We start from the raw sequence: 55,400 nt of genomic DNA on the forward strand, positions 1-55,400 counted from the left end.
TGCCCCATGTTCGACGCCTACCTCTCCCGCTGGAACCTCGTGCCCGACGGCGCCCCCATCGTGACCCATGCCGCGCAACTGCTGCCCGTCATGCGCGACGGCGCGCCGGCCATGTTGAAAGTGTCGGTCGAAGAAGACGAGCGCCAGGGCGGCGTGCTGATGACGTGGTGGGACGGCCAGGGCGCGGCCCGCGTGCTGGCGCACGACGACAGCGCCATCCTGCTGGAACGCGCCACCGGCACGCGCTCGCTGGCAGCCTATGCCCGCACGGGCCGCGACGACGAAGCCACGCGGATCCTCTGCCACGTGCTCAAGGCGTTGCACGCGCCGCGCGCCAAACCGTTGCCGCCGCTGCGTCCCCTGGAGGAATGGTTCGTGGAACTGTGGCCCATGGCCCGGGCGCAAGGCGGCATCCTGGCGCACAGCGCCCGCCATGCCCGCGCGCTGCTGGACGATCCACGCGACCTCACGGTGCTGCATGGCGACGCCCACCACGACAACGTGCTGGACTTCGGTGAACGCGGCTGGCTGGTCATCGACCCCAAGCGGCTGTATGGCGAGCGCACGTTCGACTATGCCAACATCTTCTGCAACCCCGACCTGTCGGACCCCGAGCCGCCGGTGGCCATCGTGCCCGGCTGCTTCGAGCGTCGGCTGGACCTCATCGTGGCCGAGTCCGGCCTGGACCGCCGCCGCCTGCTGCAATGGATCGTCGCGTGGTGCGGGCTGTCGGCAGTCTGGTACCTGGGCGACGGCGACGACGCCGCGATCGACCTGAACATCGCGCGCCAGGCGCAAGGGCTGCTGGACGCGGGCGCCTAAGGCCCTATGCCGCCGTGATCTGCTCGACATACCGCGACGGCGACACCCCCGTCAGATTGCGGAACATGTAGACGAATGCGCTGGCGCTGGCGTAGCCCAGCGCGCGCGCCACGTTCACTACCGACTGCCCTTGCAGCAGCCGGCAGATGCCTTCGTCGATCCGCACCTGCAGGCGCCAATGGTGAAAGCTCATGCCGGTCTCGTCCTTCATGCGCCGCGCCAGCGTGCGGGCGCTTGCGCCGATGCGCTCGCCCCATTGCTCCAGCGTGTCGTCATTGCCCGGCGCCTGCAAGACTGCATCGCACACCTTGCGCAGCCGCCGGTCGAACGGCAGCGGCAACTGGCGGTGCTGGCGTTCGGTATCGGCCAGCAGATTCAGCAACAGTTCGGAACTGAGCCGCTGCACCGGCCCTTTGCGGGGCGGGCCGTTCAAGGTCAGGATCAGCTCGCGCATCAGGGGGTTCACGTCCAGCGCGCAGGTCTCCTTCCAGAGCCATGGCGCGGCGTCCGGCATGATGAACGCGGAACGCATGCTGACGCTGCCCACCATCTTCACCTCGTGGGTGACGCCGGCGGGAATCCACAGCGCGCGCATCGGCGCGAGCATCCAGGCGCCGTCCTCGGTCATGACGCGCATGATGCCCGTCGGGGAATACATCAGCTGGATGCGCTCGTGCGAATGCGGCTGCTGGCGGGCGCCGTTTTCGTAGTTGAACGACCGCGCGACCACGGCAGGCGCATCCTGGGGAAATTCACGCATTGGCAGGTTTTCGATATCAACGGGAAGAAAGCTGCCCAACCTGACAGTTATGTCTGTTTTTCGACATTTTCTGTCCAGCCGGAAGGGAACTTGCTTTTTATCATTAATGCAAATGATTCCCATTGTTTTCATTAAAAAATGACCGCTTCCGCGCTTGCCCCCGTCGCATTTCACCCACGCCCGCCGTCCCTGCCCCGTTTGACACTTGCCGCCGCGCTGCTGGCGCAGGCCTGCCTGGGCACCGCCGCCCACGCCGATGACGCGCCCGTGCCGCAGTTGAGTCCCGTGCGGATCACCGGCACGGCCGATTCGCTGTCGGACCCCGGCCAGACGGAGGGCTCGCAGTCCTACACCGCCAACACCGTCACCGTCGGCAAGGGCGCGACGAACGTGCGCGACATACCCAACTCGGTGTCCGTGGTGACGCGCCAGCGCATGGACGACCAGAACATGACCACCGTGCAGGACGCCTTGCGCGAGACGACCGGCGTCAGCGCCATGAGCTACGGCGACGGCACCGCCTACTTCACCGCGCGCGGCTACGAAACCGACGTCCAGTTCGACGGCGTGCCCGCCAACGGCGCGCTGCAATACCTGCCCCAGTTCGATTTGGCGCTGTATGACCGGATAGAAGTGCTGCGCGGACCGGCGGGCCTCCTGCAAGGCTTCGGCAGCCCGGCCGGCACCGTCAACCTGGTGCGCAAGCGCCCGCTGGACGCCTTCAGCCTGACCGGCAGCGTCATGGCCGGGTCCTGGAACAATTACCGCACCGAACTGGACGTGACCGGCCCCGTGACGGCCGACGGCCGGGTCCGCGCCCGGGCCGGCCTGGCCGCCCAGGACCGCGACTACTCGATGGACGAAGCCCATACGCGTCAGGGCCTGGCGTACGGCTCACTGGAATTCGACCTGACCGCCAACACCTTGCTGACCTTGTCGGCGGCCTACCAGAAAACGCGCATGGCGCCCTTCGACTACGGCCTGTCGACCTATTCCAACGGCAAGTTCGTCGACGGCCCGCGCTCCGGCTTCTACGGCGTGGACTGGGCGCGCGGCGATACCGACCTGTCCGAGGTCTACGCGGAACTGAGCCACCGCTTCGCCAACGGCTGGACAGGCCAGGTGTCGATGAATTACCGGGCGACCGACCTGGACAGCAAGTACGGCTACGTCGACGGCCCCGTCGACCCCGCCACGGACCAGGCGGCCTACTGGCTGCAATTCCAGAAGGACCGCATCCGCTGGATGGGCCTGGACACCCACGCATCCGGTCCCTTCACGCTGTTCGGCCGCACGCACACGGCGATGGTCGGCGCCAACTACGCCGAACGCAGACAGGACAGCCGATCGTCGGGCGCGGGCATCGACAGCATCGATATCCACCACATCGATGTGCCGGAAATGGATATTCCGTTCACGTCGGGCAACAACACCAAGTCCAGCCAGATGGGCGTGTATGGCCAGCTCAGTTTCAACGTGGCCGATCCGCTGACCCTGATCGCCGGCGGCCGCCAAAGCTGGTATCGCAACGCCACCCAGCCGGTCCTGCCCGAGGCCGGCGACACCCGGCGCGACCCCGAGGTGCGCAAGTTCGTCCCGTACTTCGGCGCCGTGGCCCACTTGAATTCGTGGTTGTCGGCGTATGCCAGCTACTCGGACGTATTCGCGTTTTCTGAAGCCTGGCAGATGACGGCCGACGGCAAGCCGCTGGCCCCCCGCACCGGCAAGCAGTACGAGCTCGGCCTGAAAGGCCAGTTCCTGGACGGCGCCGCCAACGCATCCCTGGCCTTGTTCCGGATCCGCGACAAGAACCGGGCGGTGCCGGACGACGCCAATCCCGGGCGGTATGTCGCCCAGGGCGAAGCGCAAAGCCAGGGCGTCGAGGCCGAAGTCAGCGGCCGTCTGCTGCCCAATTGGGACGTGTACGCCGGCTACACCTACCTTCAGACCCGCTACCTGTCCGACCCCACGCAGGAAAACCAGATCGTGAATCCGGAGTCGCCCAAACATCTGTTCAAGGTCTGGACCACCTACCGCTTCACGCCCGACGTGCTGCCGGGGTGGCGCGTGGGCGCGGGCGCGCGGGTGCAGAGCCGCACCAGCCGCAACAACACGTCGTGGCAAGGCGGCTATGCCGTGGTGGACGCGCAGGTCGGCTACCGCGTCAGCCGCAACCTGGACGCGTCCATCACCGTGAACAACCTGTTCGACCGCAACTACTACAGCCGGGTGCCGTCCAGCTATTACAGCGTCTATGGCGAACCCCGCAATGTGATGCTGACCTTGCGCGCCACGTACTGACCGTCATTCAGGCTCCCGAAAGGATGAGGTAAGGTGTAGCCCCTTCACCCCTTATCTCTTCATTCCTGGAGTATCGAATGACCGGATTGTTCATCGTGGTGGCGGCGCTGGCATTTCTGATGCTGGCGGCGTATCGGGGCTACAGCGTGATCCTATGCGCGCCCATCGCAGCCATGGGCGCGGTATTGCTGACGGATCCTTCCGCGCTGGCCCCTGTGTTCTCAGGCATTTTCATGGAGCGCATGGCGGGTTTCGCCAAGCTCTACTTCCCCGTGTTCCTGCTGGGCGCCGTGTTCGGCAAGCTGATCGAACTGTCGGGCTTTTCCCGCGCGATCGTGCAGGCGGTGCTGCGCATGATCGGCGCGGAACGCGCGATTGTGGCCATCGTGCTGGTGTGCGCCGTGCTGACTTACGGTGGCGTATCGCTCTTCGTGGTGGTGTTCGCGGTGTATCCGTTTGCCGCCGAGATGTTCCGCCAGGGCGGCATTCCGAAACGCCTGATGCCGGGCGCCATCGCCTTGGGCGCGTTCACGTTCACGATGACGGCGCTGCCCGGCACCCCGCAGATCCAGAACATCATCCCCACCACCTTCTTCGAAACGACCACGTGGGCCGCCCCCTGGCTGGGCCTGATCGGCGCGGCATTCACGCTGACGGCGGGCATCGCCTACCTGGAATGGCGGCGCAAGCGCGCGGCGGCGGCCGGCGAAACCTACGGCACCGAACTGCGCAATGAACCGACGACGCCACCCAGCGAACGCGACCATCACCCGCTGATCGCCTTGCTGCCGCTGGTGGTGGTGGGCGTGGCCAACTTCCTGCTGACGCGCTGGATACCCGGGTGGTATCCCGCGGGCGCCGAAGTGAACCTGCCCGGCCTGCCCAAGCCGATGCCCGTGAACGCCGCCGATCAGGTCGCGCTGTGGGCGGTGATGGGCGCGTTGATCGCCGGCATCGTCACCATCCTGCTGTTCTCGTTCCGCAGCATCAAGGCGCACTTCGCCGAAGGCAGCAAAAGCGCCGTGTCGGGCGCGCTGCTGGCCTCCATGAACACGGCGGCCGAATACGGTTTCGGTGGCGTCATCGCCGCGTTGCCCGGCTTCCTGCTGGTGGCCGAGGCGCTGAAATCCATTCCCGACCCGCTGGTGGGCGAAGCCATCGCCGTGACCTCGCTGGCGGGCATAACCGGGTCCGCCTCGGGCGGGATGAGCATCGCGCTGGCCGCCATGGCGCAGACCTTCATCGACGGCGCCGTTGCGGCGGGCATCCCGATGGACGTGCTGCACCGGATCGCCGCCATGGCAAGCGGCGGCATGGACACGCTGCCGCACAACGGCGCGGTGATCACGCTGCTGGCCGTCACCGGCCTGACGCACCGCCAGTCCTACGGCGACATCTTCGCCATCACGCTGATATCGACGATGTCGGTGTTCGTCGTGATCGCGGTGTACTACCTGACCGGCATCGTCTGATCGAAGGCGGTAGCGAACACGTCGGCCAGCCACTGCGTGAAGACACGCACGCGGGCCGACACCTGCCGGTTCTGCGGGTATAGCACCGACACCGGCATGGGCGCGGGCGGCGCCTTGGGCAGCACGATCCGCAAGTGCCCCGCCGCCAGCTCCCGCTCCACCCGATAGCGCGGCACCTGCGCCAGCCCCAGCCCCGCCAGCGCCGCGCCGGTGTAGAGCTCGGCTCCCGTCACGCTGATGACCGAAGCCGGACGCACCAGCACATTGCGCCCGTCGACCATGAAGTCCAGCGCAAGGCTGCGGCCGGTGGCGCTGGACAGGTAGTCGACGGCGCGGTGGCCCGCCAGGTCTTCCACGCTGGCGGGCGTGCCGAAACGCGCCAGGTAGGCGGGGCTGGCCACCGTCACCTGCGGCATCAGGGCAATCTGCCGGCCCACCAGCGACGAATCCTGCAAGGCGCCCGCACGCAGCACGCAATCCACGCCCTCGCGCACCATATCCACCAGGCGGTCGTCTTCGCCCAGGTGCAGGACGATGTCGGGATAGCGTTCAAGAAAGCCCGGCAGCCCGGGCATCACGAAGTACTTGGCGAGCGTACCTTGGGCGTTGACCCGCAGCAGCCCCTTCGGCGCGGTGTTCAGGAATGCGCCGTCGGCCTCTTCCAGGTCGGCCAACAGGCGCACGCAGCGCTGGTAATAGGCCTCACCGTCGTGCGTCAGCCGCACCTGGCGCGTGGTGCGTTCCAGCAACCGGGCGCCCAGGCGCTTTTCCATGCGCTTGATCAGGTTGGTGACCGTGGCCCGGGGAATCTGCAGGTCTTCGGCCGCTTGGGAAAAACTGCGGCGCTCCGCGATGCGGACAAACACCTGCATTTCCTGGAAACGATCCATACTGATCCGCCAATTATTAATGTAAATGGAATTATGTTAGCGAATATAGGGTAATTATCTTCGGTTTGGAATAGTCCATGATGCGTTTCACCCCCTTCCCTCTCGGAGATCGCGCATGAACACCCAAGCCTCTCAATCGACCCCGCAACCCGTCGCCCTGGTCACGGGCGGATCCCGCGGCATCGGCGCCGCCATCGTGCGACGCCTGGCCCGCGCCGGCTTTGCGGTCGGCATCAACTACGCATCGAGCTCGGCGGACGCCGACGCGCTGGCCAATGACATCCGGCAGGCAGGCGGCCGCGCCGTCGCGGTGCAAGCCGACGTGTCCAAGGCAGCCGACGTGCGCGCCTTGTTCGACAAGGTCGAATCGGAACTGGGCCGCATCAGCGCGCTGGTCAACAGCGCCGGCGTCCTGAAGGTGCAGCCGCTGGCCGACACCTCCGACGAGGACTACGCGCAGACCTTCGACATCAATACGCGCGGCACCTTCAACACCCTGCGCGAAGCCGCCACCCGGCTGGCCGATGGCGGCAGCATCGTCAACGTGTCCAGCACGACGATTGCGCTGAACCTGCCGGGCTACGCGGTCTACATCGCCAGCAAGGCGGCCGTCGAGAGCTTCACGCACGTGTTTTCCAAGGAATTGCGCGGCCGCCGGATCACCGTGAACGCCGTGGCCCCCGGCCCCGTCGCCACCGAGTTGTTCTTGAAGGGCAAGAGCCCCGAACTGATCGAACACTTCGCCAAGATGCCGCCGCTGGAACGCCTGGGGCAGCCCGACGACATCGCGGGCGTCGTGTCGTTCCTGACGGGCCCGGACAGCGGCTGGGTCAACGGCCAGATCCTGCGCGCCAACGGCGGCGTCGCCTGAACAGCCGGTTGGAGACAGGACGGCCGCCGCGGGGCTGGCGACCCCGCCGATTTATTCCCGGCTGGACTTATTCCATGAAAAAACCTTGTTTGTCGGGATCAACCGAACCCTCTAGGATGGCTTGCAACCCTGCAGTCACGGAGACAATCCCCCCATGCACGCCCCGATCCCCGACTTTCCCCACAGCCGCATCGAACGCGACGAGCGCGGCGTCTACACCCTGCGTATCCACGACGCCAAAAGCCTGAACATCCTGGCCACGCCCGTGACGCAGGGTCTGACGCAAGCGGTCCAGTGGATCGCCGCGCAGACCGATGCGCGCGCGCTCGTCATCCGCGGCACCGGCGACCGCGCCTTCATCGGCGGCGCCAACATCTATGAAATGGCCGAACTGGATCCCGCCGGCGGCCGTGCATTCATCACCCGTTTGCGCGAACTGTGTGAAGCCGTGCGCAACGTGCCGGTTCCCACCATCGCCCGCATCCCCGGCTTCTGCCTGGGCGCCGGCATGGAGTTGGCCGCCGCTTGCGACATCCGCCTGGGGTCGCGCGACGGCGTGTTCGGCATGCCCGAGGTACGGGTCGGCATTCCGTCGGTGATTCACGCCGTGCTGCTGCCTGCGCTGATCGGCCCGGGCGCGACCAATTGGCTGCTGCTGACCGGTGAAAACGTCGACGCCGAGCAGGCCCTGCGTTGGGGCTTCCTGCAGTTCCTGTGCGACGCTGGCGAACTGGACGCGCTGGTCGAACGCACGGTCGGCCCCATCGCCGCCAGCGGCCCGCGCGCCGTCGCCTCGCAAAAGGCGCTGCTGCGCTACTGGGAAACGTCGACGGTCGAGGCCGGCCTGGATCGCAGCGTCGACGCCTTCGGCGACGCTTTCACCACCGAAGAACCCCGCCAATACATGGCGCCGTTCCTGGCCCGCAAGCACAAGCGGGACGGCCAATGAGTCCGGCGCACGCAAGCGGGCCGCTGGCCGGCGTGCGGGTCATCGACATGACCTCGGTCGGCATGGGGCCCTACGCCACGCAGATCCTGGGCGACATGGGCGCGGACGTCATCAAGGTGGAAGCGCCTGAAGGCGACGTCTTTCGCGCGTCGGCGCCCGCCGCGTCGCCCGGCATGGGCGCGGTCTACCTGAACCTGAACCGCAACAAGCGCAGCATCACCCTGAACGCCAAAGACCCGGCCGACCTGCAACAGCTGCTGGCGCTGGCGGATGGCGCCGACGTGTTCATCTCGAACGTGCGCCCCCGCGCGCTGGCCCGCGCCGGTCTTGACGCCGCCACCCTGTGCGCCCGCAACCCGCGCCTGATCTATTGTTCCGCGGTCGGCTTCGGGCAAGACGGCCCCTATGCCGCCAAGCCCGCCTTCGACGACATCATCCAGGCCATGAGCGGCCTGGCCGATCTGCAGGGCCGCAACACCGGCGCCCCCGCCTACATCAACACCATCATGGCCGACAAGGTGGCGGGCCTGACGCTGGCCTACGCCATCCCCATGGCCCTGTACGAACGCGAAAAGTCCGGCCGCGGCCAGGCGATCGAAGTGCCGATGTTCGAAACGCTGGTGTCCTTCACGCTGATCGAGCACATGGGCGGGCGCACCTTCGATCCGCCGCGCGGCGAGATGGGCTACAGCCGGGTGCTGTCGCCCGAACGCAGGCCCTACCGCACGCTGGACGGCTATATCGCGCTGCTGCCCTATACCGACGCGCAATGGCAGCGCTTCTTCAGCCTGTCGGGGCGCGGCGACCTGGCGGCCGACCCGCGCTACCTCAGCCCGCAAACGCGCGGCCGCAACTTCGACACGCTGTACCAGCACCTGGCCGGCATCGTCGCGCTGCGCACCACCGACGACTGGCTGGCGCTGCTGGCCGACGCCGACATCCCGCATTCCCGCGTCAACACGCCTGAAGCCCTGTTCGACGACCCCCATCTGGCCGCCACCGGCTTTTTCCAGCGCGTGGAGCATCCGACGGAAGGAACGCTGACCGCCACCTCGATCCCGGTGCGGTTCTCTCGCACGCCGGGCGCGTTGCGACGGCCGGCGCCACGGCAGGATGCGGATCGGGATATGCTCGACGCTGGCGGCTAAGCCCACCCCGGGCGGCCGCGCCCTGACCGCCCGACCATGAACATCACTCTCAAGCAGCTGCGCGTGTTCTGCGCGCTTTATGAACTGCGCAGCTTCACCGCCGCGGCGCGCGCCGCCTTCGTCACCCAGTCCGCCGTCAGCAAGCTGTGCGCCGAGCTCGAGGCCGAAGTGGGCCAGCCGCTTTTCGAACGGTCTACCCGCAATGTGACGCCCTGCGAAGGCGCCGCCGACTTCTACGCCTATGCCCAGGAGATCCTGGGCACGGTGCGCGCCGCGGAACGCAGCATGTCCGGCCTGCGCACGCTGGAGCGCGGAGTGGTGGGCGTGGCCAGTTCGCCGATGATGATGGTGGGCCTGCTGGGCGACGTGATCACGCGCTATCACCGCCTGCACGCCGGGGTGAAGCTCGAACTCTACGAGCTGAATACGGACGACACGCTGGAACACGTCCGCCATGGCCGCGCCGACTTCGGCATCGTGTCGACGCAGGCCCATGGCGAAGGGCTGGAAGCGCGCGTCATCTACCGCGATTCCATGTACGCCGTTTGCGCGCCGTCCCACCCGCTGGCGCGGCACGCGCGCGTGCGCTGGGCCGACCTGGCGGCGCACGACCACATCACGCTGCGCAATGTCTACAGCGTGCGCCGCGCCGTCGACCACATCAGCGGCGAACTCGATCTGGAATTCCATTCGGGCATTGAGGCCGGCATGCTGACCTCGGTACTGAACCTGGTGCGCGCCGGACTGGGCATCACGATCGTGCCGGGCTACGTTTGCGCCTTCGCGCGGCTGCTCGGCCTGCATGCGGCGGCCATCCAGGACGGCCCGCAACGCCGCCATGAGCTATCGCTGATCCAGCGCCGCAGCACCCGGCTGTCGCTGGCCGCCAAGACCTTCCTGGACGAACTCGAATCCACGCTCCGCGCCCGCGAGGCCTCGCCCGACCCCACCGCCTTCCTGGACGACAGGCCGATTCATCCGGATACGGAATAGGTCTATGAAAATTAGTCCCTTGTTGAGATAAGCCGGCCAGACGCATCATGCCGCATGGCCCAGACGCCGCGTGCCGTGGCGAACGGGCAAGAACAAGACTGGAGACTTCAATGACCCGAATTCCGCACCCGGTGCGCCGGCGTTTGCTGGCAGCCGCCTGCGCAGGCCTCGCCGTGGCGGCGAGCGGCACGGCCGCCCTCGCCGCCGACGCCTATCCCAACAAGCCCATCACGATCGTGGTGCCGTTTTCGCCCGGCAGCGCCACCGACACCAGCGCCCGCATCCTGTCGGAAAAGCTGGGGCCGCGCCTGGGCGTGCCCATCGTCATCGAGAACAAGCCCGGCGCGTCGGGCACGATCGGTTCCGTCACGGCCGCGCGCGCGCCCGCCGACGGCTACACGCTGGTGCTGACCAGCAGTTCGACGCATTCGGCCACGCCCGCGCTGTTCCGCAAGCTGCCGTATGACCCGACCGGCGACTTCATCCATGTGATCCGGATCGCGACGATCCCGATGATGCTGGTGGTGCGCGCGGATTCCCCCTACACCTCGGTCAGCAAGCTGGTGCAGGCCACCCAGGGCCGTCCGCTGAACTACGCCTACGGCTCGCCCACCAGCCAGATCGCGGGCGCCACCTTCAACACCGTCGCCGGCGCAGCCGCCAATGGCGTGCCCTACAAGAGCCAGCCGCCCGCCGTGACGGACCTGCTGGGCGGCCATGTGGACTATCTGTTTGCCGACCAGTCCGTCGTGACGGCGTTCATGCACAGCGGCAAGCTGACCGGCATCGCCTTCACCGGCCAGGCCCGCGCCAAGGACTTCCCGGACGTGCCCACGCTGGCGGAAGCGGGCTACAAGAATTTCGACCTGGTGGTGTGGGTGGGCGTGGCCGCGCCCGCGGGTACCCCGGCCCCGGTGGTCGAACGGCTGAACGGCGAAATCGCCCGCATCCTGGGCGAGCCCGACACCGTGGCGAAATTCGACGCGCTGGGCATGCAGGTGGCGCCCAACGCCGTGGCCGAGCACAAGGCGTTCGCCGAATCGCAACGTCAGATCTGGACCCAACGCGCCATCGACGCCAAGATCGAACCGCAATAAGCCGTGCGCGGGCGCCCCTTGCCGGACGCCCGCTTTGCCGATCAGAACCGGTACTGCGCCGTGGCCACCACGGTGCGGGGTTCGCCCACCTGGATCTGGCCGGCGCTGGTGGCCGACCCGTAATAGGTCTTGTCGGTGATGTTGCGCACGGCCAGACGCCAATCCCATTGGCCCCTGCGGTAGCCCAGCATCGCGTCCCAGCGGGCGTAGCCCGGCAGCGTCGTCAGGTTGGCATTGTCGGCATAGCGCTCGCCCACGAAGGTCAGGCCGGTTTCGCCATACAACCCCTCGACCGGCTTGTAGGTCAGGAAGACGCTGCCGTTGCGCCGCGCCACGTTGCTGACCCGGTTGCCGGCCAGACCGTTGTTGTCTTCCACGATGGACGCATTCTGCAGGCCCACGCCGCCGCGCAGATACCAGTTGCCCGCCAGGCGGCCCGCCGCCGTCAGTTCGACCCCGCGCGAACGCTGCTTGCCCGTCAGCAGCACGATCGTCGGATCGTTGGGGTCCGTCGTGCGGCGGTTGTAGAGCTCCAGCTGATACAGCGCCAGGGTGGTGCTGAGCTGCCCGTCCAGCCAATCGCTCTTGGCCCCCACTTCCGTCTGGCGCGTGTGTTCGGGGTCCAGGTCGTTGGTGTTGCCGCGCGCGTTCGGCGTGATGCCGATCGTGCCGCCGCCGGTAGGCGAAAACGTCTTGCTGTACGACGCATACAGGGAATGGTCGCGCACGGGCGTCCACACCACCCCCACGCGCGGGCTGACGCCGCTGCTGTCATGCGTGGCCGATGCGTCCAGCAGGCGGTTGGTGGAGTCGATGCTGAAGCGGTCCATCCGCACGCCCATCAGCACTTGCCAGGCGTCGTTCAGCTTGATCTGGTCCTGCACGTAGTAGCCCTGGCTCTTCACCTTGTGGCGCGCATCGCTGTTGACCGCCATCCGGCCATTGTGCTGCCGCGACAGGTCGGGGTCGTACAGGTCCAGCGACGGCACGGGCTGCGCCCCCGGACCGCTGGTGGCCGCCGAATACAAAGTGGGCGACCGGTCCTGATGGGCAAGGTCGACGCCGAACAGCACCCGGTGCTCGATGCTGCCCGTGCGGAACAGGCCTTCCGTTTCCAGGTTGTTGCTGACGTTGCGCGTCGTCAGGTCCTGCTGCCAGCGCGTGCGCACGACCTTGCCGGTCGCGGCGTTGTAACCCGTCAGGTAGGTGTTGTCGAAATCGCTGTCCAGCTTGAAGACGCCCAGCGTATAGCGCAACTGCCAGTCGGGCGCCAGCGCATACGCCAGGCGCGAGCGGAACGACTGCGCGCGGTCGTCGATGTAGTCGCGGTCCGGGTCGCCGTAGACGGTGCTGCGGCCCACGTCCGCCGGCCGGCCATTGACGCTGGGGATGCCGCGGTCGGGCGTGCGGTCATAGCGGCTGTATTCGTACTGCACCAGCCAATCCAGGTTCGGCGTGATGCGCCAATTGATGGCGGGCGCCACCAGTTGGCGGGTGCCGCCGATCTTGTGGCGGAAGCTGTTGCTGTCTTCCTGCCCCACGTTCAGGCGCACGCTGACGTTGTCCGAGGGGTCGGCGCTCAAGTCGCCGTAGACGCTGCGCAGGTCCCAGCTTCCCGTTTGCGCTTCGATGGTGGATTCGCGGCCAGGCTGAGGCGCCTTGCTGACGCGGTTGACGATGCCGCCTTGGCTGCCCCGCCCGTACAGCACGGCGGCGGGGCCCTTCAGCACCTCGATGCGTTCAATGTTGTGCAGGTCGCGCACGTACTGGCTGTCGTCGCGGATGCCGTCCAGATAGAAGTCGTTGCTGGCGTCAAAGCCGCGGATGCGTACCGAGTCGAAACGGGTGTCTTGCGCGCTGGACACGTTGGGCATGCCGGACAGCGCGTCGCTGATGGTCGTGACGCCGTAGGTCTGCACGTTCTCGACCTTGACCGTGTCGATGGTCTGGGGCACGTAGCGGGCCGGCGTCTGGGTGCGCGTGGCGGTGGTGACTTCCGGCACGCGGGGGTCGTCGGCGCTGACGCCTTCGACACTGATCGCGGGCAGCTGGGCGGTCTGGGCCATCGCCTGCGGCGACGCGGACGACAGGGCTAGCGCTACGCCCAGGGACAGGGAGCGCGGGACAAACGGGGACAACATCGCAACGCCTTATTCAGAAAAATGAAAGGCGCGATGCTATTCGAGAATTGATCCTATTTACAAATGAGAATTGTTTTACGTTGTCGGCACGCAACATCGTCATCCGAACGCATGAGCGCAAGCCATACCCTCGCCGGTTCGCGCATCGCCCCGATCCTCGCGAATTTGCGTGGGTCCTCATCCGTTGCGCCGATGCGCCCCTCGCCCGAGCGGCCGATCCGGCGCCGCAATCTGCAAGACTTTTGCATTGTTAGCTCGCGCTTTTGACTTACTGACAAGTCTGGCCAACCGAACGAGGTTTGCATGAGACGACACCCGGAAGCTCTGTATTAGGCTGACCCGGCAGTACTCCGACTCACCTTGATCGATTGGACTAAAGCACATGAATCAACTCATTCATCCAGACTGCCACCCCTTCACCGCAGCGGGCAACATGAAGCAGATTTCAGCGTTTTACGAGGAGGGACGTCGTGTCATGTGGATGATGCTCCGGGCGCAGCCCCGGCCCTGCTTTAACCACGAACTCATCGACGAAATCATGACCCTGGCGCGGGCCGCCAAGGATTCAGGCCTGCCCATCGACTTCTGGGTCACGGGCTCGCTGGTGCCTCAGATCTACAACGTGGGCGGCGACCTCAACTTCTTCGCCGAAGCCATCCGGACCGGCAAGCGCGAAGCCTTGCGGGCCTATGCGCGGGCATGCGTGGATTGCGTGCATGCGGCCTCGCGCGGGTTCGATACCGGCGCCATCTCGCTGGCCATGATCGAGGGCACGGCGCTGGGCGGCGGCTTCGAGGCCGCGCTGGCCCACCACTTCGTGCTGGCGCAGAACAACGCCCGCATGGGCTTCCCTGAAATGGCGTTCAACCTGTTTCCCGGCATGGGGGGCTATTCGCTGGTGGCGCGCCGCTCAGGCATGAAGCTGGCCGAAGACCTGATCAGCACGGGCGAATCGCATACCGCCGAATGGTTCCACGGCAAGGGGCTGGTCGATGCGCTGTTCGAGCCGGGCGATGCGTACCGCGCCACGCGCACCTTCATCGACGTGATGCGTCCCAAGCTCAACGGCATGCGGGCCATGCTGCGCGCGCGCCAGCGCGTGCTGAACCTGTCGCGCTCTGAACTGATGGACATCACCGAGGACTGGGTGGAAGCCGCGTTCGCGATCGATCCGAAGGACCGCGCCTACATGGAACGCCTGGTCATGGCGCAGAACCGGCGCACCGCCTCCAGCACCGAGGCGGCGCAGGAAGCCACCATGCACTGACCCGCCACGGGCGGGCGCCGGCTGTATCAGGCGATCAGATGCAGCCGGCGGCGCTGGGCCAGCCAAGTCGCCAATTCGCTCGCGGGCATGGGCTTGGCATACAGATAGCCCTGTTTGGCATCCACGCCCAGCGTGTCCAGGAACGCGGTTTCTTCCGGCGTTTCCACCCCTTCGGCGATCACCTTCAGCTCCAGCGTGCGCGCCACCGCCACGATGGCCCGTGCCAACGCCTGCGACACCGGGTTCTCGTTCACGCCGCGCACGAAGCTGGCATCCAGCTTGATCGCGTCCAGCGGAATGCGCGCCAGCTGCGACAGCGACGAATAGCCGGTGCCGAAATCGTCCAGGTGCACGCGCGCGCCCAATTGCCGGAACTGCTTGATCAGGTCGATGGCCGCGACTTCGTCTTCGATCAGGCAGCTTTCCGTGAGCTCGATGTCCAGCAGGCACGGGGCCAGGCCAGCATCGCCGATGGCGCTCATGAAATCGCTGACCACGCCCTTGTCGTCGAGCTGCCGCGCCGACATGTTGATCGCGATCCGGATGTTCAGGCCGTCGCGCTTCCAGGCGGCCGCCTGGCGGGCGGCCTCGCGCATCACCCATACACCCAGCGGCGAGATCAGGCCCGATTCCTCGGCGTACGGAATGAAGACGCTGGGGCAGACCATGCCGCGTTCGGGGGAACGCCAGCGCAGCAGGGCCTCCACGCCGTCGACTTCGCCGGTCCGTCCGACGAGCTTGGGCTGGTAGTACAGCATCAGGTGGTTCTCGGCCAGCGCCTTGCGCAGATTCGTGTCCAGCCACACGTAGTCCGCGTTGCGGCGGTCCATGTCGGGCTGGAACACGCGGTAGGTATGGCGCCCCGCTTCCTTGGCCACGTACATGGCGATGTCGGCGCTGCGCACCACGCTGTCCAGGTCGGCGCCGTGGTCCGGGTACATCGCAATGCCGATCGAGCAGCTGGTATAGACCTCGATCAGCCCCTGGCGGAAAGGTTCGCGCAGGCGTTCGATGATGCGCTCGGCGGTGGCTTCCAGTTCCCAGGCTTGCGCCTGTTCCTGCAATACGATGAACTCGTCGCCGCCCAGCCGCGCCAGCGTCTGGCCTTCGGACAGGCAGGTCGAGATCGCCACCGACACGGCCTTGAGCAGGCGGTCGCCGAAGCCATGGCCGTAGTGGTCGTTGATGCGCTTGAAATTGTCCAGGTCCAGGAACAGCACGCCGCCCCGCCCTTCCTTGCCGGTCGCCAGCGCCGCCTTCAGGCGCGTCGTGATGGCATGCCGGTTGGGCAGGTTCGTCAGCATGTCGGTGTTGGCCAGCACGCGCAGGCGCTCCTGCGCCTGGCGTTCCTCGGTGATGTCGGTGCCCGAGCAGATCAGGTACACGCGCTTTTCGCCGCTGCCGCTGGTGACGAACTTGTTGCGGAACAGGAATAGCCGGGGGCCCTTGACCGTATTGATCAGCCGTTCGGCCTCATAGGACTGTCCGCGCTTATAGAATTCCGCGATATTGCGGCGCGAGGCCATGGCTTCTTCGCGCGTCATGAACATCTCGAACACGCTGCGGCCGACGATATCCTGTTCGCGCTTGCCGGTGTATTCCTCGCTCAGCTTGTTGAAGCGCTGCACGCGGCCGTTCTGGTCCACGATGACGATCACCGAGTTGGCTTCGGACACCACGGTTTCGGCAAACGACAGGCCTTCGACGAGGTCCTTGGCGACGGATTCGGTATCGGAATGCGCCGATGCGGTGCCGGCCCATTCGTTGGGGTTAATCTTGCGGCCCACCAGGTGCAGCCGCAACAGGTCCCCGTATAGCGAGATATCGATGCGCATGCTGGACGTGATGCCCGTCAGCGACCGGATGGCGTCGGCCTGCTCCGGACGCAGCGCCATCGCGATATTGGTCGCTCCCTTGACCGCGGAAAGCTCAAAGGCGTCGCTATCGGCAGCCAGCCGCCAATAGGGACTGTGCGTACCGAAATGCGTATGCAGGATCGACCTTTCGTCCTGATTCTCTGTCATCGTGGTATCCCCCCACTGTCCTAAGGCCTGCCACACTAAAAGTAGGCGCCTTTAGTATGACCAGTCGTAGCTGGACCGAAAAGTACATTACGGCCTAGCCTGGACGGGGTCAACACCTATGTGCGGCGCGTCAAACGCTGTATTGCGGATTGTTTCACCGGCTATCACGGACGTGTGGAAAACCCGATCCCTTACAACACCTTTAATGCGCTCCCACGTCCTGGCGCGAATGCCTTGTTGCGCCAAATGCCATCGCAACGCACAAACAAAATCGCCGAAGATTCCCTGAAGAAATCTTCGGCGTGTCGCATAAAAGGCGCAACCCGGCGGATCAACCCGACGGATCAGTCCCCTTTCACCCCGGCTTCGTCGATCACCTTGGTCCAGCGGGCCAGTTCGGCCGACACGCGGGCGCTGGCGTCGGCAGGCGTGGTCCAGGTGGCGATGGCGCCCTGGTTCAGCAGCGACGCCTTCACTTCCGGCTTGGCCAGGATCTTCTTCAATTCACCGTTCAGGCGGTCGATCACCGGCGCCGGCGTATTGGCGGGGGCCACGATGCCGAACATCGAGCTGACCTCGAAGTCCTTCAAGCCCGCTTCGGCGGCGGTCGGCACATCCGGCAGCGCGTCCACGCGGACAGGCGAGGTCACCGCCAGCGCGCGCAGCTTGCCGGCCTTGATATTGCCCTGCGCGGCCGGCACGGTTTCGATCATGCTGAGCACCTGCCCGCCCATCAGGTCGGTCATGGCGGGGCCGCTGCCCTTGTAGGGCACGTGCAGGATGTCGACGCCCGCCGTGCGCTTGAACATTTCGCCGGCCAGATGCTGGGGCGAACCGTTGCCGGCCGAGGCCATGGTCATGTAGCCCGGCTTGGACTTGGCCAGCGCGATGAATTCGGACAGCGTCTTGGCCTGCACCGACGGGTTCACGACGAACACCAGCGGCACCGTGCCCACGATGGACACCGGCGCGAAGCTCTTTTCCACGTCATAGGTGACGCGGCCGCGGTACAGGGCGGCGTTGATGGAATGGCTGGTCAGCGCGCCCATCAACAGGGTGTAGCCGTCGGGCTGCGCCTTGGCGACCTGGTCGGCGCCGATGTTGCCGGCAGCGCCCGCGCGGTTTTCCACGATCACCGACTGGCCCAGCGCGCCCGTCAGTTCCTGCGCCAGCACGCGGCCGATCACGTCGGTCGCGCCTCCGGGCGGATACGGAACGATCAGGCGGATGGGTTTGTCCGGGTACGCGTCGGCCGACAGCGCCGGGGCGGAAACGCCGGCACAGAGGGCCAGCAGGGAAAGCAGGACGGCACGGCGCGGCCGCAGACGCAGGTCTGACATTGAGGTCTCTCCAGCCGGGATGAGTATAGGAATGGACGGACGCCCGGCTCGTCAACGGCGCCAGTGTAGGAGTCGAAACTTGATAGAAGAATCAGAATTTTTCTATCGACTGATCTTGAAAACAGATCAATATATCGGTGCGCACAAAGCACTTGCCGGGTTCCGCAAAGGCTGGATATGATCTTGCCCCTGGATTATCAATAATATTATCGGGACTGAAAATGACGGACGAGACGAAAGGCGGCAAGCCCGCAACGGGGCCTTTTGACAGCGACAGCGCCACCGCGCAGGGCGTGGCCCGCGGGCTGACGAACTACGGCGACAAGGGTTTCTCGCTGTTCCTGCGCAAGGCCTTCATCAAGGGCGCCGGCTTGTCCGACGACGCGCTGGCCCGTCCGATCATCGGCATCGTCAACACGGGCAGCAGCTACAACCCGTGCCACGGCAACGCCCCCCAGCTGATCGAAGCCGTCAAGCGCGGCGTGATGCTGGCCGGCGGCCTGCCCATGGACTTCCCGACCATCTCGGTGCACGAAAGCTTTTCACAGCCGACCAGCATGTATCTGCGCAACCTCATGTCCATGGACACCGAGGAGATGATCCGCGCGCAGCCCATGGACGCCGTGGTGCTGATCGGCGGTTGCGACAAGACCGTGCCGGCCCAGCTGATGGGCGCCGCCTCGGCCGGCGTGCCCGCCATCCAGCTGGTCACGGGCTCGATGCTGACCGGATCGCACCGCGGCGAACGCGTCGGCGCCTGCACCGACTGCCGCCGCTACTGGGGCCGCTACCGCGCCGACGAGATCGACGCGGCCGAGATCGCCGACGTGAACAACCAGCTGGTCGCCAGCGTGGGCACCTGTTCCGTCATGGGCACGGCCAGCACCATGGCCTGCATCACCGAAGCGCTGGGCATGATGGTCGCCGGCGGCGCGTCCGCCCCGGCCGTCACCGCCGACCGCGTGCGCGTGGCTGAACGCACCGGCGCCACAGCGGTCGCCATGGCCGCGTCCCGGCTGACGCCCGACCAGATCATCAACGGCAAGTCCATCGAAAACGCCTTGCGCGTGCTGCTGTCGATCGGCGGGTCCACCAACGGCATCGTCCACCTGACGGCCATCGCCGGCCGCCTGGGCATCGATATCGACCTGGCCGGCCTGGACCGCATCAGCCGCGAAACCCCCGTGCTGGTCGACCTGAAGCCCTCGGGCCAGCACTATATGGAAGACTTCCACGACGCCGGCGGCATGCTCGCGCTGCTGCGCGAACTGCGGCCCTACCTGCACCTGGACGTGATGACCGTGTCCGGCCGCACGCTGGGCCAGGAATTGGACGACGCCCCCGCGCCCTTCACGCAGGACGTGATCCGTACCGCCGCGTCGCCCATCTACCCCGTGGGTGGCCTGGCCGTGTTGCGCGGCAACCTGGCCCCGGGCGGCGCCATCATCAAGCAGTCCGCCGCCAACCCCAAGCTGATGGAGCACGAGGGCCGCGCGGTGGTGTTCGAAGACGCCGAAGACATGGCGCGGCGCATCGACGACGACGCGCTGGACGTCACCGCCGACGACATCCTGGTGCTCAAGCGCATCGGTCCGACCGGCGCGCCCGGCATGCCGGAGGCCGGCTACATGCCGATCCCGAAAAAGCTGGCGCGCGCGGGCGTCAAGGACATGGTCCGGATTTCGGACGGCCGCATGAGCGGCACCGCGGCGGGCACCATCGTGCTGCACGTCACGCCCGAGGCCGCCATTGGCGGACCGCTGGCTTACGTGCAAAATGGCGACCGCATCCGCCTGTCGGTGGCCCAGCGTGAAATCGCGCTGCTGGTGGACGACGCCGAACTGGCGCGCCGCGCCGCGGCCCAGCCCATCACCCGGCCCACCGCCGAGCGCGGCTATCGCAAGCTGTTCCTGCAAACCGTGACGCAGGCCGACCAGGGGGTCGATTTCGACTTCCTGCGCGCCGGCGTCACCCACGACACCGTGCCGAAGAAGTAATACCGTCCCCATGAACGCCATCACGCCCGACGCCCTGCAAGCAGAGGCCCCCGACGCCACGCAGACCGCGGTGGCCGCCCTGGAAGAAGACATCGTCTTCGGCCGGCTGCACCCGCGTGAACGCCTGACCGAGGACGAGCTGATGGCGCGCTTCGCCATGAAGCGCCATGCCGTGCGGCAGGTGCTGGCGGAGCTGGAACTCTTGGGCGTAGTCGAGAAAAAGCGCAATATCGGCGCCGTCGTGCGGGCGTTTTCCACCCGCGAAGTGATGGAGCTGTATGCGCTGCGCGAGGTGCTGGAAGTGCATACCGCCAGCCAGATGCCGCTGCCCGTGCCCGAAGCGCGGCTGGCGGCGCTGGTGGCGGTGCAGCGCGAGCACGATGCGGCGGTGGCCGAAGGCGACGCGCGCCGCGTGTTCCGCAGCAACCAGCGGTTCCACCGCGAATTCTTCGGGCTGCTGGACAATGCCGTGCTGGGCCAGGCCATCGAGGAATACGCCCGGCGCACCCACCCCATCCGCTTCGGCACGCTGGTGGCCGCCGGCTACCGCGAGCGCGCCCGCCAGGAACACTGGGCCATGATCCAGGCGCTGCGCGACGGCGACCGCGCGGCCCTGATGGCGGTGTGCCGCGAGCACCTGCTGCCGTCGCGCGACGCCTATCTGGCCTCGGAACAGATGCGGCCGGGGCGCTAGCCCGGCGCGCCCCTCCGGCCGCGCGCCCGCCCTATTTGAACGGATTGGAATCGGCCCCGTAGGCGCCGGCGCCCGCCGCTCCGCCTACTTCCAGCGACACCGAGCTGGGGTCGACGGTCGGCGCGTCGCTCTTGTAGTGCATCACCATGCCCGGGAACGCCATGACCGCGGCGACCATCAGCAACTGGATCACGATGAACGGCACCGAGCCCCAATAGATCTGTCCGGTGGTGACGGGCTCGATCATCTTCCCCGTGACCCGGTCCTTGTACCGGTCCCGCGGCGCCACGGACCGCAGGTAGAACAGCGCAAAGCCGAATGGCGGGTGCATGAACGACGTCTGCATGTTGACCGCCAGGATCACGCCGAACCAGATCAGGTCGATGCCCAGCTTGTCGGCCACCGGCCCGAGCAAGGGCACGATGATGAACGCCAGTTCGAAGAAGTCCAGGAAGAAGGCCAGCACGAAGGTCAGGATGCTGACGACGATCAGAAAGCCCCACTGTCCGCCCGGCAGGCCGGTCAACAGATGCTCGACCCAGAGGTCGCCGTTGACCGCGCGGAATGTCAGGCCGAACACGGTGGACCCCACCAGGATGAACACCACGAAGCAGGACAGCTTGGTCGTCGTGTCCATCGCCTGCTTGAGCAGGTCCAAGGACAGGCGGCGGCGTATCAGCGCCATCAGGATGGCGCCCACCGCGCCCATGGCGCCGCCTTCGGTCGGCGTGGCCACGCCGATGAAGATCGTGCCCAGCACCAGGAAGATCAGCGCCAGGGGCGGAATCATGACGAACGTCACCCGCTCGGCCAGCGCCGACAGCAGGCCCAGCCCCAGCGCCTTGTTGATCAGCGCGATGACGAAGGCCGTGGCGCCCCAGAACAGCAGCGCCACCACGATGCGCTCATCGATCGGCGCGGTGTTGTTCTCGACCCAGAGCCCCAGGAAATAGGCCGACACGGCCGAAATCGTCATCAGCACCAGCAGCGAGCGCCCGCCGCGCGTGCCGTTCGGTTCCTGGAACCGGCGCGCCTCTTCAGGCAGCGCCGGCGCCGAGGCCGGCTTCAGCAGGCTCATGACGACGATATACAGGATGTACAGCCCGGCCAGCACAAAGCCCGGCACCATCGCCGCCCGGTAGATGTCGCCAATGGAACGGCCCAGCTGGTCGGCCAGGATGATCAGCACCAGCGATGGCGGGATGATTTGCGACAGCGTGCCCGATGCGGCGATCACGCCGCTGGCGAGCTTGCGGTCGTACCCGTTGCGCAACATGATCGGCAGCGATATCAGCCCCATTGAAATGACCGAGGCCGACACCACGCCCGTGGTCGCGGCCAGCATCGCGCCCACGAACACCACCGCGATGGCCAGGCCGCCTCGGACCGCGCCGAACAGCTGGCCGATCGTCTCAAGCAGGTCCTCGGCCATGCCCGAGCGCTCTAGCACCAGCCCCATCAGCGTGAAGAACGGCACCGCCAGCAGCGTGTCGTTGGAGATGATGCCGAACACCCGTTGCGGCAGCGCCTGGAACAGCGAGGAATTGAGCAGGCCCAGTTCCATGCCCACCAGGCCGAACAGGATGCCGTTGGCCGCCAGCGCGAACGCCACGGGGAAGCCCAGCAGCAGGAAGATGATCAGCGTCGCGAACATGATCGGCGCCAGATTGGCAATGAAGAACTCCATGATCAACGACCCTTGTTATCCAGTTCACGCACGGCGGCCGCTTCGCGCGCTTGCGCTTCACGGGCGATTTCTTCGGCCAGTTCCTCTTCGGCGCTCTTGGCGCCCTCGCGTTCGCGCGGGTCGCGGCAGCGCCCCATCAGGAAGCCGACGCATTTGATCAGGTGCGACAGGCCGGCCAGCACCAGCAGCGCGAAGCCCACGGGGATCAACAGCTTGACCGGCCAGCGGATCAGGCCGCCGGAGTTGGACGAATGCTCGTTGCTCAGGTACGAATCCATGAACACCGGCCACGACAGGTACATGATCAAGAGGCAGGCCGGCAGCAGGAAGAACAGCACGCCGAAGATCTCGATCCAGACCTGGGCGCGCCGCGACAGCCGCGACGCGATGATGTCCACGCGTACGTGGTCGTTCTTCAATAGCGTGTAGCCGGCCGTCAGCAGGAACATGGCGCCGAACATGTACCACTGCATCTCCAGCCACGCGTTGGAGCTGAAGTGGAAGAACTTGCGCACGATGGCGTTGCCGGCGCTGACCAGGACGACCAGCAGCGTCACCCAGGACACGATCCGGCCCATCCGCAGGTTGATCGCGTCTATGCCGCGCGACAAGGCGAGTAGTGCTTGCATCTGTTTTCCCCAGAATTGTTTCTGATCACACGTTTGCCCAAACCCGACGCCGCGGTCTGCCGCCGCGGACGCGGAACCTGCCTCAACCGTCTTCGCGGTGGTGCCGCAGCCACGGTGTCGACCGGCGTTCCAGCCACACCAGCAGCGCGAACAACACCATGCCCATCAACGCCAGCACGAAGATCGCCGCGAATACCCGTACGGTGTCGAACGTGCCTTGGGCGCTCATGATCACGTAGCCCAGGCCGCGCTGCGACGACACGAACTCGCCGACGATGGCGCCCACCAGCGCCAGCGAAATCGACACCTTCATACCCGCCAGGATCGAGGGAAGCGCGCTGGGCAGCCGCACCTTGAAGAAGAAATCGCGGCGCGAGCCCTTCAGCACCCGCCCCAGGTCCAGCACGTCCTGCGGCACTGAACGCAGCCCATGGACGGTGTCGACGATGATCGCGAACACGGCGATCAGAAAGGCGATGGCGATCTTGGGTTCGGCGCCCGTGCCCATCCAGATCACGAACAAAGGCGCGATGGCGACTTTCGGCACACTGTTCAGGGCCACGATCAGGGGATAGATGAAGCGCTCGAACCAGCGCGACCCCACCAGCATGATGGCGATCGCCACGCCGCCGGCCACCGCCAGCGCAAAGCCGGCCAGCGTGGTCATCAGGGTGTAGGCGGCATGGCCCGCGTACCAGCGCCATTCGGACGCCAGTTCCAGCACCACCTTCCCGGGCAACGGCAGCATGATGGCGCGCACGTGGAAGACCCGGGCAGCAACTTCCCAGAGCAGCAGGAACACCACCACCGACGCCAGGCCCGCCATCCGGCGGGCGGCACTGCGAAATAGCCGGATCATCGGGCGTTCTCCGCCGGGGACGCCGCGCGGGCGCCCTCGTCTATCAGGCCCATCTGCTGGAACATGCCCCGGATGTGCCGCACGTATTCGCCGAAAGCGGGCGTCTCGCGCAACGCCAGTGGCCGGGGCCGCGGCAGATCGATGTCGATGGTTTCCAGGATGCGGCCGGGACGCGGTGAAAACACCATCACCACATCGCCCAGGAACACGGCCTCGGCGATGCCGTGGGTCACGAACAGCACGGTGTTGCGGGTTTCCATCCAGATCCGCTGCAACTCCACGTTCATCTGGTCGCGGGTCAGCGCATCCAGCGCGCCGAAAGGCTCATCCATCAGCAGCAGTTGCGGGTCGTCGACCAAGGCGCGGCAGATCGCGGCGCGCTGGCGCATCCCGCCGGACAGCTCGCGCGGATAGCTCTCGGCGAACTTCGTCAGCCCGGTCAAGGCCAGGAGCTCGCGGACCTTGCCCTCATAGGCCGCCACGGGCTTGTGGGCGAATTCGATCGGCAGCAGGATATTGCGCCAGACGTTGCGCCATTCCAGCAGCGCATCGCGCTGGAACACCATGCCCATGCCTTGCGGCGGCCCCTCTACCGGCACGCCCGCCACCTGCAATTGCCCGCTGGAGAGGGTTTCCAGCCCCGCCACGCAACGCAGGAACGTGCTTTTGCCGCAACCGCTCGGGCCCAGGATACTGACGAAGCGGCCTCGCGGCACGTCGACCGACACCGCGGCCAGCGCCTCTACGCCGGCCACGCCCGGATAGCGCTTGCGCACGTCCCGTGCGGATACCGCCCACGGCGTCATGGCTGCACCAGGCTGTCGTAGCGTTCCGGGTGCACGAGGTCGGGCACATAGAACGAGGAGGCCTCGGCGCCTGCGCCGATCAGCCCGACGGAGGACAGCGTCTTGACGGCCTGCGTCCAGTCCTGCGGCACGATCGCGCCCAGGCGTTCGCCTGCCGCCGGCTGGCCGAAATACGGTTGCAAGGCATCGATCTGCCCACGCAGCACGGTCTTGTCCAGGCGGGCCTGCGGCCGCTGCTGGAGGATGGCGGTCACCGCCTCGTCCTGATGCCCGGCGTAGATGTATTCCCAGGCGCGCGCCGTCACGCTGGCAAAGCGCGCGATGGCATCGCGCCGCGCGGTCAGCTTGGATTCGTTGGCGAACAGGCCGAAGCTGGGCATGTTCAGGCCGAAGTCGGCAAAGCGCACCGCGCTGGAAGGCCGATTCTGCGACACGACCGGCAGGAAGAACGGGATCGTGGAGAAAGCCGCGTCCGCCCGGCCCATCGCATAGGTCGACGCCTTGCCGGCGGCGTCCACGTTGATCAGTTCCAGGTCGCTCTTCTTGAGCTTGCCCGCTGCCAGGAAGGCATCGACGAACGGCGCTTCCAGCGAGCCGGCCGTGTAGGCCACCTTCTTGCCCTTGAGCTGGGCGGGCCCGGTGATGCCCGCGTCCGCCGGCACCAGCAGCCCGATATCGCTTTGGCGCGCAAACACCGCCACTGCCTTGACCGGCATGCCTTTCTCGCGGGCGATCATCACCGAAGCCAGGGCCGCGTGCCCGACGTCGAAACTGTCGCCGGCCCCGACGATCTGCACCGTGGTCACCGAACCGTTGCCGTCCTCCAGCGAGACATCCAGGCCGGCCTGCTTGTACCAGCCCTTTTGCTGCGCCAGGTGGAACGCGCCGTGCACGCCCCACGGCGTCCAGTCCAGCCGCACCCGTAGCGGCTCTGGATTCTGGGCCCAGGCGGACGCGCTGAGCGCGACCGCGGCCAGGCCCCACAGGACGTGGCGCCAACCTCTTGCGAAACCCGCATGCATGATCTTCCCCGTTATCCGACGATACGATGCGGCCGCTTTTGCAGCGGCCTGACCCCGCCCGCGCTCAGTCGCCGCGGCCGAACCAACGCTTGATACGCGCCCACAGCACGCTGAAGAACATGGCCGTGGGATTGAAACTGGCCTGGACCAGGGGCTCGCCCTGCCCTGCGGGCTGGCGCAAGCGGGCGGTCACGTTGTTGCCGAAGTCGGCGATCATGCGGCGCACGAAATCCTGCACCAGCCCCGACCGCGAGAACTGCGCCAGCGGCCCTTGCAGCGAATACAGCAGATTGACGCTGACCCGCGTCTCGGTGGGCGACAGCGCCTCAAGCTGATACGTGATGTCGCCGTTGGCGCGCGACTGGCTCAGCGAATCCTGCCCGGCGCCGCGGAACACCGCCCGCATGGCGGCGTCGTCGCGCTCCAGGCGGGCCGCGCCATTGAAGGCCGCGGCCATGGGGCCGAACTTGATGGCCACCTTGCCTTTGACCCGGTCGCCCTCGTGCGATTCGATCGAGGCACCCGGCAGGCAACTGGCCAGGGCCGGCAGGTCCACCATGAAGGCCCAGACTTGCGCCGCGGGGAACGGCACCTGGAAGCCGCCGTCGATCTGGCTGCCGCGCCCTTCTTTCTTGCCTGCGGGGGCCGCCGCCGCGGCAGCAGGGGCCGCGCTGTCCGCATTGCCCGAGGCGGCCGCTTCGGCCGGGCCCGTCATCGCCGGCGTGAAGCCGGCGAACGCCACCGGCTTCTCGGCCACCGGCGCCGCGCCACGGCCTTGCGCCTGGGCGGCGCGCAAGGCCTGCACCGCCGCGTCGGGTTCCGCCTTGAGGTCGGCCAGCACCGACATCACCGCGGCGACAATGCCCATATAGCCCGTGCAACGGCACAGGTTGCCGGACAACTCCACCCGCACCCGGCTTTCATCGGCATCGGGCAGGCGCAGCACGATGTCGCGCGACGTCGCCAGCATGCCGGGCGTGCAATAGCCGCACTGCAGGGCGTGGTGCTTCGTGAAGGCGGCGCGCAGCCGCTGCATCACCGGATCGGCGTCGTACCCTTCGATGGTGGTCACCTGGCGGCCTTCGCAGGCCACCGCGAACGAAATACAGGACCGCACGGGCGCCCCGTCGACCAGCACCGTGCAGGCGCCGCACACGCCATGCTCGCAACCGAGGTGGGTGCCGGTCAGGCGCGCCTGATCCCGCAGGAAATCCCCCAGATGCATCCGCGCGGGCGCCTCGTGCGACACGCGCTTGCCGTTTACTTCCAATGTCACCTGAACCATGGTTTTTCCTGTCAGCCCAACGCCTGCGCCAGGCAACGCGTCACCGCGGTCCCGTGCAGCTTGCGGTGGTGTTCATCCTTGTCCTGCATGACACCGGCCAGTTCATTGGCCAGCAACGTCTCGTCCAGGCCGGCCAGCCCCTGCTGCGCGATGCGCGCGGCCAACTGGGACAGCAGCCTGGGCGCGCCGTCCAGCGCGCCCACCGCGATGCGGGCCGCGCCCGACGCCGGATCGAACCAGGCGGCGCAACTGGCCTCGGCGAACTCGCCCGTCTTGCGGCAGAACTTGTAGTAACCCCAGCGCGCTTGCGGGCTGGGAACCGGCACGTGCACGGCGGCGATCAGCTCGTCTTCGCGCAGCCCCGTGGTGTAGGCGCCCTGCATGTAGCCGTCGGCCGGCACCATGCGCGCGCCGTCCGGTCCGGCGATCTCCAGCGTCGCGCCCAGCCCGACCACGGTCAGCACCCAGTCGGCTGCCGGATCGGCATGCGCCAGGCTGCCGCCCAGCGTCCCCCGGTTGCGGATGGCGCGGTAGGCGATACCCGGGGCCACTTGCTGCAACGGCGTGCCGCGCAGGAGTTCGTGCACGCCGTCCTCGATTTCGGCGTGCGTCACGGCCGCGCCCACGCGCAGCATGCCGTCCTGCCGGGTGACGGTACGCAACTCCGGCAAGCCGGAAATGTCGATGACGACGGGCGGACGCGCCAGGCGCAGGTTCAGCATCGGCCCGAGCGACTGGCCGCCGGCCATCAGCTTGGCGCGGCCTTCGTGGTCGCGCAGCGCCCGCAAGGCTTCCTTGAGCGAGCCGGGACGCGTGTACTCGAATGCGGCGGCCTTCATGCCATCACCTCGGCGGCGGCGGGCTGGACCGTCTGCTTGCCTTGCGCGATGGCGGCCAACACGCGCGTCGGGGACAAGGGCGTGCGCAGCAGCTCCGCCGCGCCCAAGGGGCGCAGCGCATCGTTGACGGCATTGAACAGCACGGCCGGCGGCGCGATGGCGCCCCCCTCGCCCATGCCCTTGGCGCCGAATTCGGTGTGCGGCGACGGCGTCTCGAAATGATGCAGCCGCATGTTGGGGACTTCCGTGGCCCCGGGCAGCATGTAGTCCGCCAGGGTCGACGCCAGCGGCTGGCCGTTCTCGTCGTAGGGTGTCTCTTCATAGAAGGCGGTGCCGATGCCCTGGGCTACCCCGCCGATGGTCTGCCCTTCGACGACCATGGGATTGATCATGGTCCCGCAATCCTCCACCACCACGTAATCCAGGATCTCCACGCCGCCCGTGCCCGGGTCGACCGCCACCACCGCCGCATGGGTGGCGTAGGTGAAGCAGCCCGTGTCGACCTTGGGCTTGTAGCCCACGGTGACCTCCAGGCCGCTGGGGTCCACGTCGGGCGGCAGCAGTTGCGGCCGCAGATACCAGGCGTCGGCCACGTCCTTGACGGACACCGACTTGCCGCCCGCCTCCAGGCGGTCCTGGTTCCACGCCACGCTGGCGGGATCGGCCTGCAGCAGGTGCGCGCCGATATGGGTCAGCCTCGGCAGCAGGCGCTTACAGGCTTGCGACACCGCGCCGCCCGACATCACCAGCGACCGCGACGCGTAGGTGCCGGTGGAGAACGGCGTCTGTCCGGTGTCGCCGTGCAGCAGCTTGATGCTGCCCACGTCGACGCCCAGGATTTCATTGGCGATCTGCGCGAAGGTGGTCTCCATGCCCTGCCCGTGCGAATGCACGCCGACCCGCAGTTCCAAGCCGCCGTCCGGCGTGACCCGGGCCGTGGCCTGGTCGAACCCCGGAATGACGGGGGTGCCCCAGGCGGCGAACACGGACGTGCCGTGCGCGGCCTGCTCGGTGTAGGTCGCCAGGCCCACGCCGATCAGACGGCCGTCGGCTTCGCCCTGGCGCTGGCGCTCGCGCACCGCGGCCACGCCGATCATGTCCATGGCCTGTTGCAGGCTGGCCGGATAGTCGCCGCTGTCCAGGTGCTTGCCCGTCACGTTGACGAACGGCATCTGGTCGCCCTGCACCAGGTTTTCTTGGCGCACTTCCCACGGCTCGCGTCCGACCTCGCGCGCGATCGCGTCCATCGTCAGTTCCATCGCGAAGCACACGCCGGTGCGCGCCACGCCGCGGTACGGCACGAAGCCGGGCTTGTTGGTGGCCACCGCCCGCGTGACGCAGCGGTAGCCTTTGAACGCGTACGGCCCGGGCAGGTTGCCGATGGCCTGACCCGGTTCCAGGCCGATGGTGAACGGCCACACCGAATACGCGCCCCCGTCGATGGTGATCTTGGCGTCCAGCGCCAGGAGCTTGCCTCGTCGGTCGGCGTAGGCCACCATTTCATAATGGTGCTCGCGCGAATTGGCGCCCGCGGTCAGATGTTCACGGCGGTCCTCGATGAAGCGAAACGGCCGCTTGAAGGTCTTGGCCAACCAGGCCACGCACAATTCTTCCTGCTGCAGCACGCATTTGTAGCCAAAGGCGCCGCCCACATCCGGCGAGACCACCCGCACGCGGCCCTGCTCCAGATCCAGGCACTGGGCCAGCACGCTGCGGATCATGTGCGGCACCTGGGTGGCGCTGACCACCACCAGCTGGTCGGCCTGGTGGTCCCAGTAGGCCAGCACCGCCTTGCCCTCCATCGGCACCATGCACTGCCGCGCCAGGTCGATCTTGCGGCGCACCACCACCTCGGCCTGCGCCGCGTACTCCTCGAATTGCTTGTCGGCGTTGAGCGTAACGAAGACGTTGTCGCGCCACTGCTCGTGCAGCAGGTCGCTCGTCGCCGCCTGCGCGCTGCCGACGTCCGCATACACGGGCAGATCGTCGTAGTCGACCTCGATCAGTTCGGCGTAGTCCTCGGCTTCGGCGCGGGTAGGCGCAAACACCATGGCTACCGGTTCCCCGACGAAACGCACCTTGCCCGAGGCCAGTGGCGGCTGGGCCGAGGCCTGATAGGTGGGCAGCGTCGAATCGGCCACGATGTCGCGCGCATCGGGCATCGCCTGACGCAGGAACACATTGCCCGCGATCTGGTCGGCCACGCGCACCGCCGTGATGCGCGCATGCGCCAGCGGGCTGCGCAGGAACGCGACTTCGCTCAAGCCGGGCATGGCCATGTCGGCCACGAAATTGCCCTTGCCGTGCAGGTGGCGCGCGTCCTCCTTGCGCGGGACCCGCGCGCCCACCCCTTGCGGCTTACCCGGCCTGCCGTGCGTACTGGCGTGTTCTGTCGTCATGACTACCCTCTGTCTCCTGGGTCTTATTTGGCCTGGGCCTTCGCCACCGCGGCGAAGGTGTAGTTGTCCAGCGGGCTCTCGGCCACCCGGAACCAGCCCACCTGCTCGGCCTGGAATTTCTTCCAGTCGGGGTAGATCGCGGCAAAGTCCGGATTCTTGGCTGACAGTTCCACCCACAATTCCTGCGACGCGTTGTAGGCCGCGTCCATCACTTCCTTGGGGAAGAAGCTGACCTTGGCGCCGCCCGCGATCAGCTTGCGCAGCGCAAGCGGGTTGCGCGCGTCGTAGTTGGCAAGCATGCGCATGGTCTGTTCGCCCGCCGCGGCCTCGAACGCCGCCTGGTAGGCCGGGGGCAAAGCCTCCCAGGCCTTGTCGTGCACCATGCTGGTAATGGATGCGCTGCCTTCGAACCAGCCGGGCGAATAGTAGAAAGGCGCCACCTTGTTGAAGCCCAGCTTCTCGTCGTCGTAGGGCCCGATCCATTCGGCTGCGTCGATGGTGCCCTTTTCCAGCGCCGGATAGATATCGCCAGGCGGAATCTGCTGCGGCACCGCGCCCAGCTTGGACAGCACCATGCCGCCGATGCCGCCGATGCGCATGTTCAGGCCTTTCAGATCGGCAAGCGATTTGATTTCCTTGCGGTACCAGCCGCCCATCTGCACGCCGACGTTGCCACAGACGTGGTTCACGATGTTGTATTTCTTATAGAGCGCCCGCAGCATCTTCAGGCCGCCGCCGGAATGGACCCAGGCGTTGTGCTGGCGCGCGCTCAGGCCGAACGACAAGCCGGTGTCGAACGTCAGCGCGGTGTTCTTGCCGATGTACGCGGTGCTCAGCACGTGGTTGCACTCGACCGTGCCGTTGCTGACCGCATCCATGTTCTGCGCGGCCGGCACCAGTTCGCCGCCGGGGAATGCGCGGATTTCGAACTTGCCGTCCGTCAATTGCGCCACGCGCTTGCACAGGTCTTCTGCCGAACCGTAAATGGTGTCCAGGCTCTTGGGCCAGCTGGTCGACATGCGCCAGCGCACCGCCGGCGCGGACTGCGCGATGGCGGGCATGCCAACGGTGGCAAGGCCGGCGCCGGCTGCGCCGGCGGCTTGTGCGAGGAAACGGCGTCGTTGCATGTAGTGCTCCCGATCTATTCGATTGAGTCCCCTTGGACCCGCCTCAACCCATGCCAACGCCGCTTCCGTACACCCGAAAAAACGTTAGCACACTGAATTGTTGATCAGCATACTGACAGTAATTTTGAGTGTCAACAAGGTTAATCCCCACTCCGAAAGCCGCGGAAACCCTGCGTTTCCGGCCTGTTTGACGCGCATTGCGGCATGGTCCTGGCGGCGTTTACGGGTAGTCCTTCCATATAGAGGAAACCGGCGCGCCCACGCGCTCGCGTGGCGTGCATAATAGGCGCGCTTCGCAGGCCGCCGGCGACCGCCGCGTCGGGGAAATCCCTAGCTCCTGACTTGTTTTTTTGAGCAGTACACTGACCACATTACTCAGCATACTGATTAGAGACAATATGAACTGGATCCGCATTGCCTCCACCGACCAGCTGACCGACGACGATGAAGTCATCCCCGTCGCGGCCGGCGAAAAGCAGCTTGCGCTGTATCGCAGCGAAGGCGAATTCTTCGCAACGGACAATGTCTGTACGCACGCCTATGCGTTGCTGTCCGACGGCTATCTGGAAGACGGCTGCATCGAATGCCCGTTGCATCAAGCCAGGTTCGACATCCGCACTGGTCAGGCCATGTGCGCGCCCGCGACCAGCGGCATCCGCGTGTACCCGGTCAAGGTCGAAGGCCAGGACATCTACGCGGACGTGCAGGGTTGACCATGGGTGACGCCGACTCGATCCTCATCATCGGCGCCGGCCAATCCGGCGCGGTGGCCGCCGCCGCCCTGCGCGACCTGGGCCACGAAGGGCCGATCACGCTGATCGGCCGCGAAGCGCATGCCCCTTACGAGCGCCCGCCCCTGTCCAAGGCCGTGCTGCAATCGGCCGAGGCGCATGCGCAGACGGCGGTCCATCCCCGCGACTTCTATGACGCGCGGCGCATCACGCTGCTGACGGGCGCCGAAGTGGTCCGGCTGGATCCCGCCGGCCACCGGGTGCATCTGGCCGATGGGCGCGCCCTGGGCTATAGCCGCTGCCTGCTTGCCACCGGCGGCCGGGCGCGCGAACTGCCCGCCTTTCCGCGCGGCACCGCCGGCGTGCATTACATCAGGACGCTGGACGATGCGGCCGCGTTGCGCGCGGGCCTGACGCCGCAAGCGCGCGTGGTGGTCATCGGCGGCGGATTCCTGGGCCTGGAAGTGGCCTCCACCGCGCGCGCCCTGGGCGCGGCGGTGACCGTGCTGGAAAGCGCGCCTCGGCTGCTGGAACGCGTGTTGCCGCCGGCGTTGTCCGACTGGTTGGCCGAACGCGCCCGCCATGCCGGCGTGACGCTGCGCCTGAGCGCCCGCATTGCGGGCAGCAGCGCGCACCCCCACGCGGATGCGGCGGTGAAGCACCCGGCGCGTTTCACCCTTGAACTGGAGGACGCCACCACGCTCGACGCCGACGTGGTGGTGGTGGCCATCGGTCTCGCGCCCGAGGTGTCGCTGGCCGAACAGGCGGGCCTGGCGCTGGACGCCGCCAACGGCGGCATCGTGGTCGACGCCAACTGCCGCAGCAGCGATCCCGACGTCTACGCCGCGGGCGATTGCGCCAGCCAGCACCGGCGTCACCTGAACATGGCGCTCCGGCTGGAGTCATGGCAGAACGCCAACGAACAGGCGCGTGCCGCCGCCGCCGGCATGCTGGGCCAGCCCGCGCCCGGCGAGCCCTACCCGTGGTTCTGGACGGACCAGTTCGGCTGCAACGTCCAGATGCTGGGCCTGCCGCAACCCGGCCTGGCCTATGCCTGCCGCGGCGCGCCCCACAGCCAGGCCGATGCGCCCAAGTTCATCTGGCTGGGCCACCGCGACGGCATTCCCGTGCACGCCATCGCCATCAACGCCGGCGGCGACTTGCGCCAATTGCGCGTGCTGTTCGAACAAGGCCTGCGCATCGATCCACAGCGCTACGCCGACGAAACCGTCGCCCTCAAGCCGCTGGTGAAAGCCTGCCAGCAGCACGCCGCCGCGTCCTGAATTCCATTGTTGCCCCGCCTCGACAGGAGCTTTTCATGTACCAATCACAAACCGTCATCGGCCGCACGGTAGCCGCCAAGGACGCAGCGTTGGCCGACTGTGTCTGGCCGGAAGACGCGTTGCACTACATCCCCGACTGGGTCTATACCAGCAGCGCCGTCTACGACCAGGAAGTCGAAAAGATCTTCCACGGCAAGACCTGGAACTACGTGGCGCTGGAAGCCGAACTGCCCAATCCGGGCGACTACAAGCGCTCTTACGTGGGACCGACGCCCGTCGTGGTCTCCCGCGCCGAGGACGGTTCGGTCAACGTCTTCGAGAACCGCTGCGCCCACCGGGGCGCGGAGTTCTGCCGCAACAGCCAGGGCAATGCCAAAGAGTTCGTCTGCCCCTATCACCAATGGTCGTACGACTTGAAGGGCAATCTGCAGGGCATTCCCTTCAAGCGCGGCGTGAACCGCGAAGGCGGCATGCCCAAGGACTTCAAGAACGACGAGCACGGCCTGCGCAAGTTGCACGTGACCACGCGCAACGGCGTCATCTTCGCCTCGTACAGCGCTGAGGTCGAACCCATCGAGCAATACCTGACGCCCGAGATCCTGGCCGATTTCGACACGGTCTTTCCCGGCAAGAAGCTCAAGATCCACGGCTACTACCGCAACGAGCTGCCGTGCAACTGGAAGATGTATCACGAGAACCTCAAGGACCCGTACCACGCGACCCTGCTGCACTCGTTCCTGGTTGTGTTCGGGCTGCTGGTGGCCGGCAACAAGTCGGCGATGCTGGTCGATTCCGTCCATGGACGCCACGGCACCATGGCCTCGGCCAAGAGCGAGGACAAGTACGCCACCGTCAGCGAAGAAAACAAGAAGGAAATGCGCTCCTTCCATGACGGCCTGCACCTGCAGGACGACCGATTCCTGGAGTTCGTCAAGGAATTCGATTCGCCCTGGTCGGTCACCATGCAGACGGTGTGGCCCAACCTGATCGTGCAGCGCGAGATGAATACGCTGGGCGTGCGCCAGATCGTGCCCAACGGGCCCGACAGCATGATCATGCAATGGACCATGTTCGGCTACGAGGACGACACGCCCGAGATGGAGCGCCATCGCCTGCGCCAGGGCAACCTGATGGGGCCGGCTGGATTCCTGGGCCTGGAAGACAACGAGGCCATGAAGTTCGTGCAGGAAGGCGTGCGGCGCGCCAGCACGGACGTCAACGTGCTGAAGCTGGAGTCCGGCAAGCAAGGCACGTCCAACACGTTGATCTCGGAGGCCGCGATCCGCTCGATGTACAGCTATTACCGCGGCGTGATGGGCTTCTAAGGCAGGAACCGAGACAGATGAGAACCCGATTCGAATTTTCCCCCCGCAAGATCGACCCGGCGCGCGCCATCGCGTTGCGCCAGGAAATCGAGGAATTCCACGCCGACTACTGCGCCACGCTGGACGCCGGCCAGGTCGAGGCCTGGCCCGCCTTCTTCACCGAGGACGGCCTGTACCGCGTGACCGCGCGCGAGAACGCCGAGCTGGGCCTGCCCGTCGGCCTGGTCTACTCCGAAGGCCGCGCCATGATGCACGACCGGGCGGTGGCCATTTCGCGCACCCAGATGTTCGCCCCGCGCTACATGCTGCACCTGGTCAGCAACACCCGCGTCATCAGTGAATCGCCTGACGGCGACATCGAGGCCCAGGCCGCCTTCATGCTGATGCAGACCCTGGTGGAAGGCCCCACGACGCTGCATCTCGCGGGCACCTACTACGACCGTTTCACGAAGCAGGACGGCGTGCTCAAGCTGAGAGAGCGGCAAGTGGTGTACGACACCACCATCCTGGCCAACGATCTGGTGTATCCCGTGTAGTCCATCGGGGCGCCAAAGAAAAAGGGGTTGCGCCGGGCGGCGCAACCCCTTTTCCATTGGACAACGACCGGCCCGTTCAGCCTCGGGTGGCGCCCACCGCTTCCTCGCAGGTCAGCACGGTGGCGTACTTTTGGCGCATGTCGAACAGGTTGGCCTCGTGCGGGCCGATGGCGCGGTCGCCTACGCAGTCGGACACCACCAGCGGCCGAAAGCCGTACTGCATGGCATCCACCACGCTTGCCCGCACGCAGCCGCTGGTGACGGCGCCCGCCACCAGCAGCGTCTGCACCCCGCGCTGCGACAACCATGCCGCCAAGCTGGTGCCGAAGAACGCCGAAGGCACCGTCTTGCGCACCACCAGTTCCCCGGCGGCAGGCGTCAGTTCAGGGACGATCGCGCTGTTGGGATGCGCTTCCTTCAGCGTCAGCATGCCCGGGACCTTCAACGTGAAAATGTTGTGGTCGGCATCGTCGTCCGCGAACACGATGCGGCTGTGCGCCACCGGCCAGCCTTGGCTGCGCGCGTGCGCGAGCAGATGCGTGGTCTGCGCGATGGCCGGCGCGATGTTGCCGCCGCCGAATACGGCCGGGTCGGCGAAGCCGTTGACCAGGTCCACGATCAGCAGGCCGTAGGGCGGCTTGGGGGCCATGGCGGCGCCAAAGCCCTGGCGCGCATAGGCGGAGATATCGTCATTCATGAAGCGGGTTCCTTGATCAATAGTGGCTGGGCGCCGTGGCCTATCCGTGGCGGGCGGTGCCGTCCAGCACCTTGCCGTGGCGAACGACGTCCTCGCCATCCAGCCGCACCGTGCATGCGCGCAACGGGATGTCGATATGGCAGGTCGTGGTGCGGGTGCCGCCCGCCTCGTTGTTCGGGCCCAGTGAGAACAGGAAATTGCCCTCGTACGCCCGCGCGTCCATGCCGATCGTGGCCTCGCGGTCGTACAGCCCCAGGGTCGTCCAGTGCGCGCGCGGTTGCAGGCCCCAGCCGATATGCGAGATCGCGTAGGCCTCCGGGTCCCTGAACGATGCCACGTATTCGCGCAGCAGCTCCGCATCGATCCCGCCTTCGATCCGCGTGGCAAAGCCGTCTTGCACGGTCAGTTCGATGGGCGAGCGCACGTACAGCTTCTGCGGCAGCAGGATGTCGCCCGCGTCGATCACGATCTTGCCGTTGGCGCCGCGTTCATTCGGCCAGGTCAGCACGAAGCCGCTGGGCCAATGATCCCAGCGCCCCGGCTCGTCCACGAAGCCGTATTCACTGATGGCCGGGAATTCGCCCAGCGGACAGCGCAAGTCGGTGCCTGCCGCCGACACCACGCTCATCTCTCGCGCGGCGCCGATGCGGGCGGCCGCCGCCTTCACTCGCGTACGGTCCGCTTCGGTGGGAACCAGCCGGGCCAGCACCTCGGGCGGCTCCACCGCCAGCAGGATCTTGGTGCCGGTGGCCAGGATTTCGTGCTGTTCCGGCGAGAACAGCAGCGTCATCAGGTCCAGCACCAGGTCGCTTTCCTTCAGCGCCGCGATCGCGGGCTTGTTCCCGGTCAGCGGCGTGGTGCCCAGGTAGGCGAGGGAATCGCGGCTCAGCGCCTTCTCGCCATTGACGGGCGGCAAGTCCAGCCGGTTGACCACCGCCCCCATCGATTGCGCCGCGATCAGCGCCGTCGACAGCGTCTGCGGGTGGGTCGCCGCGCTGGTCAGCACCGTCACGGTCTGGCCGGCTTGCAGGTTGGACAAGGTCAGCACCTGCTGCCAGGCCTTCACCAGTTCATAATCGCTTACAGGCATGGTTGCCTCCTTCTCTTGAAAGTCCGGCGACTCAGGCCCGCGCCAACGGCGCGCCCAGGAAATCGCCGAAGGCCGCGTAGAAGCCTTCCTCGTTGTCCCACGGGATCATGTGACCGGCTGCGGGCACCCGGTGGTGCTGCGTCCCAGGCGCCAACTGCGCGATTTCCGCCACGTCCGTATCCAGCACCACATCGCCCTTTTCCGCGGTCACCAGCAGGACCGGCACGTTCAGGCGCGGCAGGTCGGCATGGATATCGTCGGTCTGAAAGGCCTCGAAGCTCTGGACGATGGCGCGTTCGTCGCAGGTATGCAGCCATTCGGCGCGCAGCTGACGCTGCGGATCGGTCCAGGTCGGGCAGAACGCGCGCATGGCATCCGCGTCCATGCCGTGGCGGGCCTGCGCCATGGAATCCACATACCAGGGCAGCTTGGCCGGATACGGCCGGCGGCCGGGGCCGGACACCGGCGGGTCGACCAGGACCAGCCGGCGCAGGCCCGCAGGGCGCGTCCGGCCCGCGCGCACGCCGATGCGCCCGCCCATGGAATGCCCCACCAGGCTGTAGCGCTCCAATCCCAGCGCTTGCGCGAACGCCAGCACGTCGGCGGCTTGCGCGTCCAGGCTGTAGTCCAGCGCGGCGCCGGCTTCGGACAGGCCGCGGCCGCGCACGTCCAGGATGTAGGTGTCGAACGTCTTGCCGAAGCATTCGCCCACAAAGCCCCATGTGACCGCCGGGCTGGTGATGCCCGGCACGATCACGACCGTGTCCCGGCCCGCCGTGTGCCCGCCGCCGTAGCGCAGATAGTGCTGGCGGATGCCGTTGGCGTGGACGTTTGCCCCGTAGAGATAGGTGCTCATGGCCGTATTCCTCAGTAGGCGCCCGACAGCAGCGCGCCGGCGCCGGGCACGACCGGCTCCAGGTTCAACGACTTCAGGATGGCGTAGGTCGTGGCCACGGCGGCGGTGATCACCGGCTTGCCCGTCTGGGCCTCGACCTTGGCGATGGCCGGCAAGGACGGCATCTGCACGCAGGCCGACAGCACGATGGCGTCCACATTGCTGGTGTCCATCTGCGCGACGATTTCGGGCAGGCGCGCCGGATCGTGGCGCCCCACTTCCAGATTGTCCGGAATCTCCAGCGCCCGATAGTCGACCACATCAAAGCCTTCGTTGCGGATGTAGTCCACCACCAGCTCGGTCAACGGCTTCATATAGGGCGCCACCACCACGATGCGGCGGGCGCCGATCACCTTCAGCGCGTCCACCAGCGCGCCCGCGCTGGTGATGACCGGCGCATCCGCGCCGTTGGCGGCCGTGTGTGCCTGCAGGCGCTTTTCCGACACCCGGTGATAGCCATGGCCCATGGCCATGATCGCCACCAGGCAGGCGTAGCCCAGCACGTCTACCCGCGCGTCGCTCAGCTCCACCGCGCAACGGTCGGATTCCCCGTCCATCGCCGCAAGCTCCTCCTTGACCACCTTCTTCATGCGCATGCGGCTGGAATGGAACGTGAAGCGCTCCGGCCGGATCTGCTGGCGCGCCAGCAGCATCGCAGGAATTTCGGTTTCCATCGTGGTGTTCGAGCTCGGCACGATCTGGCCGATACGGAAGGGTTTCTGCATGGTTGCTCCTTTTTCCGGTGGGTTCAGAGTTTGAACAGGCGCCGCGCGTTGCCGTGGCAGATCAGGTCGCGGGTCGCGTCGTCCATCGGCGTCTGCTCGATGAACTCGGCGGCCAGCGCGGTCGATTCGTAGGGGTAGTCCACCGAGAACATCACCGCCTCACGGCCCATTTCGGCAATGGCGGCCACTAGCGTGGGAGGCGAACAGACGCCGGACGTGGTGATGACGATGTTGCTGCCCAGGTATTCCGACGGCGCGCGCGCCAGCTTGATGCCGTGCGAATACACCGCGAAACGGCTGTCGAACCGCCAGCGCTGGAACGGCAGGCCCTCGCCCATATGGCCCAGGATCAGCTTGACGCCGGGGTAGCGATCGAACACGCCGCCGAACAGCAGCCGCAACGCGTGCGTGGCCGTCTCGACGCCCCAGCCCCAGGACGCGCCGACCAGCTCCGGATGGCCCGAGTAAGCCTGCGGCACCACATAGGGGTCGGTGGGATGCAGATAGATCGGCACATCCAGTTCCTGCACGCGCTCCCAGAAGGGGTCGTAGGCGCGATCGTCGTAGTAGACGCCGTTGGTGTGGCCGTTGATCAGCGCGCCCTTGAAGCCCAGCTGCTTGACGCAACGCTCAAGCTCTGCCGCGGCAACCTGCGGGTCGTGCATCGGCAAGGTGGCAAAGCCCCCGTACCGGGTCGGATGCCGGGCGATCTGGCTGACCAGGAAATCGTTGTTCTCCTTGGCCCGGTTGACCGCCACCGCCGCATCGGCTTCGGCCTGCACGCCGGGCCCGGTCTGCGACAGGATGACGTAGTCGATGCCGGCGCGGTCCATTTCGCCTAATCGGACTTCATCGAAATCCACGAGGCGCGCCGCCAGATCGGCCAGCACGGCCGGATCGATATGCTGCGCAAAACTCTTTGAATAGTCTTTGAATCCGACCGCGGTGTAGTGCTCCTCGAACGCGATCTTGCGCACTTTGCTCATTCCCCTGCTCCCAGTGTGATGGCGCGACGCCTGCCCCGCCACGGCATGTCAGTATCTTTATCAGTACACTGACTATTTGATCGGAACAACCGGAACGCCGGACGGCAGTCTCCCCTATGGAAACCGGTGCCGTCGCGGCTTCCGAATTTACGTCAGTATACTGACTTTATAATCAGCGTACTGACCAATTAGGGAAATCCCGGGGCAAGCGCCATGCCCAAAACACGGCCGGCCAGGTAGGGATAGACACTAGAGACACACCCGATAATCATCAGTACAGTGAGCACATAGGCCGTGCCGGCGCCCCTTCGTCGACTAGGCCTTTCCTGTGTGAGAAGCCAATGAACGCTTTGGATCTGGACGTATTGCAACAAGCCCGAAGCTGGGTCGCGGCGGGCAAACGCGTGCACCTCGTGACGGTGGTGCAGACCTGGGGTTCGGCGCCGCGCCAGGCGGGCGCCATGCTGGCCGTGCGCGACGACGGCCGGGTAGTCGGCTCGGTGTCGGGCGGCTGCATCGAAGACGACCTGATTGCGCGCGCCCGCGCCGGCGAACTTGAAGACGCCCCTGCCCGCCTGACCTACGGCGTCACACGGGACGAGGCCGCGCGCTTCGGCCTGCCTTGCGGCGGCACGCTGCGCCTGATCAGCGAACGGCTGCACGACACCGAATGGCTGGACCGCGTGCTGGCATCGATCCGCGAGCACCGCCTGATCCAGCGCACGGTGGATCTCGTTGATGGCCATACCGCGATTTCGCCGGCCGGTCCCGCCGACGGGCCCGATTTCGACGGCCGGCGCTTCCGCAGCGTTTACGGCCCGCGCTGGCGGCTGCTGATCATCGGCGCGAACCATACTGCCCGCGTCTTGGCGGACATCGCCGCAACGCTGGAATTCCACGTCACGGTGTGCGATCCACGCGAGGAATTCTTCGGCGATTGGAACGCGGCCCAAGCCACGCTGCTGACCAGCATGCCCGACGATGCCGTGCTGGAGATCGGCACCGACGAACGCACCGCGATCGTGGCCGTCACCCATGACCCCAAACTTGACGACATGGCGCTGCTGGAAGCGTTGAAGTCGCCCGCGTTCTACGTCGGTGCGCTGGGCTCGCGCGCCAACCAGGAGAAGCGGCGCGAGCGCTTGCGGTTGTTCGACCTGGAAGACCATCAGATCGAACGGCTGCATGGCCCGGTGGGCCTGCGCATCGCCAGCAAGACGCCGGCCGAAATCGCCGTGGCGATCGCCGCCGAATTGATCTGGGTGCGAAATTCGCTGGGGGACGGGCAAGCCGCCCGCAATGTGCCCCAGGCGAATGCGTTGAAGGAATGAAAAAGGGGGGGGCGCGCCGCACGCGCGCCCCCCTTTTCCTTACATCGGTTTGAGCGTCGTGCGGCTGTACTGGTTATTGGCTTCGACCAGCGTGGAAAGCAGCTTCATGAAGATTTCCTGGTTGCGCGCGGACAGGGGTTCCAGCAAGCGCTGCTGGGCCCGGGCCATGCCTTGTTGCAACAGCCCCATGATGCGCAACCCTTCCTGGGTGATCACCGCCTGGCGCGAACGCTTGTCGGTCGGATTGACGCGGCGTTCCACCAAGCCGCGCTCCTGCAGCCGCTTGACCACGTCGGCGGTGGTGGTGCGGTCCAGCCCCAATTCCATGCCGATGGCGGTCTGGTCCAGCCAGGGGCTGAGCGACAGCGCCGTCAGGACGCCGTACTGCACGGGCGTCACGTTCTGCGTCTTGCACTCTTCGTAGAACATGGCGTAGTGGATCTGGTTCAGGCGCCGCACCAGATAGCCCGGGCGCGACCACAGCACCTGCTTGGCCGGATCGAAAATATTGCTGTCTGTCTTCTGAGGTGCGACGCGCTTCTGGGACGTCGTCTTTTTCTGTACATCCGGCACGTTGAGGCAGCTCCGATTAGTTAGTGTACTGAGAATAATACCATCGGCAACCGGGTGTCGAGGGGCTTTGACGGGGCGCTTGAGAGAAATCAAAAACGGCCCTGGACGGCGCCTTCCGCGCCCTAGCGCGGATGCGCCGCCAGGTACGTTTTCAAGGTCTGCACCAGCGCCGCCGCGGCGGGCGACAAGCTGCGGTTGCGCGAGGTGACCAGACCGATTGAGCGCTCGGCCACCGGCCCCGTCAACGGCCGCTGGACGATGGCCGTCTGGGACACCGCGCCCGCCGCGATCTCCGGCAGGGCGGCCACGCCGAAGCCGCACTCGACCATGGCCACGATCGTCGTCAGATGCTCGGCTTCGAACGCCGGCGTGAAGCGGATGCGGTTCTGCAGGAATGCCCATTCGGTGTACTGCCGCACGCTGCTGGGCTGCACCATCGATACATGCGCGGCGGTGGCCGTGTCGGCCCAGCGCAGCGGCCCGCGCGTCTTGGCCAAGGGGTGGGATTCGGGAATCAGCAGCAGGAAGCTGTCGGACATCAGCGGCACGTAATGCAGGTCGGCATGCTGCGGGTCGGCCGCCGTCAGCGCGAAGTCGACCTCGCCGGCGCGCACCAGATCAAACGCGGGACCGGACAGCGTGTCGCGCACTTTCAGCGCCACGTGCGGATGCGCCTGGCGGTAGGCCATCAGCACGCGCGGCAACAGCCGGGCAGCCAGCGACGGCAACGCGGCGACCGACACTTGCCCTTGCTCGGCACTGGTGACACCGCTGACGGCCGCGATCGCGTCGCGAAACGCCACCTGCAGGGTCGCCGCCTGCTGCATGAAGACCTCGCCCGCCGCCGTCAGGCGCACCGTGCGCGTGGTGCGGTCGAAGAGGCGCACGCCCAGCGCCTCTTCGATGCGCTGGACCTGGGTGGAAAGCGCCGATTGCGACAGGTGCAACTGCGCGGCCGCCTGCCGGAAATTGAGCGTGCGGCCCAACACCAGCGTGGTGTCGATATCGCGCATCGAAAGATTGATCTGCATGCCGGCCTGCCTGTCTCTATTGATCTGTTTTAACGATCATTCTATCCAAAAAATCTGATTCATCAATCAAAGCGGCTTCTCTACACTCGCCCCCAACGACGATCGAAGAGAGGAGCAAACCATGCAAACGGACGAAAAAGCGCTGCCCAACCCGGGCGCGGCGCATGCAGTGGTAGTGGGCGGCGGCACGATGGGCGCCGACGTGGCGGTCGTGTTGACCCGCGCGGCCTGCCGGACGACCGTAATCGAATCCAACGCGGAACGCGCGGCCGGCCTGCCCGCCCGCGTTGCCGAAAACCTGAAGACCATCGGCCGCGAAGCCAATGCGTCGCTGCTGGCCACGGCCCCCAGCCTGGACGCCGTAGACTGGTCTACCGTGGATCTCGTCATCGAGTGCATCCCCGAACGCCTGAACATCAAGCAGGCCCTGTTCGCGGACCTGGCAAAACGCGCCCGGCCCGACGCCATCCTGGCCAGCAACAGTTCCAGCTTCCCCATCAGCGCCATCGGCCAGGGCCTGGACACGCGCGGCCGCATGCTGGGCCTGCACTTCTTCATGCCAGCGCACCTGGTGCCGCTGGTGGAAGTGGTGCTGGGCGAAGCCAGCGACAACGCCTGCGCCGATTCGCTGATCGCCTTCATGCGCCGTTGCGGCAGCGTGCCGGTGAAGGTCAAGCAGGACCTGCCGGGCTTCCTGGCCAACCGCCTGCAGCACGCGCTGTCGCGCGAGGCCTTCGACCTGATCGACCGCGGCATCGCGTCGCCGGAAGACGTGGACGCCGCCGTGCGCTTCGGCTTCGGCTTCCGCTTCCTGGCGGCCGGCCCCGTCATGCAACGCGACCACGCGGGCATCGACGTGCACGCCGCGGCGGGCGCGACCATGTATCCGACCTTCTGCAATTCGGACCACCCTGCGCGCTGCCTGACTGAGCGCGCCGCCGACGGCCGTTACGGCATGAAGGCCGGTGAAGGCTTCTACGCCTGGACGCCCGAGACCATCGCCGCCGAGCGCGCCCGCTACGACCGCCTGCTGCGCGCCGGCCTGGACCTGATCAGCCCCGAACTGCCGGAGATCCAGCCTTGAACGCCGCCGCCCTGCCGCGCGCCGCGCTGGCCGAATCCCCTGTCATCATCACCGTGGCGCCCAATGGCGCCTACAAGAAAGCCGTCGACCATCCTGCCGTGCCGATGACGCCCGACGCATTGGCGCAAGAAGCGCGCGCCTGCCTGGACGCCGGCGCCGGCATGATGCACATGCACGTGCGCAAGCCCGACGGCAGCCACTTGCTGTGCGCGCACGCCTACCGCGAAGCGCTGGCTGCCGTGGACCGCGCCGTGGGCCGCGAACTGCTGGTGCAGGTCACCAGCGAAGCCGCCGGCGTCTACAAGGCGGCCGAGCAGATCGCGCTGGTGCGCGAGCTGCAGCCCGAAGCCGTGTCCATGGGATTGCGTGAAATCGCCGTGCCGGACGTCCCCGAAACGGAACTGGCGGCGTTCCTGGCCTGGGTGGCCGAGCGCCGCATCATGGCTCAGATCATCCTGTACGACGAAGGCGATGTGCGCCGCTGGCAGTCATTGCGCGCGCGCGGGCTGGTGCCGCCGGGCGCCTGGTCGGTGCTGTTCGTGCTGGGCCGCTACAGCGTGGGCCAGACGTCGTCGGCCCATGACCTGCTGCCCTTCCTGGCGGCGTACGACCACTCGCTGCCCTGGGCGATCTGCGCGTTCGGCGCCGAGGAAAACGCGTGCGTCACGACGGCGGCCGCGTTCGGCGGCCACATGCGCGTGGGCTTCGAGAACAATCTGAAGCTGCGCGACGGCGGCATCGCGCCCGGCAATGCGGCGCTGGTTCGCCAGGCCGCCGAAGGCGCGCGCGCGCTGGGCCGCCCGTTGGCCACGGCAGCGGATGCGCGCCGCATCTACGGCGCCATCGGCTAATCCGCAACGCGAATCAATACAAGGTGCCTGACGCGTGCCGGGCGGTGTTCCGGCAAAGCGTCAGGCACCTTTGTATATAGCGCTGCGGCGCGATTATTTCGCCGTGATGCAACATTGACGCCATGTAAAACCACTGCTAAAAACTTCGACATCCGCACGTTAAACGCAATACCCCAACTGTCGTAGTGAGGTGGTGTGTGCAAAACGAGTCTGATGGGTACACCAAGCCTCAGGAGCTTCGAAGTTTCCTGTTCCTGACGGCTGTCATGGCCCCCGTTCTCACGGTCATCATCGTGGCGGGCTACGGTTTCATCGTCTGGTTCTATCAACTGCTCGCCGGCCCCCCGGGCAGCTGATGCGACGCGACGGAAATCCTTCCATGTCCGCGCTTGCCTCCCCCCCGCCCTCCGCGGCGCCCCCTGAGCTGCACATCGCCAGCCTGGTGGTGCATGCCCTGCCCCAACGCTTGCCCGACGTCCGCGCCGCCATCCTGGCGGTGGCCGGATCCGAAATCCATGGCGCGTCCGACACCGGAAAGCTGGTGGTCACGCTGGAAGCGCCCTCCACCGACGACATGATGGCGCGGATCTCCGAGATCCAGCGCTGCGATGGCGTGCTGGCCTCGGCGCTGGTCTACCAGCATGCCGACACGCTTGCCGCGATGAACGAGGAGATTGACGATGTCCATGGCTCGTAGAGACTTCATCAAGCAATCCGCCGCCGCGGCTGCCGCCACCGTGGCGGGCATCCCCATCGTCGGGTACACGCAGAACATCGTGACCGAATCCGAGGCCGCCAAGCTGAAATGGTCCAAGGCGCCCTGTAGGTTCTGCGGGACCGGCTGCGGCGTGAACGTCGCGGTCAAGGACAACCAGGTCGTGGCCACGCACGGCGATTTCAACGCCGAGGTCAACAAGGGTCTGAACTGCGTCAAGGGCTACTTCCTGTCCAAGATCATGTATGGCAACGACCGGCTGACCACGCCGCTCTTGCGCATGAAGGACGGCAAGTACGCCAAGGACGGTGAATTCGCACCGGTGTCCTGGGACCAGGCCTTCGACGTGATGGCCGAACAGTTCAAGCGGGTGTTAAAGGACAAGGGACCCACGGCGGTGGGCATGTTCGGATCGGGCCAGTGGACCGTCTGGGAAGGCTACGCGGCGCTCAAGCTGATGAAGGCAGGCTTCCGGTCGAACAACCTGGACCCGAACGCGCGGCACTGCATGGCATCGGCCGCCGTGGGCTTCATGCGGACCTTCGGCGCCGACGAGCCGATGGGCTGCTATGACGACATCGAGAATGCCGACGCCTTCGTGCTGTGGGGGTCGAACATGGCCGAGATGCATCCCATCCTGTGGACACGCGTGACCGACCGGCGGTTGTCCGCCCCCAAGACGAAGGTCGCGGTGCTGTCTACCTTCGAGCACCGTTCGTATGAACTGGCCGACCTGACGCTGACCTTCACGCCGCAGACGGACCTGGCGATCCTGAACTACATCGCCAACTACATCATCCAGACCAAGCGCGTGAACCGCGACTTCGTGGACAAGCACACGGTGTTCCATGAAGGCAACACCGACATCGGTTATGGCCTGCGGCCCGACCACCCCTTGCAGAAGGCGGCCAAGAACGCCGACAAGGCGGGCGGATCCAAGCCCATCACCTACGACGACTTCGCCAAGTTCGTCTCGAAGTACGACCTGGAGTACACGTCCAAGCTGACGGGCGTGCCGCAGAAGCAATTGCAGGACCTGGCCGAGCTCTACGCCGACCCGAAGATCCGCGTGACCTCGTTCTGGACCATGGGCTTTAACCAGCACACGCGCGGGGTGTGGGCCAACAACATGGTCTACAACATCCACCTGCTGACCGGCAAGATCTCGACGCCGGGCAACAGCCCGTTTTCGCTGACCGGCCAGCCATCGGCCTGTGGCACCGCGCGCGAGGTGGGCACGTTCTCGCACCGCCTACCGGCCGACCTGGTCGTGACCAACCCCAAGCACCGTGCGCATGCGGAAGAGATCTGGCAACTGCCCGACGGCACGATTCCCGACAAAGTGGGCGCGCACGCGGTGCTGCAGAACCGCATGCTCAAGGACGGCCAGATCAACGCCTACTGGGTCATGGTGAACAACAACATGCAGGCGGCGGCCAACCTGATGAATGAAGGCCTGCCGGGCTACCGCAACCCCGAGAACTTCATCGTGGTGTCGGACGCCTACCCCACGGTCACCACCATTTCAGCCGACCTGATCCTGCCCGCGGCCATGTGGGTGGAAAAGGAAGGCGCCTACGGCAACGCCGAACGGCGCACCCAGTTCTGGCATCAGCTGGTGAACGCCCCGGGCGACGCGCGTTCCGACCTGTGGCAGTTGATGGAGTTTTCCAAGCGCTTCAAGGTGGAAGAGGTCTGGCCTGCCGACCTGCTGGCCAAGAAGCCCGAGTACCGGGGCAAGACTCTCTTCGACATCCTGTTCGCCAACGGCCGCGTCAACAAATTCCCCAATAGCGAATTGAACGCGGAATACGAGAACCAGGAAGCGAAGGCTTTCGGCTTCTATGCGCAAAAGGGCCTGTTCGAGGAATACGCCGAATTCGGCCGCGGCCACGGGCACGACCTGGCCCCCTTCGACACCTACCACGAGGCCCGCGGCCTGCGCTGGCCCGTCGTCAACGGCAAGGAAACCCTGTGGCGCTACCGCGAAGGCAGCGACCCCTACGTGAAGGCGGGCGCCGGCTTCGAGTTCTACGGCAACCCGGACGGACGCGCCGTCATCTACGCCCTGCCCTACGAGCCCCCGCCGGAATCGCCCGACAAGGAATACCCGTTCTGGCTGTCCACCGGCCGCGTCCTGGAGCACTGGCATTCCGGCTCGATGACGCGACGCGTGCCCGAGCTGTACCGCGCCTTTCCCAACGCAGTCTGTTTCATGCACCCGGACGACGCGCAGGCGATGGGCCTACGGCGCGGCGTGGAAGTCGAGATCGAGTCGCGGCGCGGCAAGATGCGCACGCGGCTTGAGACCCGCGGGCGCGACAAGCCGCCGCGCGGCCTGGTCTTCGTGCCGTGGTTCGACGCCGGCCAGCTGATCAACAAGGTCACGTTGGATGCCACCGACCCGATCTCTTTCCAGACCGACTTCAAGAAGTGCGCGGTCAAGATCGTCAAGGTCTGAGCGGCCCCGGGAGACAGCCATGAAACGACGCGCCGCCACCATCGCCATCGGCATCCTTCTGGCCTCGGCCGCCTGGGCCGCTCCGCCGCTGGAGGTCGAAGACCCCATGCGCGGGCCCACCCCCATCGCCGAGGAAACCGATCCGCCGCTGATCAGCCCGATCGAAAACAAGGACATCAAGCGGATGCGCACCTATTCGATGCAGCCGCCCACCATCCCGCACAAGATCGACGGCTACCAGATCGACAAGAACTACAACCGCTGCCTGGCCTGCCATGCCCGCGTGAACACCGAGGAAACCCAGGCGCCGCCCTTGAGCGTGACGCACTACATGGATCGCGACAGCAACGTGCTGGCCGAGGTATCCCCACGGCGCTATTTCTGCGTGCAGTGCCACGTGCCGCAGGCCGAGGCCAAGCCGCTGGTGTCCAATACCTACCAAGACATCGACGTGATCCTCAAGCGCCTGACCGCGCCGGCCACCGACAAGAAGTAAGGGATCGATGCCGCCATGCTCAAGCTCCTCAAGCGCTACTGGAACATCATCCGCCGCCCCAGCGTGCACTTCAGCCTGGGCTTCTTGACGATCGGCGGCTTCATCGGCGGCATCCTGTTCTGGGGCGCCTTCAACACCGCGATGGAACTGACCAACACCGAAAAGTTCTGTACGGGCTGCCATGAAATGCGCGACAACGTGTACGCGGAACTGAAGGGCACCATCCACTTCACCAACCGCTCGGGGGTGCGCGCCTTGTGCTCGGACTGCCATGTGCCGCACAACTGGACGGACAAGATCGCCCGCAAGATGCAGGCGTCCAAGGAGGTCTGGGGCAAGATATTCGGCACCATCGACACGCGCGAAAAGTTCGTGGACAAGCGGCTGGAACTGGCCCAACACGAATGGGCGCGCTTCAAGGCCAACGACTCGCTGGAATGCCGCAACTGCCACAACTACGAGTACATGGACTTCACGCGCCAGAGCGTGCGCGCGCAGAACATGCACTCCACGTACCTGGCCGACAAGACCAAGACCTGCATCGACTGCCACAAGGGCATCGCCCATACGCTGCCGCACATCCCGCCTGGCCAGACCTCTGAGGCGACGCCGCCGGCCAGGGCGTCCAAAGAGGTGGCGAATGCGGCCCGCTGACGCCCCGCCGCCCCTGCTTGCGGCCTGCGGGCTGCGCAGCCCCCGCGGCGGCCGTTGCAGCGAGCCAGAAGGTCTGCGTCCGGTGGATTTCGACCTGCATGCCGGCCAGCTCCTGCATGTGCAGGGCGCCAACGGCAGCGGCAAGACCAGCCTCTTGCGCATGTTGGCGGGCCTGCTGCGCCCGCTTGCCGGCACGGTGCGCTCGCAGGGCCGGGAGGTGCGCCGCGACACGGCGGCGTACTTCGCGCGCGTGGCGTTCCTGGGGCACGCCAACGGCCTGTGCGGCGAACTGACCGCGCTGGAGAACCTGCGCTACAGCCTGCATGTGGCCGGTACGCCGCAAGACGAAGACGCCATCGCGGCGGGCCTGCGCCGTTGGCGCCTGGAGGCCAGCGTGCACCTGCCCGCGGCTCGGCTGTCCCAAGGCCAGGGCCGCCGGCTGGCAATGGCCGCCGTGGTGCTGGGCGGCAAGCCCCTGTGGCTGCTGGACGAACCCGACGCGGGCCTGGACGCGGCCAGCCTGGCCCAGTTGTGGCGGGCGCTGGATGCGCACCTGGACGCGGGCGGCGCAGCAGTCGTGGCGTCGCACCGCGCGCCCGGCACCGCCGCCGCCCGCACGCAAACCTTGAACATGGATGACTACGCGGATGCTGGCTACGCTGTCTCAGTTGGCGCTGCGTGACATCCGGCTAGCCTGGAGGCGGCCTGCGGATACGCTGGGCGCCACGCTGTTCTTCATCGTGGCGGGTTCCCTCTTCCCGCTGGCGGTCGGTCCCGATCCCGTCCTGCTGCTGGCGATCGGGCCGGGCGTGCTGTGGGTCTGCGCGTTGCTGGGCATCCTGTTGAGCCTGCACCGCCCCTTCGCGCAAGACCATGCCAACGGCGCGCTGGAACAACTGCTGGTGTCGCCGCACCCGCTGCCGCTGCTGGTGGGGGTGAAGCTCGCCGCGCACTGGGTCAGCGGCTGCCTGCCACTGATCCTGGCCAGCCCGGTGCTGGCCCTGCAATTCGGCCTGCCGCCGCAGGCGATCGGCGTACTGGTCCTGTCCCTGCTGCTGGGCACGCCCACGCTGGCGCTGGTGGGCGGGCTGGGCGCGGCGCTGACGCTGGGCCTGCGCGGCGGGGCGCTGCTGCCCCTGCTGGTGCTGCCGCTGTACGTGCCGGTGCTGATCTTCGGGGCGGGCGCCGTGTCCGCCACGCACGCGGGCCTGGGCGCCGGGCCGCAACTGTCGCTGCTGGGCGCCTGCCTGTGCCTGGCAATCCTGCTATGCCCCTGGAGCGCGTCCGCCGCGCTGCGCGTGGCGCTGGACTAAGAGGCCCCATGCACAAGCAACCCGCCTTCGATTCGCCCTACCCCGCCACGCCGGCAACCGCTGGCGCCGGCTGGCTGCGCTATGCCTCGCCCGCGGTGTTCTATCCGCTGGCCGGTCGCCTGATTCCGGGGCTGGCGCTGGCGGCTGTCCTCTTTGCCGGCGCGGGCCTGTATGTCGGCCTGGTCGTCGCGCCCACGGACAGCCAGCAAGGCGAGGTCTACCGCATCCTGTTCATCCACGTGGCAGCTGCGTGGATGTCGATGTTCCTGTACCTGGTAATGGCGGGGTATGCCGCGCTGGGCCTGATCTACAACACGCGCCTGTCGTTCATGATGATGCGGGCGCTGGCGCCCACCGGCGCGCTCTTCACCTTCCTGACCCTGTGGACCGGCGCATTGTGGGGCAAGCCCACCTGGGGCGCGTGGTGGGTCTGGGATGCGCGGCTGACCTCGGAACTGATCCTGCTCTTCCTGTACCTGGGCTTCATGGCCTTGCAGGCCGCGACCGACGACACGCGCCGCGCTGACCGCGGCGGCGCCATCCTGCTGTTGGCCGGCGTCGTCAACGTGCCCATCATCTATTTCTCGGTGCGCTGGTGGAGCACGCTGCATCAGGGCGCGTCCATCAACCTGACCTCGGCCCCCAGCATGGCGCGCATCATGGTCGCCGCCATGCTGCTGATGGTGGCGGCCTTCTGGCTGTACAGCGCGGCAATCGCGCTGGCGCGAGTGCGCGGCATCATCGCCGAACGCGAACCCGGGGCGGCCCGCGGGGGCCGCCCCGCCCCGGAGGCGCCATGAGCTGGGACGCGCTGTTCTCGCTGCAAGGCCACAGCCCTTATATCCTGGGCGCCTATGGCGTCACACTGGCACTGATGGCCGCAGAGGCCTTTGTGCTGTGGCGCCGCGCACGCGCCCGGCGCCAGGCCACGCGCAGGCAAGCTGGCGAGGGGCGCCCATGACACCGCGCAAGCGCCGCATGTTCGCCATCGCGGGCGGTCTGGGGCTGCTGGCCATCGCCACCGCCCTGGTGCTCAACGCCCTGCAATCGAACCTGGTGTTCTTCTTCAGCCCGACGCAGGTAGTGGCGAAAGAGGCGCCCCGGACTGGGAGCTTTCGCGTAGGCGGACTGGTGGAGCCAGGTTCGGTGCGTCGCGAAGCCGACGGCCTGACCCTGCGGTTCATCGTGACCGACACCGCGCACACCGTGCCCGTGACCTATCAAGGCCTGCTGCCCGACCTGTTCCGCGAGGGCAAAGGCGTGGTGGTGGCGGGCAAGCTGGACGCCGACGGCGTGTTCCGCGCCACGGAAGTGCTGGCCAAGCACGACGAGAACTACATGCCGCCCGAGGCCGCCGATGCGATCAAGCGCGCCGGGCAAGCCGCGGCTGCCAACGCGATGCAGGGGCAGCCCCGATGATCCCCGAGATCGGCCTGTTCAGCCTGATCCTGGCGCTGCTGACGGCGCTGGCGCAAGCCACCCTGCCGCTGGTGGGCGCCGCCACCGGCTGGCAGGCCGGACTGCGCGTGGCGCGGCCCGCTGCCGTGGGCCAGTTCTGTCTGACCGTGCTGGCCTTCGGCTGCCTGGCCTGGTCGTTCGTGCACAACGATTTCTCGGTGCTGTATGTGGCCGGCAATTCCCACGCCGACCTGCCTGCCGCCTACCGCTTCGCGGCCGTCTGGGGCGGGCACGAGGGGTCGTTGCTGCTGTGGCTGCTGCTGCTGACCGCCTGGACGCTCGCCGTCGCCGTGTTCAGCCGCCGCCTGCCCCTGGCCTTCGCCGCGCGCGTGTTGGCCGTGATGGGCTGGATCAGCGTGGGCTTCCTGCTGTTCCTGCTGTTCCTGTCCAACCCCTTCGAACGGCTGATGCCGCCGGCCATGGCCGGCCGCGACCTGAACCCGCTGCTGCAGGACCCAGGCATGATCGTGCACCCGCCCATGCTGTACATGGGCTACGTGGGGTTTTCCGTCGCCTTCGCCTTCGCCATCGCCGCCTTGCTGTCGGGCGAACTGGATGCGCTGTGGGCGCGCTGGGTGCGGCCGTGGACGCTGGCCGCCTGGACCTTCCTGACCATCGGCATCCTGCTGGGCAGCGCCTGGGCCTACTACGTGCTGGGCTGGGGCGGCTGGTGGTTCTGGGACCCGGTGGAGAACGCCTCGTTCATGCCCTGGCTGGCGGGCACGGCGCTGATCCACTCGCTGATCGTCACCGAGCGCCGGGGAGCCTTCCGCAGCTGGACGGTGCTGTTGGCGATCTGCACGTTTTCGCTCAGCATCCTGGGAACGTTCCTGGTCCGTTCCGGCGTACTGACCTCCGTCCACGCCTTCGCGGTGGATCCGGGCCGCGGGCTGTACATCCTGGCCTTCATGACCGTGATCGTCGGCGGTTCGCTGACGCTCTACGCCTGGCGCGCGCCGACGGTCGGCCTGGGCGGCGGCTTTTCGCTGCTGTCGCGGGAATCCCTGCTGCTGTCGAACAACGTGGTCCTGACCGTCGCGGCCGGATCGGTGCTGCTGGGCACGCTCTATCCCGTGGTGCTGGACGTGCTGGACTGGGGCAAGATATCCATCGGCCCGCCCTATTTCGAAGCCGTGTTCGTGCCGCTGATGACGCCGGCCATCTTCCTCATGGGCGTGGGCCCCATGGCCCGCTGGAAGCAGGCAGGCATGCCCGACCTGGGCCGGCGGCTGCGCGCGGCCTTCGGGGTCAGCGTGGCGACCGCCGTGTTGCTGCCGCTGGCGATGCCGGGCCCGCTGCGGCTGGGCTCGCCCATGATCGTGCTGGGCCTGTGGCTGGCGGGGTGGTCGGTTGCCAGCGCCGCTGCGCACGCCTGGCAGCGGCTGACGGATGGGGACGGCCATTGGCTGCGCCGCCTTGGCCGCCAGCCACGCGCCTGGTACGGCATGTTGCTGGCGCACGCCGGCGTGGGCATTTTCATCGCCGGCGTCACCTTGGCCAACGGCTACGAGGTCAAGCATGAATTGCGCATGGAACTGGGCGCCATGCAGGAAGCCGGAGGCTACCAGTTCACCTTCGCCAGCCTGGCGCCCGCCGCCGGGCCGAACTACAGCGCGCAACGCGCCGTATTTCCTGTCACGCGCAACGGCAAACCGGTGGTGACGCTGTATCCCGAAAAGCGCCTGTACACCGTGCAGGACATGGCGCTAAGCCAGGCCGACATCGACAGCGGCTTTACCCGCGACCTGTTCGTGGCGTTGGGCGAACCCGTTGGCGACCGCGCCTGGACGGTGCGCATCCAGGTCAAGCCCTTCATGACCTGGATCTGGACCGGTTGCCTGCTGATGGCGCTGGGCGGCCTGCTGGCCGCCAGCGACAAGCGCTACCGCCGCGCCCAGGAAGCGCCAGCGCGCCGCCCCGAAGGCGAGGCGGCCCCCGCCCCCCGGCCGGCGCGGGAGGGGTACTGATGCTGCGCTACCTGTTGCCGCTAGGCGTCTTCATGGCGATGGCCGTCTTCCTGGCGATGGGCCTGTCAAGGGATCCGCGCGCGGTGCCGTCGGCGATGATCGACAAGCCCGCCCCCGCGATCAGCCTGCCGTTGCTGCAAGCGCCCGGCCAGCAATTGGACGTGCAGTCGCTGCGCGGCCAGGTCTGGCTGCTGAACGTGTGGGCATCGTGGTGCGGCCCCTGCCGCGAAGAACTGCCGGTGCTGCGCGAAGCCGCCCAGCGCCACGGCATTCCGCTCTACGGGTTGAACTACAAGGACAAACCCGAGGACGCGCTGGCCTGGCTGGCCCGCAACGGCAACCCCTACATCGCATCCGCCAGCGACACCGACGGCCGCGTCGGCATCGAATATGGCGTCTACGGCGTGCCCGAGACCTTCGTGATCGACGGCGCCGGGCGCATCCGCTACAAGCAGTTGGGCCTGATCACGCCCGACATCTGGCGCAACCGCATACAGCCGTTGATCGAGGGGTTGCGATGAGAACGCACGGGCATATGGCGGCCGCGTTGCTGGCCCTGAGCTTGACGGGGTCGCCGGCATCCGCCGCGCAAGCGCCGCCCGAGCTGCCCCCCCTGTCGTCCGCGGACCAGCAACGCGCCGACAAGCTGGCGCACGGCCTGCGGTGCCTGGTCTGCCAGAACCAGACGCTGGCCGATTCCAATGCGCCGCTGGCGCACGACATGCGTAATCTGATCCATGCCCAATTGGCCGATGGCCGCAGCGATGCGCAGATCATGCGCTTCTTCGAAGACCGCTACGGCGATTTCGTCCGCTACGACCCGCCGTTCAAACCCATCACCTGGCTGTTGTGGCTGGGACCGTTCGCGCTGCTGGCGCTGGGCTTCTGGGTGTTGCTGCGCACGCTGAAACGCCGGTCGGGCGCCCGCGCGCCCTTGACGGCCGACGAACGCGCCCGCGCCGCTCGTTTCCTGGATACCGGCCCATGACAACCCTCTGGCTCGCCGTCCTGTTGCTGCTGTTGGCGACGCTGCTGTGCCTGATCCCGCCGCTGGTGCGCCGCGCGCCGCCTGTTGACACGGCCTCCGACGCCAACGTGCGCGCGTTCTACCTGGCCCAGCGCGAACAATTGCGGCGCGACAGGCAGAACGGCAGCCTCACCGCCGATGGCTTGGCGCGAGCCGAAGACGAATTGCAGCGCGACCTGCTGCAAGACCTGGCCCAACGCCAGCGACAGGCCGCGCCGGTGCGTGGCCAGCGCGCCGGCGTGGCAACCGCCTGCCTGCTTAGCGTGCTGATCCCGGTGGCCGCCGTGCTGCTGTACGGCAAGCTGGGCAATCCCCGCGCGGCGGCAGACGTGTCGGTCATGGCGCGCACAGCAGAACCGCATGCGGATGACTCGGGCGAGGACATGGCAGTGGCCATCAATGCGCTGGCGCAACGGCTGCGCAACGCGCCCGACGACGCCGACGGCTGGTACACGCTGGCGCGCTCGTATGAAACCCTTGGCCGATACACCGACGCGGTCGCCGCGTATCAGCAGGTGTTGCGCCTGGTTCCCGGCCAACCCGCCGTGCTGGCCGATATGGCCGATGCCTTGCTGTCGGCCAATCAGGGGGTGCCGGACGCCAATGCGGTCGCGGCCGTGGCGCAATCGCTGGCCACGCAGCCGGATCAGCCCAAGGCCTTGGCGCTGGCGGGCATGATGGCGTTGCGGCGTGGCGATGCCGCCGAGGCGCTGGCCCATTGGGAACGGCTGCAGGCCTTGCTGCCGCCGGAC

53 protein-coding genes (1 of these 53 running past the window's edge) are annotated in these 55,400 nt (G+C 66.9%); 32 read left to right on the forward strand and 21 right to left on the reverse strand.

What is annotated here, in order from left to right; genetic code table 11:
- Nucleotides 1-6: 6 nt before the first annotated feature.
- On the forward strand, nt 7-822 hold the full coding sequence (locus tag ACO6D5_RS14720) for an aminoglycoside phosphotransferase family protein (protein ID WP_485825810.1): 816 nt from the start codon (nt 7-9) through the stop codon (nt 820-822).
- 4 nt (nt 823-826) lie between these two features.
- Here ACO6D5_RS14720 and ACO6D5_RS14725 read toward each other — a convergent pair whose 3' ends face one another.
- The gene (locus ACO6D5_RS14725; protein ID WP_315846606.1) at nt 827-1,582 is read right to left on the reverse strand and encodes a helix-turn-helix domain-containing protein; all 756 of its coding nucleotides are present in this window, start codon (nt 1,580-1,582) and stop codon (nt 827-829) included.
- 198 nt (nt 1,583-1,780) lie between these two features.
- Here ACO6D5_RS14725 and ACO6D5_RS14730 point away from each other — a divergent pair, with 198 nt between their 5' ends.
- Together ACO6D5_RS14730 and ACO6D5_RS14735 are read left to right on the forward strand one after the other, a co-directional pair.
- On the forward strand, nt 1,781-3,883 hold the full coding sequence (locus tag ACO6D5_RS14730) for a TonB-dependent siderophore receptor (RefSeq protein WP_485825781.1): 2,103 nt from the start codon (nt 1,781-1,783) through the stop codon (nt 3,881-3,883).
- A 77-nt stretch (nt 3,884-3,960) separates the two neighbouring features.
- Nucleotides 3,961-5,355: a GntP family permease gene (locus ACO6D5_RS14735; RefSeq protein WP_315846608.1), complete on the forward strand. Its 1,395-nt coding sequence runs from the start codon at nt 3,961-3,963 to the stop codon at nt 5,353-5,355.
- On the opposite strand, the gene ACO6D5_RS14740 is transcribed toward ACO6D5_RS14735, so the two are convergent.
- Nucleotides 5,334-6,245 (reverse strand): LysR family transcriptional regulator, encoded by a 912-nt coding sequence (locus ACO6D5_RS14740; RefSeq protein ID WP_485825782.1) that lies wholly within the window; start codon nt 6,243-6,245, stop codon nt 5,334-5,336. The genes ACO6D5_RS14735 and ACO6D5_RS14740 overlap by 22 nt on opposite strands.
- A gap of 115 nt (nt 6,246-6,360) precedes the next feature.
- Here ACO6D5_RS14740 and ACO6D5_RS14745 point away from each other — a divergent pair, with 115 nt between their 5' ends.
- From ACO6D5_RS14745 to ACO6D5_RS14765, 5 genes are all read left to right on the forward strand, one after another.
- Nucleotides 6,361-7,116 carry an SDR family oxidoreductase gene (locus ACO6D5_RS14745; protein ID WP_485825783.1) on the forward strand — a complete coding sequence of 252 codons (756 nt, stop codon included), beginning with the start codon at nt 6,361-6,363 and terminating at the stop codon, nt 7,114-7,116.
- A gap of 154 nt (nt 7,117-7,270) precedes the next feature.
- A complete protein-coding gene (locus ACO6D5_RS14750; RefSeq protein WP_315846611.1) occupies nt 7,271-8,065 on the forward strand; it encodes an enoyl-CoA hydratase in 795 nt (264 codons plus the stop codon).
- The gene (locus tag ACO6D5_RS14755; protein ID WP_485825784.1) at nt 8,062-9,213 is read left to right on the forward strand and encodes a CaiB/BaiF CoA transferase family protein; all 1,152 of its coding nucleotides are present in this window, start codon (nt 8,062-8,064) and stop codon (nt 9,211-9,213) included. Before ACO6D5_RS14750 ends, ACO6D5_RS14755 begins: the two co-directional genes overlap by 4 nt.
- Nucleotides 9,214-9,249: 36 nt before the next feature.
- A complete protein-coding gene (locus ACO6D5_RS14760) occupies nt 9,250-10,206 on the forward strand; it encodes a LysR family transcriptional regulator (RefSeq protein WP_485825785.1) in 957 nt (318 codons plus the stop codon).
- A gap of 110 nt (nt 10,207-10,316) precedes the next feature.
- On the forward strand, nt 10,317-11,303 hold the full coding sequence (locus ACO6D5_RS14765; protein WP_315846614.1) for a tripartite tricarboxylate transporter substrate-binding protein: 987 nt from the start codon (nt 10,317-10,319) through the stop codon (nt 11,301-11,303).
- A gap of 41 nt (nt 11,304-11,344) precedes the next feature.
- On the opposite strand, the gene ACO6D5_RS14770 is transcribed toward ACO6D5_RS14765, so the two are convergent.
- Nucleotides 11,345-13,444 carry a TonB-dependent receptor gene (locus tag ACO6D5_RS14770; RefSeq protein ID WP_485825786.1) on the reverse strand — a complete coding sequence of 700 codons (2,100 nt, stop codon included), beginning with the start codon at nt 13,442-13,444 and terminating at the stop codon, nt 11,345-11,347.
- 382 nt (nt 13,445-13,826) lie between these two features.
- On the opposite strand from ACO6D5_RS14770, the gene ACO6D5_RS14775 reads away from it, so the two are divergent.
- Entirely contained in the window at nt 13,827-14,711 is an 885-nt protein-coding gene (locus ACO6D5_RS14775) for a crotonase/enoyl-CoA hydratase family protein (protein WP_485825787.1), read from the forward strand.
- A gap of 26 nt (nt 14,712-14,737) precedes the next feature.
- On the opposite strand, the gene pdeR is transcribed toward ACO6D5_RS14775, so the two are convergent.
- Nucleotides 14,738-16,735, reverse strand: a complete 1,998-nt coding sequence (pdeR, locus tag ACO6D5_RS14780) for a cyclic di-GMP phosphodiesterase (protein WP_315846617.1) — start codon at nt 16,733-16,735, stop codon at nt 14,738-14,740.
- A gap of 344 nt (nt 16,736-17,079) precedes the next feature.
- Nucleotides 17,080-18,075: a Bug family tripartite tricarboxylate transporter substrate binding protein gene (locus tag ACO6D5_RS14785; RefSeq protein WP_006224170.1), complete on the reverse strand. Its 996-nt coding sequence runs from the start codon at nt 18,073-18,075 to the stop codon at nt 17,080-17,082.
- Between the two features lie 221 nt (nt 18,076-18,296).
- Between ACO6D5_RS14785 and ACO6D5_RS14790 the strand changes: the two genes are divergently transcribed.
- Together ACO6D5_RS14790 and ACO6D5_RS14795 are read left to right on the forward strand one after the other, a co-directional pair.
- Entirely contained in the window at nt 18,297-20,072 is a 1,776-nt protein-coding gene (locus ACO6D5_RS14790; protein ID WP_485825788.1) for an IlvD/Edd family dehydratase, read from the forward strand.
- Between the two features lie 10 nt (nt 20,073-20,082).
- Entirely contained in the window at nt 20,083-20,766 is a 684-nt protein-coding gene (locus ACO6D5_RS14795; RefSeq protein ID WP_485825789.1) for a GntR family transcriptional regulator, read from the forward strand.
- Nucleotides 20,767-20,797: 31 nt separating this feature from the next.
- Here the strand turns inward: ACO6D5_RS14795 and ACO6D5_RS14800 are convergent, their stop codons facing one another.
- The 9 genes from ACO6D5_RS14800 to ACO6D5_RS14840 form a co-directional block, all read right to left on the reverse strand.
- Nucleotides 20,798-22,453, reverse strand: coding sequence for a TRAP transporter large permease subunit (locus ACO6D5_RS14800; protein WP_315846620.1), 1,656 nt, complete (start codon nt 22,451-22,453; stop codon nt 20,798-20,800).
- Between the two features lie 2 nt (nt 22,454-22,455).
- A complete protein-coding gene (locus tag ACO6D5_RS14805; protein ID WP_315846621.1) occupies nt 22,456-23,082 on the reverse strand; it encodes a TRAP transporter small permease subunit in 627 nt (208 codons plus the stop codon).
- An 82-nt stretch (nt 23,083-23,164) separates the two neighbouring features.
- Nucleotides 23,165-23,941 (reverse strand): ABC transporter permease, encoded by a 777-nt coding sequence (locus ACO6D5_RS14810; protein WP_485825790.1) that lies wholly within the window; start codon nt 23,939-23,941, stop codon nt 23,165-23,167.
- The gene (locus ACO6D5_RS14815; RefSeq protein ID WP_485825791.1) at nt 23,938-24,747 is read right to left on the reverse strand and encodes an ABC transporter ATP-binding protein; all 810 of its coding nucleotides are present in this window, start codon (nt 24,745-24,747) and stop codon (nt 23,938-23,940) included. The genes ACO6D5_RS14810 and ACO6D5_RS14815 overlap by 4 nt, the downstream gene beginning before the upstream one ends.
- Nucleotides 24,744-25,769, reverse strand: coding sequence for an ABC transporter substrate-binding protein (locus tag ACO6D5_RS14820; RefSeq protein ID WP_485825792.1), 1,026 nt, complete (start codon nt 25,767-25,769; stop codon nt 24,744-24,746). The genes ACO6D5_RS14815 and ACO6D5_RS14820 overlap by 4 nt, the downstream gene beginning before the upstream one ends.
- A gap of 64 nt (nt 25,770-25,833) precedes the next feature.
- Entirely contained in the window at nt 25,834-27,054 is a 1,221-nt protein-coding gene (locus tag ACO6D5_RS14825; protein ID WP_315846625.1) for a xanthine dehydrogenase family Fe-S subunit, read from the reverse strand.
- An 11-nt stretch (nt 27,055-27,065) separates the two neighbouring features.
- Nucleotides 27,066-27,893: an FAD binding domain-containing protein gene (locus ACO6D5_RS14830; RefSeq protein ID WP_485825793.1), complete on the reverse strand. Its 828-nt coding sequence runs from the start codon at nt 27,891-27,893 to the stop codon at nt 27,066-27,068.
- Complete coding sequence (locus ACO6D5_RS14835) at nt 27,890-30,292, reverse strand: xanthine dehydrogenase family protein molybdopterin-binding subunit (protein WP_485825794.1); 2,403 nt, start codon at nt 30,290-30,292, stop codon at nt 27,890-27,892. The genes ACO6D5_RS14830 and ACO6D5_RS14835 overlap by 4 nt, the downstream gene beginning before the upstream one ends.
- Nucleotides 30,293-30,315: 23 nt before the next feature.
- Nucleotides 30,316-31,419, reverse strand: a complete 1,104-nt coding sequence (locus tag ACO6D5_RS14840) for a TRAP transporter substrate-binding protein DctP (protein ID WP_315846566.1) — start codon at nt 31,417-31,419, stop codon at nt 30,316-30,318.
- Between the two features lie 398 nt (nt 31,420-31,817).
- On the opposite strand from ACO6D5_RS14840, the gene ACO6D5_RS14845 reads away from it, so the two are divergent.
- The 4 genes from ACO6D5_RS14845 to ACO6D5_RS14860 are packed head-to-tail and all read left to right on the forward strand — an operon-like array spanning nt 31,818 to nt 35,294.
- Nucleotides 31,818-32,132, forward strand: a complete 315-nt coding sequence (locus ACO6D5_RS14845; RefSeq protein ID WP_315846565.1) for a Rieske 2Fe-2S domain-containing protein — start codon at nt 31,818-31,820, stop codon at nt 32,130-32,132.
- Nucleotides 32,133-32,134: 2 nt separating this feature from the next.
- Nucleotides 32,135-33,433, forward strand: a complete 1,299-nt coding sequence (locus ACO6D5_RS14850) for an NAD(P)/FAD-dependent oxidoreductase (RefSeq protein WP_485825795.1) — start codon at nt 32,135-32,137, stop codon at nt 33,431-33,433.
- 35 nt (nt 33,434-33,468) lie between these two features.
- The gene (locus ACO6D5_RS14855; protein WP_315846563.1) at nt 33,469-34,758 is read left to right on the forward strand and encodes a Rieske 2Fe-2S domain-containing protein; all 1,290 of its coding nucleotides are present in this window, start codon (nt 33,469-33,471) and stop codon (nt 34,756-34,758) included.
- Between the two features lie 17 nt (nt 34,759-34,775).
- Nucleotides 34,776-35,294, forward strand: coding sequence for an aromatic-ring-hydroxylating dioxygenase subunit beta (locus ACO6D5_RS14860; protein ID WP_315846562.1), 519 nt, complete (start codon nt 34,776-34,778; stop codon nt 35,292-35,294).
- 76 nt (nt 35,295-35,370) lie between these two features.
- Here the strand turns inward: ACO6D5_RS14860 and ACO6D5_RS14865 are convergent, their stop codons facing one another.
- From ACO6D5_RS14865 to ACO6D5_RS14885, 5 genes are read right to left on the reverse strand one after another with little or no spacing between them, the layout of a single operon-like run.
- Nucleotides 35,371-35,991 carry an N-carbamoylsarcosine amidohydrolase gene (locus ACO6D5_RS14865; protein WP_485825796.1) on the reverse strand — a complete coding sequence of 207 codons (621 nt, stop codon included), beginning with the start codon at nt 35,989-35,991 and terminating at the stop codon, nt 35,371-35,373.
- 40 nt (nt 35,992-36,031) lie between these two features.
- The gene (locus ACO6D5_RS14870) at nt 36,032-37,081 is read right to left on the reverse strand and encodes a 2,5-dihydroxypyridine 5,6-dioxygenase NicX family protein (protein ID WP_315846560.1); all 1,050 of its coding nucleotides are present in this window, start codon (nt 37,079-37,081) and stop codon (nt 36,032-36,034) included.
- A 31-nt stretch (nt 37,082-37,112) separates the two neighbouring features.
- A complete protein-coding gene (locus tag ACO6D5_RS14875) occupies nt 37,113-37,937 on the reverse strand; it encodes an alpha/beta fold hydrolase (protein ID WP_485825797.1) in 825 nt (274 codons plus the stop codon).
- A gap of 11 nt (nt 37,938-37,948) precedes the next feature.
- The gene (locus ACO6D5_RS14880; RefSeq protein WP_088588513.1) at nt 37,949-38,701 is read right to left on the reverse strand and encodes a maleate cis-trans isomerase family protein; all 753 of its coding nucleotides are present in this window, start codon (nt 38,699-38,701) and stop codon (nt 37,949-37,951) included.
- Nucleotides 38,702-38,724: 23 nt separating this feature from the next.
- Complete coding sequence (locus tag ACO6D5_RS14885) at nt 38,725-39,687, reverse strand: amidohydrolase family protein (protein ID WP_485825798.1); 963 nt, start codon at nt 39,685-39,687, stop codon at nt 38,725-38,727.
- Nucleotides 39,688-40,028: 341 nt separating this feature from the next.
- Here ACO6D5_RS14885 and ACO6D5_RS14890 point away from each other — a divergent pair, with 341 nt between their 5' ends.
- Nucleotides 40,029-41,018 (forward strand): XdhC family protein, encoded by a 990-nt coding sequence (locus tag ACO6D5_RS14890; protein WP_485825799.1) that lies wholly within the window; start codon nt 40,029-40,031, stop codon nt 41,016-41,018.
- Between the two features lie 39 nt (nt 41,019-41,057).
- Here the strand turns inward: ACO6D5_RS14890 and ACO6D5_RS14895 are convergent, their stop codons facing one another.
- Nucleotides 41,058-41,525, reverse strand: a complete 468-nt coding sequence (locus tag ACO6D5_RS14895; protein WP_377785544.1) for a MarR family winged helix-turn-helix transcriptional regulator — start codon at nt 41,523-41,525, stop codon at nt 41,058-41,060.
- Between the two features lie 188 nt (nt 41,526-41,713).
- Entirely contained in the window at nt 41,714-42,622 is a 909-nt protein-coding gene (locus tag ACO6D5_RS14900) for a LysR substrate-binding domain-containing protein (protein ID WP_315846556.1), read from the reverse strand.
- A 121-nt stretch (nt 42,623-42,743) separates the two neighbouring features.
- On the opposite strand from ACO6D5_RS14900, the gene ACO6D5_RS14905 reads away from it, so the two are divergent.
- The 16 genes from ACO6D5_RS14905 to ccmI form a co-directional block, all read left to right on the forward strand.
- Nucleotides 42,744-43,706 (forward strand): 3-hydroxyacyl-CoA dehydrogenase family protein, encoded by a 963-nt coding sequence (locus ACO6D5_RS14905; RefSeq protein ID WP_485825800.1) that lies wholly within the window; start codon nt 42,744-42,746, stop codon nt 43,704-43,706.
- Nucleotides 43,703-44,557, forward strand: a complete 855-nt coding sequence (locus tag ACO6D5_RS14910; protein WP_485825801.1) for a beta-keto acid cleavage family enzyme — start codon at nt 43,703-43,705, stop codon at nt 44,555-44,557. Before ACO6D5_RS14905 ends, ACO6D5_RS14910 begins: the two co-directional genes overlap by 4 nt.
- A 197-nt stretch (nt 44,558-44,754) precedes the next feature.
- On the forward strand, nt 44,755-44,913 hold the full coding sequence (gene napE, locus ACO6D5_RS14915; protein ID WP_054426275.1) for a periplasmic nitrate reductase, NapE protein: 159 nt from the start codon (nt 44,755-44,757) through the stop codon (nt 44,911-44,913).
- 23 nt (nt 44,914-44,936) lie between these two features.
- Nucleotides 44,937-45,254 carry a chaperone NapD gene (locus ACO6D5_RS14920; protein WP_485825802.1) on the forward strand — a complete coding sequence of 106 codons (318 nt, stop codon included), beginning with the start codon at nt 44,937-44,939 and terminating at the stop codon, nt 45,252-45,254.
- Nucleotides 45,238-47,733, forward strand: coding sequence for a periplasmic nitrate reductase subunit alpha (gene napA / locus ACO6D5_RS14925; protein ID WP_315846552.1), 2,496 nt, complete (start codon nt 45,238-45,240; stop codon nt 47,731-47,733). Before ACO6D5_RS14920 ends, napA begins: the two co-directional genes overlap by 17 nt.
- A 19-nt stretch (nt 47,734-47,752) precedes the next feature.
- Entirely contained in the window at nt 47,753-48,229 is a 477-nt protein-coding gene (locus ACO6D5_RS14930; protein ID WP_315846551.1) for a nitrate reductase cytochrome c-type subunit, read from the forward strand.
- A gap of 15 nt (nt 48,230-48,244) precedes the next feature.
- Nucleotides 48,245-48,883 (forward strand): NapC/NirT family cytochrome c, encoded by a 639-nt coding sequence (locus ACO6D5_RS14935; protein WP_315846550.1) that lies wholly within the window; start codon nt 48,245-48,247, stop codon nt 48,881-48,883.
- On the forward strand, nt 48,870-49,565 hold the full coding sequence (gene ccmA, locus ACO6D5_RS14940) for a heme ABC exporter ATP-binding protein CcmA (RefSeq protein WP_485825803.1): 696 nt from the start codon (nt 48,870-48,872) through the stop codon (nt 49,563-49,565). The genes ACO6D5_RS14935 and ccmA overlap by 14 nt, the downstream gene beginning before the upstream one ends.
- A complete protein-coding gene (ccmB, locus tag ACO6D5_RS14945; protein WP_006224203.1) occupies nt 49,531-50,196 on the forward strand; it encodes a heme exporter protein CcmB in 666 nt (221 codons plus the stop codon). The genes ccmA and ccmB overlap by 35 nt, the downstream gene beginning before the upstream one ends.
- A gap of 8 nt (nt 50,197-50,204) precedes the next feature.
- Entirely contained in the window at nt 50,205-50,996 is a 792-nt protein-coding gene (gene ccmC, locus ACO6D5_RS14950; RefSeq protein WP_315846548.1) for a heme ABC transporter permease CcmC, read from the forward strand.
- A complete protein-coding gene (gene ccmD, locus ACO6D5_RS14955; RefSeq protein WP_485825804.1) occupies nt 50,993-51,157 on the forward strand; it encodes a heme exporter protein CcmD in 165 nt (54 codons plus the stop codon). Before ccmC ends, ccmD begins: the two co-directional genes overlap by 4 nt.
- Nucleotides 51,154-51,615: a cytochrome c maturation protein CcmE gene (ccmE, locus tag ACO6D5_RS14960; protein WP_485825805.1), complete on the forward strand. Its 462-nt coding sequence runs from the start codon at nt 51,154-51,156 to the stop codon at nt 51,613-51,615. The genes ccmD and ccmE overlap by 4 nt, the downstream gene beginning before the upstream one ends.
- Nucleotides 51,612-53,621: a heme lyase CcmF/NrfE family subunit gene (locus ACO6D5_RS14965; protein WP_485825806.1), complete on the forward strand. Its 2,010-nt coding sequence runs from the start codon at nt 51,612-51,614 to the stop codon at nt 53,619-53,621. The genes ccmE and ACO6D5_RS14965 overlap by 4 nt, the downstream gene beginning before the upstream one ends.
- Nucleotides 53,621-54,142, forward strand: coding sequence for a DsbE family thiol:disulfide interchange protein (locus tag ACO6D5_RS14970; protein ID WP_006224208.1), 522 nt, complete (start codon nt 53,621-53,623; stop codon nt 54,140-54,142). Before ACO6D5_RS14965 ends, ACO6D5_RS14970 begins: the two co-directional genes overlap by 1 nt.
- A complete protein-coding gene (locus ACO6D5_RS14975; RefSeq protein ID WP_485825807.1) occupies nt 54,139-54,609 on the forward strand; it encodes a cytochrome c-type biogenesis protein in 471 nt (156 codons plus the stop codon). The genes ACO6D5_RS14970 and ACO6D5_RS14975 overlap by 4 nt, the downstream gene beginning before the upstream one ends.
- On the forward strand, nt 54,606-55,400 hold the 5' portion of the coding sequence (gene ccmI, locus ACO6D5_RS14980; RefSeq protein WP_485825808.1) for a c-type cytochrome biogenesis protein CcmI. It continues 519 nt past the right edge of the window; only the first 795 of its 1,314 coding nucleotides appear in the window; it begins with the start codon at nt 54,606-54,608; the stop codon falls past the right edge of the window. The genes ACO6D5_RS14975 and ccmI overlap by 4 nt, the downstream gene beginning before the upstream one ends.

The sequence above is a fragment of the Achromobacter sp. genome (assembly GCF_057314935.1).

What these genes read in the sequence shown, in the direction of transcription:
- ACO6D5_RS14845 (WP_315846565.1), top strand. Translation starts at nt 31,818, where the DNA reads ATGAACTGGATCCGCATTGCCTCCACCGACCAGCTGACCGACGACGAT.
- ACO6D5_RS14805 (WP_315846621.1), bottom strand. Translation starts at nt 23,082, where the DNA reads ATGCAAGCACTACTCGCCTTGTCGCGCGGCATAGACGCGATCAACCTG.
- ACO6D5_RS14755 (WP_485825784.1), top strand. Translation starts at nt 8,062, where the DNA reads ATGAGTCCGGCGCACGCAAGCGGGCCGCTGGCCGGCGTGCGGGTCATC.
- ACO6D5_RS14935 (WP_315846550.1), top strand. Translation starts at nt 48,245, where the DNA reads ATGCTCAAGCTCCTCAAGCGCTACTGGAACATCATCCGCCGCCCCAGC.
- ACO6D5_RS14975 (WP_485825807.1), top strand. Translation starts at nt 54,139, where the DNA reads ATGAGAACGCACGGGCATATGGCGGCCGCGTTGCTGGCCCTGAGCTTG.
- ACO6D5_RS14965 (WP_485825806.1), top strand. Translation starts at nt 51,612, where the DNA reads ATGATCCCCGAGATCGGCCTGTTCAGCCTGATCCTGGCGCTGCTGACG.
- ccmA (WP_485825803.1), top strand. Translation starts at nt 48,870, where the DNA reads ATGCGGCCCGCTGACGCCCCGCCGCCCCTGCTTGCGGCCTGCGGGCTG.
- ACO6D5_RS14870 (WP_315846560.1), bottom strand. Translation starts at nt 37,081, where the DNA reads ATGCCTGTAAGCGATTATGAACTGGTGAAGGCCTGGCAGCAGGTGCTG.
- ACO6D5_RS14880 (WP_088588513.1), bottom strand. Translation starts at nt 38,701, where the DNA reads ATGCAGAAACCCTTCCGTATCGGCCAGATCGTGCCGAGCTCGAACACC.
- ACO6D5_RS14745 (WP_485825783.1), top strand. Translation starts at nt 6,361, where the DNA reads ATGAACACCCAAGCCTCTCAATCGACCCCGCAACCCGTCGCCCTGGTC.
- ACO6D5_RS14855 (WP_315846563.1), top strand. Translation starts at nt 33,469, where the DNA reads ATGTACCAATCACAAACCGTCATCGGCCGCACGGTAGCCGCCAAGGAC.
- ACO6D5_RS14820 (WP_485825792.1), bottom strand. Translation starts at nt 25,769, where the DNA reads ATGCATGCGGGTTTCGCAAGAGGTTGGCGCCACGTCCTGTGGGGCCTG.
- ACO6D5_RS14930 (WP_315846551.1), top strand. Translation starts at nt 47,753, where the DNA reads ATGAAACGACGCGCCGCCACCATCGCCATCGGCATCCTTCTGGCCTCG.
- ACO6D5_RS14835 (WP_485825794.1), bottom strand. Translation starts at nt 30,292, where the DNA reads ATGACGACAGAACACGCCAGTACGCACGGCAGGCCGGGTAAGCCGCAA.
- ACO6D5_RS14795 (WP_485825789.1), top strand. Translation starts at nt 20,083, where the DNA reads ATGAACGCCATCACGCCCGACGCCCTGCAAGCAGAGGCCCCCGACGCC.
- ACO6D5_RS14860 (WP_315846562.1), top strand. Translation starts at nt 34,776, where the DNA reads ATGAGAACCCGATTCGAATTTTCCCCCCGCAAGATCGACCCGGCGCGC.
- ACO6D5_RS14775 (WP_485825787.1), top strand. Translation starts at nt 13,827, where the DNA reads ATGAATCAACTCATTCATCCAGACTGCCACCCCTTCACCGCAGCGGGC.
- pdeR (WP_315846617.1), bottom strand. Translation starts at nt 16,735, where the DNA reads ATGACAGAGAATCAGGACGAAAGGTCGATCCTGCATACGCATTTCGGT.
- ACO6D5_RS14810 (WP_485825790.1), bottom strand. Translation starts at nt 23,941, where the DNA reads ATGATCCGGCTATTTCGCAGTGCCGCCCGCCGGATGGCGGGCCTGGCG.
- ACO6D5_RS14830 (WP_485825793.1), bottom strand. Translation starts at nt 27,893, where the DNA reads ATGAAGGCCGCCGCATTCGAGTACACGCGTCCCGGCTCGCTCAAGGAA.
- ACO6D5_RS14850 (WP_485825795.1), top strand. Translation starts at nt 32,135, where the DNA reads ATGGGTGACGCCGACTCGATCCTCATCATCGGCGCCGGCCAATCCGGC.
- ACO6D5_RS14785 (WP_006224170.1), bottom strand. Translation starts at nt 18,075, where the DNA reads ATGTCAGACCTGCGTCTGCGGCCGCGCCGTGCCGTCCTGCTTTCCCTG.
- ccmD (WP_485825804.1), top strand. Translation starts at nt 50,993, where the DNA reads ATGAGCTGGGACGCGCTGTTCTCGCTGCAAGGCCACAGCCCTTATATC.
- ACO6D5_RS14770 (WP_485825786.1), bottom strand. Translation starts at nt 13,444, where the DNA reads ATGTTGTCCCCGTTTGTCCCGCGCTCCCTGTCCCTGGGCGTAGCGCTA.
- ACO6D5_RS14735 (WP_315846608.1), top strand. Translation starts at nt 3,961, where the DNA reads ATGACCGGATTGTTCATCGTGGTGGCGGCGCTGGCATTTCTGATGCTG.
- ACO6D5_RS14720 (WP_485825810.1), top strand. Translation starts at nt 7, where the DNA reads ATGTTCGACGCCTACCTCTCCCGCTGGAACCTCGTGCCCGACGGCGCC.
- ACO6D5_RS14885 (WP_485825798.1), bottom strand. Translation starts at nt 39,687, where the DNA reads ATGAGCAAAGTGCGCAAGATCGCGTTCGAGGAGCACTACACCGCGGTC.
- ccmC (WP_315846548.1), top strand. Translation starts at nt 50,205, where the DNA reads ATGCACAAGCAACCCGCCTTCGATTCGCCCTACCCCGCCACGCCGGCA.
- ACO6D5_RS14750 (WP_315846611.1), top strand. Translation starts at nt 7,271, where the DNA reads ATGCACGCCCCGATCCCCGACTTTCCCCACAGCCGCATCGAACGCGAC.
- ACO6D5_RS14970 (WP_006224208.1), top strand. Translation starts at nt 53,621, where the DNA reads ATGCTGCGCTACCTGTTGCCGCTAGGCGTCTTCATGGCGATGGCCGTC.
- ACO6D5_RS14900 (WP_315846556.1), bottom strand. Translation starts at nt 42,622, where the DNA reads ATGCAGATCAATCTTTCGATGCGCGATATCGACACCACGCTGGTGTTG.
- ACO6D5_RS14760 (WP_485825785.1), top strand. Translation starts at nt 9,250, where the DNA reads ATGAACATCACTCTCAAGCAGCTGCGCGTGTTCTGCGCGCTTTATGAA.
- ccmB (WP_006224203.1), top strand. Translation starts at nt 49,531, where the DNA reads ATGCTGGCTACGCTGTCTCAGTTGGCGCTGCGTGACATCCGGCTAGCC.
- ACO6D5_RS14725 (WP_315846606.1), bottom strand. Translation starts at nt 1,582, where the DNA reads ATGCGTGAATTTCCCCAGGATGCGCCTGCCGTGGTCGCGCGGTCGTTC.
- ACO6D5_RS14890 (WP_485825799.1), top strand. Translation starts at nt 40,029, where the DNA reads ATGAACGCTTTGGATCTGGACGTATTGCAACAAGCCCGAAGCTGGGTC.
- ACO6D5_RS14740 (WP_485825782.1), bottom strand. Translation starts at nt 6,245, where the DNA reads ATGGATCGTTTCCAGGAAATGCAGGTGTTTGTCCGCATCGCGGAGCGC.
- napA (WP_315846552.1), top strand. Translation starts at nt 45,238, where the DNA reads ATGTCCATGGCTCGTAGAGACTTCATCAAGCAATCCGCCGCCGCGGCT.
- ACO6D5_RS14800 (WP_315846620.1), bottom strand. Translation starts at nt 22,453, where the DNA reads ATGGAGTTCTTCATTGCCAATCTGGCGCCGATCATGTTCGCGACGCTG.
- ACO6D5_RS14815 (WP_485825791.1), bottom strand. Translation starts at nt 24,747, where the DNA reads ATGACGCCGTGGGCGGTATCCGCACGGGACGTGCGCAAGCGCTATCCG.
- ACO6D5_RS14905 (WP_485825800.1), top strand. Translation starts at nt 42,744, where the DNA reads ATGCAAACGGACGAAAAAGCGCTGCCCAACCCGGGCGCGGCGCATGCA.
- ACO6D5_RS14920 (WP_485825802.1), top strand. Translation starts at nt 44,937, where the DNA reads ATGTCCGCGCTTGCCTCCCCCCCGCCCTCCGCGGCGCCCCCTGAGCTG.
- ACO6D5_RS14840 (WP_315846566.1), bottom strand. Translation starts at nt 31,419, where the DNA reads ATGCAACGACGCCGTTTCCTCGCACAAGCCGCCGGCGCAGCCGGCGCC.
- ACO6D5_RS14765 (WP_315846614.1), top strand. Translation starts at nt 10,317, where the DNA reads ATGACCCGAATTCCGCACCCGGTGCGCCGGCGTTTGCTGGCAGCCGCC.
- ACO6D5_RS14875 (WP_485825797.1), bottom strand. Translation starts at nt 37,937, where the DNA reads ATGAGCACCTATCTCTACGGGGCAAACGTCCACGCCAACGGCATCCGC.
- ACO6D5_RS14790 (WP_485825788.1), top strand. Translation starts at nt 18,297, where the DNA reads ATGACGGACGAGACGAAAGGCGGCAAGCCCGCAACGGGGCCTTTTGAC.
- ccmE (WP_485825805.1), top strand. Translation starts at nt 51,154, where the DNA reads ATGACACCGCGCAAGCGCCGCATGTTCGCCATCGCGGGCGGTCTGGGG.
- ACO6D5_RS14865 (WP_485825796.1), bottom strand. Translation starts at nt 35,991, where the DNA reads ATGAATGACGATATCTCCGCCTATGCGCGCCAGGGCTTTGGCGCCGCC.
- ACO6D5_RS14825 (WP_315846625.1), bottom strand. Translation starts at nt 27,054, where the DNA reads ATGGTTCAGGTGACATTGGAAGTAAACGGCAAGCGCGTGTCGCACGAG.